Origin of the sequence: Burkholderia alba (assembly GCF_034721475.1) — a bacterium.
GTDB lineage: Bacteria > Pseudomonadota > Gammaproteobacteria > Burkholderiales > Burkholderiaceae > Burkholderia > Burkholderia alba.
Window position 1 is genome coordinate 1 of the sequence record NZ_JAWJWL010000014.1, and the last position, 56,561, is coordinate 56,561.

Annotated in this window: 51 protein-coding genes, 1 other RNA gene, 1 pseudogene and 1 riboswitch (1 of these 54 running past the window's edge); of the genes and pseudogenes, 25 read left to right on the forward strand and 28 right to left on the reverse strand. The window is 68.3% G+C overall.

All coding sequences use genetic code 11. The features are described from left to right. The 5 genes from RZR99_RS17045 to RZR99_RS17065 all read left to right on the forward strand — a co-directional run. A partial coding sequence (locus tag RZR99_RS17045) for a spore coat protein U domain-containing protein (protein WP_323121109.1) occupies window positions 1-125 on the forward strand: 125 nt, incomplete at its 5' end. Between the two features lie 7 nt (window positions 126-132). Further along, window positions 133-855, forward strand: coding sequence for a fimbrial biogenesis chaperone (locus RZR99_RS17050; protein ID WP_323120949.1), 723 nt, complete (start codon window positions 133-135; stop codon window positions 853-855). Window positions 856-893: 38 nt separating this feature from the next. After that, window positions 894-3,290: a fimbria/pilus outer membrane usher protein gene (locus tag RZR99_RS17055; RefSeq protein WP_323120950.1), complete on the forward strand. Its 2,397-nt coding sequence runs from the start codon at window positions 894-896 to the stop codon at window positions 3,288-3,290. 111 nt (window positions 3,291-3,401) lie between these two features. Beyond that, window positions 3,402-4,808: an argininosuccinate lyase gene (gene argH, locus RZR99_RS17060; protein ID WP_323120951.1), complete on the forward strand. Its 1,407-nt coding sequence runs from the start codon at window positions 3,402-3,404 to the stop codon at window positions 4,806-4,808. A gap of 259 nt (window positions 4,809-5,067) precedes the next feature. After that, window positions 5,068-5,742, forward strand: coding sequence for an HAD family hydrolase (locus RZR99_RS17065; RefSeq protein WP_323120952.1), 675 nt, complete (start codon window positions 5,068-5,070; stop codon window positions 5,740-5,742). 217 nt (window positions 5,743-5,959) lie between these two features. Here RZR99_RS17065 and RZR99_RS17070 read toward each other — a convergent pair whose 3' ends face one another. The 5 genes from RZR99_RS17070 to apbC all read right to left on the reverse strand — a co-directional run bounded on the left by RZR99_RS17070 (window position 5,960) and on the right by apbC (window position 11,476). Beyond that, a complete protein-coding gene (locus tag RZR99_RS17070; RefSeq protein WP_323121110.1) occupies window positions 5,960-6,673 on the reverse strand; it encodes a lysozyme inhibitor LprI family protein in 714 nt (237 codons plus the stop codon). Between the two features lie 2 nt (window positions 6,674-6,675). Next, window positions 6,676-8,955 carry an arginine/lysine/ornithine decarboxylase gene (locus tag RZR99_RS17075; protein ID WP_323120953.1) on the reverse strand — a complete coding sequence of 760 codons (2,280 nt, stop codon included), beginning with the start codon at window positions 8,953-8,955 and terminating at the stop codon, window positions 6,676-6,678. Window positions 8,956-9,039: 84 nt separating this feature from the next. Then, window positions 9,040-9,609, reverse strand: a complete 570-nt coding sequence (gene dcd, locus RZR99_RS17080; RefSeq protein WP_176050628.1) for a dCTP deaminase — start codon at window positions 9,607-9,609, stop codon at window positions 9,040-9,042. A 107-nt stretch (window positions 9,610-9,716) separates the two neighbouring features. Then, the gene (locus tag RZR99_RS17085) at window positions 9,717-10,256 is read right to left on the reverse strand and encodes a superoxide dismutase family protein (protein WP_323120954.1); all 540 of its coding nucleotides are present in this window, start codon (window positions 10,254-10,256) and stop codon (window positions 9,717-9,719) included. Window positions 10,257-10,387: 131 nt separating this feature from the next. Further along, window positions 10,388-11,476, reverse strand: coding sequence for an iron-sulfur cluster carrier protein ApbC (apbC, locus tag RZR99_RS17090; protein ID WP_323120955.1), 1,089 nt, complete (start codon window positions 11,474-11,476; stop codon window positions 10,388-10,390). A 357-nt stretch (window positions 11,477-11,833) separates the two neighbouring features. Here apbC and RZR99_RS17095 point away from each other — a divergent pair, with 357 nt between their 5' ends. Both RZR99_RS17095 and metG read left to right on the forward strand, forming a co-directional pair. Further along, window positions 11,834-12,484 carry an OmpA family protein gene (locus tag RZR99_RS17095; protein WP_323120956.1) on the forward strand — a complete coding sequence of 217 codons (651 nt, stop codon included), beginning with the start codon at window positions 11,834-11,836 and terminating at the stop codon, window positions 12,482-12,484. Window positions 12,485-13,512: 1,028 nt separating this feature from the next. Next, on the forward strand, window positions 13,513-15,648 hold the full coding sequence (gene metG / locus RZR99_RS17100) for a methionine--tRNA ligase (RefSeq protein ID WP_323120957.1): 2,136 nt from the start codon (window positions 13,513-13,515) through the stop codon (window positions 15,646-15,648). 239 nt (window positions 15,649-15,887) lie between these two features. On the opposite strand, the gene RZR99_RS17105 is transcribed toward metG, so the two are convergent. From RZR99_RS17105 to RZR99_RS17120, 4 genes are all read right to left on the reverse strand, one after another. Further along, a complete protein-coding gene (locus tag RZR99_RS17105; RefSeq protein WP_323121111.1) occupies window positions 15,888-16,904 on the reverse strand; it encodes a methyltransferase in 1,017 nt (338 codons plus the stop codon). After that, a complete protein-coding gene (locus RZR99_RS17110; protein ID WP_323120958.1) occupies window positions 16,904-17,650 on the reverse strand; it encodes a hypothetical protein in 747 nt (248 codons plus the stop codon). Before RZR99_RS17110 ends, RZR99_RS17105 begins: the two co-directional genes overlap by 1 nt. A gap of 280 nt (window positions 17,651-17,930) precedes the next feature. Beyond that, window positions 17,931-21,971 (reverse strand): translocation/assembly module TamB domain-containing protein, encoded by a 4,041-nt coding sequence (locus tag RZR99_RS17115; protein WP_323120959.1) that lies wholly within the window; start codon window positions 21,969-21,971, stop codon window positions 17,931-17,933. 18 nt (window positions 21,972-21,989) lie between these two features. Then, window positions 21,990-23,813: an autotransporter assembly complex protein TamA gene (locus RZR99_RS17120; RefSeq protein ID WP_407655464.1), complete on the reverse strand. Its 1,824-nt coding sequence runs from the start codon at window positions 23,811-23,813 to the stop codon at window positions 21,990-21,992. A 221-nt stretch (window positions 23,814-24,034) separates the two neighbouring features. On the opposite strand from RZR99_RS17120, the gene RZR99_RS17125 reads away from it, so the two are divergent. The 4 genes from RZR99_RS17125 to panD all read left to right on the forward strand — a co-directional run bounded on the left by RZR99_RS17125 (window position 24,035) and on the right by panD (window position 26,604). Continuing rightward, the gene (locus RZR99_RS17125; protein ID WP_323120960.1) at window positions 24,035-24,223 is read left to right on the forward strand and encodes a DUF3460 family protein; all 189 of its coding nucleotides are present in this window, start codon (window positions 24,035-24,037) and stop codon (window positions 24,221-24,223) included. A gap of 4 nt (window positions 24,224-24,227) precedes the next feature. Further along, a complete protein-coding gene (locus RZR99_RS17130) occupies window positions 24,228-25,100 on the forward strand; it encodes a segregation and condensation protein A (protein ID WP_323120961.1) in 873 nt (290 codons plus the stop codon). A 224-nt stretch (window positions 25,101-25,324) separates the two neighbouring features. After that, window positions 25,325-26,164, forward strand: coding sequence for a pantoate--beta-alanine ligase (gene panC / locus RZR99_RS17135; protein ID WP_323120962.1), 840 nt, complete (start codon window positions 25,325-25,327; stop codon window positions 26,162-26,164). 53 nt (window positions 26,165-26,217) lie between these two features. Next, complete coding sequence (panD, locus tag RZR99_RS17140; protein WP_323120963.1) at window positions 26,218-26,604, forward strand: aspartate 1-decarboxylase; 387 nt, start codon at window positions 26,218-26,220, stop codon at window positions 26,602-26,604. A gap of 98 nt (window positions 26,605-26,702) precedes the next feature. Here the strand turns inward: panD and RZR99_RS17145 are convergent, their stop codons facing one another. The 3 genes from RZR99_RS17145 to RZR99_RS17155 form a co-directional block, all read right to left on the reverse strand. Continuing rightward, the gene (locus tag RZR99_RS17145) at window positions 26,703-27,344 is read right to left on the reverse strand and encodes a ParA family protein (RefSeq protein WP_323120964.1); all 642 of its coding nucleotides are present in this window, start codon (window positions 27,342-27,344) and stop codon (window positions 26,703-26,705) included. 154 nt (window positions 27,345-27,498) lie between these two features. Further along, window positions 27,499-27,918 (reverse strand): DoxX family protein, encoded by a 420-nt coding sequence (locus tag RZR99_RS17150; RefSeq protein WP_323120965.1) that lies wholly within the window; start codon window positions 27,916-27,918, stop codon window positions 27,499-27,501. Window positions 27,919-28,073: 155 nt separating this feature from the next. Further along, window positions 28,074-29,579 (reverse strand): cobyric acid synthase, encoded by a 1,506-nt coding sequence (locus RZR99_RS17155; RefSeq protein WP_323120966.1) that lies wholly within the window; start codon window positions 29,577-29,579, stop codon window positions 28,074-28,076. Window positions 29,580-29,813: 234 nt separating this feature from the next. Here RZR99_RS17155 and cobU point away from each other — a divergent pair. From cobU to RZR99_RS17175, 4 genes and pseudogenes are all read left to right on the forward strand, one after another. Further along, a pseudogene (gene cobU, locus RZR99_RS17160) lies at window positions 29,814-30,302 on the forward strand (bifunctional adenosylcobinamide kinase/adenosylcobinamide-phosphate guanylyltransferase); the annotation flags it as partial. After that, complete coding sequence (cbiB, locus tag RZR99_RS17165; RefSeq protein WP_323120967.1) at window positions 30,302-31,246, forward strand: adenosylcobinamide-phosphate synthase CbiB; 945 nt, start codon at window positions 30,302-30,304, stop codon at window positions 31,244-31,246. The pseudogene cobU and the gene cbiB, both read left to right, overlap by 1 nt. Next, entirely contained in the window at window positions 31,239-32,261 is a 1,023-nt protein-coding gene (gene cobD, locus RZR99_RS17170) for a threonine-phosphate decarboxylase CobD (RefSeq protein ID WP_323120968.1), read from the forward strand. The genes cbiB and cobD overlap by 8 nt, the downstream gene beginning before the upstream one ends. After that, window positions 32,258-33,172 (forward strand): cobalamin-binding protein, encoded by a 915-nt coding sequence (locus RZR99_RS17175; RefSeq protein WP_323120969.1) that lies wholly within the window; start codon window positions 32,258-32,260, stop codon window positions 33,170-33,172. Before cobD ends, RZR99_RS17175 begins: the two co-directional genes overlap by 4 nt. A 402-nt stretch (window positions 33,173-33,574) precedes the next feature. Here the strand turns inward: RZR99_RS17175 and RZR99_RS17180 are convergent, their stop codons facing one another. From RZR99_RS17180 to RZR99_RS17205, 6 genes are all read right to left on the reverse strand, one after another. Further along, complete coding sequence (locus tag RZR99_RS17180; protein ID WP_323120970.1) at window positions 33,575-34,165, reverse strand: histidine phosphatase family protein; 591 nt, start codon at window positions 34,163-34,165, stop codon at window positions 33,575-33,577. Continuing rightward, entirely contained in the window at window positions 34,150-34,908 is a 759-nt protein-coding gene (locus RZR99_RS17185) for an adenosylcobinamide-GDP ribazoletransferase (protein WP_323121113.1), read from the reverse strand. Before RZR99_RS17185 ends, RZR99_RS17180 begins: the two co-directional genes overlap by 16 nt. A 7-nt stretch (window positions 34,909-34,915) precedes the next feature. Further along, on the reverse strand, window positions 34,916-35,968 hold the full coding sequence (gene cobT, locus RZR99_RS17190; protein ID WP_323120971.1) for a nicotinate-nucleotide--dimethylbenzimidazole phosphoribosyltransferase: 1,053 nt from the start codon (window positions 35,966-35,968) through the stop codon (window positions 34,916-34,918). 66 nt (window positions 35,969-36,034) lie between these two features. Further along, the gene (locus RZR99_RS17195) at window positions 36,035-36,847 is read right to left on the reverse strand and encodes an ABC transporter ATP-binding protein (protein ID WP_323120972.1); all 813 of its coding nucleotides are present in this window, start codon (window positions 36,845-36,847) and stop codon (window positions 36,035-36,037) included. Then, the gene (locus tag RZR99_RS17200; protein ID WP_323120973.1) at window positions 36,844-37,845 is read right to left on the reverse strand and encodes a FecCD family ABC transporter permease; all 1,002 of its coding nucleotides are present in this window, start codon (window positions 37,843-37,845) and stop codon (window positions 36,844-36,846) included. The genes RZR99_RS17195 and RZR99_RS17200 overlap by 4 nt, the downstream gene beginning before the upstream one ends. Window positions 37,846-37,878: 33 nt before the next feature. Continuing rightward, a complete protein-coding gene (locus RZR99_RS17205) occupies window positions 37,879-39,786 on the reverse strand; it encodes a TonB-dependent receptor domain-containing protein (RefSeq protein ID WP_323120974.1) in 1,908 nt (635 codons plus the stop codon). Window positions 39,787-39,864: 78 nt separating this feature from the next. Continuing rightward, window positions 39,865-40,116, reverse strand: a riboswitch (cobalamin riboswitch). Window positions 40,117-40,291: 175 nt separating this feature from the next. Between RZR99_RS17205 and RZR99_RS17210 the strand changes: the two genes are divergently transcribed. The 5 genes from RZR99_RS17210 (at window position 40,292) to RZR99_RS17230 (ending at window position 42,692) form a co-directional block, all read left to right on the forward strand. Next, window positions 40,292-40,642 (forward strand): ATPase, encoded by a 351-nt coding sequence (locus RZR99_RS17210; protein ID WP_323120975.1) that lies wholly within the window; start codon window positions 40,292-40,294, stop codon window positions 40,640-40,642. Beyond that, window positions 40,639-40,953 (forward strand): cell division protein ZapA, encoded by a 315-nt coding sequence (locus tag RZR99_RS17215; RefSeq protein WP_252987039.1) that lies wholly within the window; start codon window positions 40,639-40,641, stop codon window positions 40,951-40,953. Before RZR99_RS17210 ends, RZR99_RS17215 begins: the two co-directional genes overlap by 4 nt. 82 nt (window positions 40,954-41,035) lie before the next feature. Continuing rightward, window positions 41,036-41,217, forward strand: a non-coding RNA gene (gene ssrS / locus RZR99_RS17220) — 6S RNA. Window positions 41,218-41,289: 72 nt separating this feature from the next. Continuing rightward, window positions 41,290-41,751 carry an EVE domain-containing protein gene (locus RZR99_RS17225; protein WP_323120976.1) on the forward strand — a complete coding sequence of 154 codons (462 nt, stop codon included), beginning with the start codon at window positions 41,290-41,292 and terminating at the stop codon, window positions 41,749-41,751. A 203-nt stretch (window positions 41,752-41,954) separates the two neighbouring features. Continuing rightward, a complete protein-coding gene (locus RZR99_RS17230; RefSeq protein WP_323120977.1) occupies window positions 41,955-42,692 on the forward strand; it encodes an SIMPL domain-containing protein in 738 nt (245 codons plus the stop codon). 124 nt (window positions 42,693-42,816) lie between these two features. On the opposite strand, the gene lgt is transcribed toward RZR99_RS17230, so the two are convergent. Together lgt and RZR99_RS17240 are read right to left on the reverse strand one after the other, a co-directional pair. Beyond that, complete coding sequence (lgt, locus tag RZR99_RS17235; RefSeq protein ID WP_323120978.1) at window positions 42,817-43,710, reverse strand: prolipoprotein diacylglyceryl transferase; 894 nt, start codon at window positions 43,708-43,710, stop codon at window positions 42,817-42,819. Between the two features lie 103 nt (window positions 43,711-43,813). Continuing rightward, on the reverse strand, window positions 43,814-44,713 hold the full coding sequence (locus RZR99_RS17240) for a LysR substrate-binding domain-containing protein (RefSeq protein ID WP_323120979.1): 900 nt from the start codon (window positions 44,711-44,713) through the stop codon (window positions 43,814-43,816). 156 nt (window positions 44,714-44,869) lie between these two features. On the opposite strand from RZR99_RS17240, the gene ilvD reads away from it, so the two are divergent. After that, entirely contained in the window at window positions 44,870-46,543 is a 1,674-nt protein-coding gene (gene ilvD, locus RZR99_RS17245; RefSeq protein ID WP_323120980.1) for a dihydroxy-acid dehydratase, read from the forward strand. A gap of 133 nt (window positions 46,544-46,676) precedes the next feature. Then, window positions 46,677-47,000 (forward strand): c-type cytochrome, encoded by a 324-nt coding sequence (locus RZR99_RS17250; RefSeq protein ID WP_323120981.1) that lies wholly within the window; start codon window positions 46,677-46,679, stop codon window positions 46,998-47,000. Window positions 47,001-47,036: 36 nt separating this feature from the next. On the opposite strand, the gene RZR99_RS17255 is transcribed toward RZR99_RS17250, so the two are convergent. Genes RZR99_RS17255 through RZR99_RS17265 form a run of 3 tightly spaced genes read right to left on the reverse strand, consistent with a single transcriptional unit; the run spans window position 47,037 to window position 49,587 of the window. Beyond that, the gene (locus RZR99_RS17255; protein ID WP_323120982.1) at window positions 47,037-47,600 is read right to left on the reverse strand and encodes a DUF2486 family protein; all 564 of its coding nucleotides are present in this window, start codon (window positions 47,598-47,600) and stop codon (window positions 47,037-47,039) included. A 21-nt stretch (window positions 47,601-47,621) separates the two neighbouring features. Next, a complete protein-coding gene (locus RZR99_RS17260) occupies window positions 47,622-48,038 on the reverse strand; it encodes a DNA polymerase III subunit chi (protein WP_323120983.1) in 417 nt (138 codons plus the stop codon). Window positions 48,039-48,075: 37 nt separating this feature from the next. Then, window positions 48,076-49,587, reverse strand: coding sequence for a leucyl aminopeptidase (locus tag RZR99_RS17265; protein WP_323120984.1), 1,512 nt, complete (start codon window positions 49,585-49,587; stop codon window positions 48,076-48,078). 122 nt (window positions 49,588-49,709) lie between these two features. On the opposite strand from RZR99_RS17265, the gene lptF reads away from it, so the two are divergent. From lptF to RZR99_RS17280, 3 genes are read left to right on the forward strand one after another with little or no spacing between them, the layout of a single operon-like run. Further along, window positions 49,710-50,807 (forward strand): LPS export ABC transporter permease LptF, encoded by a 1,098-nt coding sequence (lptF, locus tag RZR99_RS17270; RefSeq protein ID WP_323120985.1) that lies wholly within the window; start codon window positions 49,710-49,712, stop codon window positions 50,805-50,807. 3 nt (window positions 50,808-50,810) lie between these two features. Further along, window positions 50,811-51,959 (forward strand): LPS export ABC transporter permease LptG, encoded by a 1,149-nt coding sequence (lptG, locus tag RZR99_RS17275; RefSeq protein ID WP_323120986.1) that lies wholly within the window; start codon window positions 50,811-50,813, stop codon window positions 51,957-51,959. 17 nt (window positions 51,960-51,976) lie between these two features. Beyond that, window positions 51,977-52,363 carry a sirohydrochlorin chelatase gene (locus tag RZR99_RS17280; protein ID WP_323120987.1) on the forward strand — a complete coding sequence of 129 codons (387 nt, stop codon included), beginning with the start codon at window positions 51,977-51,979 and terminating at the stop codon, window positions 52,361-52,363. Window positions 52,364-52,429: 66 nt separating this feature from the next. On the opposite strand, the gene cobA is transcribed toward RZR99_RS17280, so the two are convergent. From cobA to RZR99_RS17305, 5 genes are all read right to left on the reverse strand, one after another. Next, the gene (cobA, locus tag RZR99_RS17285) at window positions 52,430-53,197 is read right to left on the reverse strand and encodes a uroporphyrinogen-III C-methyltransferase (RefSeq protein ID WP_407655465.1); all 768 of its coding nucleotides are present in this window, start codon (window positions 53,195-53,197) and stop codon (window positions 52,430-52,432) included. 47 nt (window positions 53,198-53,244) lie between these two features. Next, on the reverse strand, window positions 53,245-54,561 hold the full coding sequence (locus RZR99_RS17290; protein WP_323120988.1) for a sulfate adenylyltransferase subunit 1: 1,317 nt from the start codon (window positions 54,559-54,561) through the stop codon (window positions 53,245-53,247). Between the two features lie 22 nt (window positions 54,562-54,583). Continuing rightward, window positions 54,584-55,546: a sulfate adenylyltransferase subunit CysD gene (cysD, locus tag RZR99_RS17295; protein ID WP_323120989.1), complete on the reverse strand. Its 963-nt coding sequence runs from the start codon at window positions 55,544-55,546 to the stop codon at window positions 54,584-54,586. Window positions 55,547-55,619: 73 nt separating this feature from the next. Further along, window positions 55,620-56,381 carry a phosphoadenylyl-sulfate reductase gene (locus RZR99_RS17300; protein WP_323120990.1) on the reverse strand — a complete coding sequence of 254 codons (762 nt, stop codon included), beginning with the start codon at window positions 56,379-56,381 and terminating at the stop codon, window positions 55,620-55,622. Beyond that, a protein-coding gene (locus RZR99_RS17305; protein WP_323120991.1) for a DUF934 domain-containing protein crosses the window boundary here: on the reverse strand, window positions 56,378-56,561 show its end. The gene runs 341 nt beyond the window's last position; only the last 184 of its 525 coding nucleotides appear in the window; its start codon lies beyond the right edge, outside the window; the stop codon is at window positions 56,378-56,380. The genes RZR99_RS17300 and RZR99_RS17305 overlap by 4 nt, the downstream gene beginning before the upstream one ends.

The window sequence follows — 56,561 nt, forward strand, 5'->3', positions numbered from 1 at the left end:
ACACGGTCGGCGGCACCGGCACCGGCTCGGCCCAGTCGATCAACGTCTACGGCCAGGTCGCGGCACAGGCCACGCCGCAGCCCGATACCTATCAGTCGACCGTCACGGCAACCGTCTACTTCTGATGCGCCAGTGACGCTCTCCCACCGCCACCGTGCCCGCGGGCTATTCCTCTGCTTCATCGCCGCATTCAGCGCGGCGGCGGCCGGCGCGACGCTGCAAATCTCGCCCGTCACGCTCGACATGACGTCGGACAGCACCGCGGCCGGCCTCACGCTGCGCAACCCCGGCGAGCGGCCGATCTACGGACAGGTGCGTACCTATCGCTGGACCCAGGATCACGGCGACGACGTGCTCACGCCGGCGCAGGAACTCGTCGCGAGTCCGCCGCTGCTGCAGATCGCCGCGCAATCCGACCAGTTGGTCCGGCTCGTGCGCGTCTCGCGCGACAAGCCGCCGCGCGAGCAGAGCTATCGCGTGCTGATCGACGAACTGCCGAGCCCGGATGCGCCGGTGACGAGCGGCATCACGATCCGGCTGCGCTACTCGATCCCGGTCTTCATCGAACCCGACACGGCCACCGCGCCGCCGAAACTCGCGTGGAGCCTGGTGCGCGGCGAGCAGGGCTGGCTGCTGCGGGTCGCGAACAGCGGCGAGCGGCATGCGCAGATCGCGGCGGTGCAGCTCATCGACGACGCCGGCAAGGCCTACGAGGTCACCCAGGGCCTGCTCGGCTATGCGCTCGCGGGCAGCGCGCGGCAGTGGCCCGTGAGGCTCGACGCCGCGCCCCGCATCCGGCGCGTCCAGGCCACCGTCAATACGCAGAAGATCGAGGCCGGCGTGGGCGCGCCTTGACCCTGGCCGCGCGCCGGATCCTTTCCCATCGCTCGAACATGCCGGCCACCCGCCTCGCGCCCCGCTCGACGAACCCCGGGCGGGGCGGACGATTCGCCGTGCTGCCGATCGCGCTCGCCGTCGCGGCGCTCGCCGCGGCAGGCGGATCGCCCGCGCACGCTCAGGACGCGCCGGCCATCACGCTCGCGGATGCGCGCACGGCGATTACCGCCACGGCGGCGGGCGAATCGGGCGACCTGTATCTCGACGTGACGCTCAACGGCGAGCCCGCCCATCTGATCGCGCATTTCATCGCACGGGACGGCAAGCTGTCCGCGAGCCAGGACGACCTGAACGATCTCGGCATCGCGACGCCCGGCCCGCGCCTGCCCGGAGACGCGCTGATCCCGCTCGATTCGCTGCCGGGGTTGCGCTACGGCTACGACGCCACGCGCCAGACGATCGCGCTGCAGGTGCCGGACGCGCTGCGCATCCCGCATACCTTCGACACGCGCGCGCTCGCCCCCACCCCGCCGGCGTCGTCCGGACGCGGCGTGGTGCTGAACTACGACCTCTACGCGCAAAGCGCCGCGCACGCCCCCGTCGCGCTGTGGAGCGAGGCGCGCTACTTCGATCCGGCCGGCGTATTCAGCAGCACCGGCGTCGCGTACGTCTACCGCGACCAGCAGCGCTACACGCGCTACGACACGTCGTGGAGCCGCTCCGATCCGCAGACGCTCACCACGACGCAGTTCGGCGACACCATCTCGTCGTCGCTCGCGTGGACCCGCTCGCTGCGGCTCGGAGGCTTCCAGTGGCGCAGCAACTTCGCGCTGCGCCCCGATCTGGTGACCTTCCCGGTGCCGGCGCTGCCCGGCTCGGCCGTGGTGCCGACCGCCGTCGACCTGTACGTGAACAACGTCCGCCAGTTCAGCGGCAACGTGCCGAGCGGGCCGTTCGTCATCAACAACGTGCCCGGCATCACCGGCGCGGGCAACGCCACCGTGATCACGCGCGACGCGCTCGGCCGCACGATCTCGACCTCGCTGCCGCTCTACATCGACACGCGCCTGCTCGCGTCCGGCCTCGCGAGCTACTCGGTCGAGGCGGGCTTCCTGCGGCGCGCGTACGGCATCAATTCGTTCGACTACGACGCCCACCCCGCCGCGAGCGCGACCGCCCGCTACGGTCTCAGCGACTACCTGACGGTCGAGACGCATGCGGAAGCGACGAGCGGCCTGTACAACGCGGGCGCCGGCATGCTGGCCCGGCTCGGGATGGCGGGGGTCGTGAGCACGTCGGTGGCCGGCAGCGCGGGCCGGCTCGCCGGTACCCAGGTCGGCCTCGGCTACCAGCTGATCGAGCCGCGCTTCTCGATCGACGCGCAGACGCTGCGCGCATTCTCGAATTACGGCGACCTCGCCGCGCGCGACGGCACGCCGGTGCCCACCGTCACCGACCGCGTCACGGTGTCGCTGCCGTTCATCCGCGCGCAAACGCTCGCCGTCAGCTACATCGGCCTCAAATATCCCGGCGCGCCGACCTCGCAGATCGGCTCGGTGTCGTATTCGCTGAGCTTCGGCAGCCTCGCGTCGATCAACGTCAGCGCGTTCCAGGATTTTCGCCAGCGACATTCGCGCGGCGTGTTCCTGAGCCTGAACCTCGGCCTGGGCAACAACACGTCGCTCAACGCCAACGTCGGCAAGCAGAACGGCGAGACGGCCTACAGCGTCAACGCGACGCGGCCGCCCGACTACGACGGCGGCTTCGGCTGGGCGGTGCAGGCGGGCAATTCGGGCGACGTGCGCTACGGCCAGGCGCAGGCGCAATACCTGGGTCGCGCCGGGCAGGTCACGGCGCTCGCGCAGACGATCGCCGGGCAAAGCAACCTGTCGATCGATCTGACCGGCGCGCTCGTGCTGATGGGCGGCAGCGCGATGCTGTCGCGGCGCATCGACGACGGGTTCGCGCTCGTGTCGACCGACGCGGCACCCGGCGTCCCGGTGCTGCACGAGAACCGCGAGATCGGCACGACGAACCGTAACGGCTATTTCCTGATCCCCGATCTCAATTCGTACCAGAACAACCGGATCGGCATCGACAGCATGCGGCTGCCGATCGACGTCCGGCTCGCCGACACGACGCTCGACGTGGTGCCGCAAGCGCGCTCCGGCGTACTCGCGCGCTTCGCGATCACCCGCGAGCACGCGGCATCGGTGCTGCTGCGCGGCGCGGACGGCGCGCCGCTGCCCGCCGGACTGCGGGTCCGCCACGTCGAGACCGGCGATCGCACGATCGTCGGCTACGACGGCCTGACGTTCATCACCGCGCTGGGCGACGTCAATCATCTGGAGATCGACGGCGGAGGCCGGCACTGCGCGGTGTCGTTCCCCTATGTCCGCCCCGACGACGGCACGCTGCCGACCATCGGCCCGCTCACCTGCGATCTGAAGTAGCGCCCGCGCGCGCCCTGCCCGGCGCGGCGCGCGGGGAGAAGGCGGCCGCGAATGCTAAAATCCGCTATCCATTCGCGGCGCAAGCCGCTCCACACTCCTCTAAGAATCGCCATGACGTCCCAATTGCACAAAAAGGGCGAGGCCTGGTCGGCCCGCTTTTCGGAACCGATGTCGGAGCTGGTCAAGCGCTATACGTCGTCGGTGTTCTTCGACAAGCGCCTCGCGCGGGTCGACATCGCCGGCTCGCTCGCGCACGCCGGCATGCTCGCGGCGCAGCAGATCATCAGCGCGGACGACCTCGCCGCGATCCAGCGCGGCATGGCGCAGATCCAGGGAGAGATCGAGCGCGGCGAATTCGAATGGCAGCTCGACCTCGAAGACGTCCACCTGAACATCGAAGCGCGCCTCACGGCGCTGATCGGCGACGCGGGCAAGCGCCTGCACACCGGCCGCTCGCGCAACGATCAGGTCGCGACCGACATCCGCCTGTGGCTGCGCGGCGAAATCGACCGCATCGGCGGCCTGCTGAACGACCTGCGCGGCGCGCTGCTCGATCTGGCCGAACAGCACGCCGGCACCATCATGCCGGGCTTCACGCATCTGCAGGTCGCGCAGCCCGTCACGTTCGGCCATCACCTGCTCGCGTATGTCGAGATGTTCTCGCGCGACGCCGAGCGCATGCGCGACTGCCGCACCCGCGTGAACCGCCTGCCGCTCGGCGCGGCCGCCCTCGCCGGCACCAGCTACCCGATCGACCGCCACGCGGTCGCGAAGACGCTCGGCTTCGACGGCATCTGCGCGAACTCGCTCGACGCCGTGTCCGATCGCGACTTCGCGATCGAGTTCACCGCGGCGGCGGCACTCGTGATGACGCACGTATCGCGCTTCTCCGAGGAGCTCGTGCTGTGGATGAGCCCGCGCGTCGGCTTCATCGATCTCGCCGACCGCTTCTGCACCGGCTCGTCGATCATGCCGCAGAAGAAGAATCCGGACGTGCCCGAGCTGGCGCGTGGCAAGACGGGCCGCGTGAACGGCCACCTGATCGCGTTGCTCACGCTGATGAAGGGCCAGCCGCTCGCGTACAACAAGGACAATCAGGAAGACAAGGAACCGCTGTTCGATACGGTCGACACCGTCGCCGACACGCTGCGGATCTTCGCGGAGATGGTCGCGGGCATCACGGTCCGGCCGCAGGCGATGCGCGCCGCCGCGCTGCAGGGTTTCTCGACCGCCACCGATCTGGCCGACTATCTGGTGAAGCGCGGGCTGCCGTTTCGCGACGCGCACGAAGCCGTCGCGCACGCGGTCCGGATCTGCGACGAGCGCGGCTGCGATCTCGCCGACCTGTCGCTCGACGAGATGAGGCACGAGCTGCCGAACGTCGCGCATCTGATCGGCGACGACGTGTTCGGCTATCTGACGCTCGAAGGCTCGGTCGCGAGCCGCAACCATCCGGGCGGCACCGCGCCCGATCAGGTGCGGGCGGCGATCCAGGCCGCGCGCGCGGCGCTCAAGTAAGCGCGGCGCAATCGCACCGGCGGACACCTTCGGGTGTCCGTTTTTTATGCGGGACCGGGTACGGATACCGCCACGCGGCCGGGCCAGCGACAGCCGATACCGCGCCGCTTCCGGCCGGGCCGCCGGCACCGTCGCGACGGACGCCCGGCATGCCGCGCGACGCGCTTCGAACCGGATCCCTTCCGGCGGACACCCGCCCTCCGCATCGCACGCACGCCTCCCGTTTGATACAGTGCGTTCTTTCAAGGAGACGCCCCCCATGTTTGCAGCCGCGATCTTCGATATGGACGGCCTGCTGATCGATTCCGAGCGCACGATCATGAATACGTGGATCGACGTCTGCGCGCAGCTCGGCATCGCGCTCGCGCCCGCCGACTATCTGCGCATCGTCGGCCGGTCCTTTTCCGAAGGCCAGGTGGTCCTGACCGAACTGGTCGGCGGCGCGGACGCGTTTCGCGAAACCTCGCAACGCGTCCGGCAGCGGCTCGGCGCCCCCGTTGCGCAGCCGATGTTTCCGCTGAAGCCCGGCGCCCGGACGCTGCTTGCCGAGCTGGCGCGAGCCGGCGTGCCGTGCGCGGTCGCTTCGTCGTCGGGGACCGCCGAAATCCGTTCGCGCCTCGGCCGCGTCGATGTTCTGGCTTGCTTCGCGGCGATCGCCGGCGGCGACGAAGTCGCGCGCGGCAAGCCCGACCCGGCCGTCTACCGGCTCGAGGCGGAGCGCCTCGGCGTGCCGGCGCATGCTTGTCTCGCGTTCGAGGACAGCGATTTCGGCGCCCACGCGGCAACGCGCGCCGGCGCGTCGGTCGTGACCGTGCCGGATCTCAAGCGTCCGACACCCGAGGTCGCCGCGTTGAGTTTCAGGATCCTGGAAACGCTGGAACAGGCGGTCGAGCACGTACCGTCATGGTTCCGGACGCATCGTCCGTCCGCGTGACGCGGCGCGAGCCGCCGGGAAGTTCGATGGTGCCGGCCAGCCCGTGGCGATCGGCCATCGCTAGGCGGACAAGCGGCTCGTCGGCGCGCCCGTCGGCGTCGCGCCGGCTCGGATCAGGCAACGCGTTGCCGAATACGATGCCGATCCGCGGCCGGCGTGAAACGCGCGATGCGGCGATCGGGCCGCCGAACGTCGCGCCCGATTCTCAAAACGGCACTCAGCGATTGCCGACCGTTTCCGAAAAACGCTTGAGCGTCGCGACCCGCGCGCCGATCAGGTCGACCCGCTCGTCCTCGCTGATGAGGGGCGTGGTCGCATCGCGAAACGCCGTCCATTCGCGCTGCGCGTGCGTGAGCGCCGCGCGCGAGCGCGCGGGCATCCGTTTCTGCAGTTTCGTGAAATAGCGATTCAGATCGAACAGCGCATGCTCGCACGCGGCGTCCTGCAGACACGGCCGCACCCGGTGCACCGCGTCCTTGCCTCCGCCCGGCTGCGCGTAGCGGTCGGCCGCCTCGCGCAGCGCGAGCGCGCGGTCGCGCACCGGCTGCAGCTGCGTGTCGGCGCTGGCCATCGCGTACATCGTGCCCTGCGTCGTCGCATAGACCGCCTGCACCAGCGGCATTTCATCGCCGCGCCACGCGAGCCAGCGCCGCTGGCTTTCCTGCCAGCCGCGCTTCGCGGCCGCGGGCGCCGCGCCCAGCAACTGCTGGTAGGCGGCATTCATCGCCGCCTGCCATTTCTGCCGCGCGTCGTCCATGCACTGGATCTGCCCGTCCGTCGACGAGCGGTCGCGCCGCGCGAGGCACTGCCGCATCGCGACGTCGTTCGGATCGGCCGCCGCCACCTCCGCATGCGCGGCGCCCGTCGCCGCCAGCCACGCGGCCAGCGCGGCGACCGCCAGCCGCGCGAACCGCAAGCGCACCTTCGCCATCGTCAATGGCGCACGCAATCGACGTAGTACTCGACGCGCCCGTTGACCTCTTCCGCGACGAGGCCGTGGATATCGGTATGGAAACCCGGGAAGCGCTCGTTGAAATCGCGGGCGAACCGCAGGTAGTTGACGATCGTCTTGTTGAAGCGCTCGCCCGGGATCAGCAGCGGAATGCCCGGCGGATACGGCGTCAGCAGGATGCTCGTCACGCGGCCCTCCAGCTCGTCGAGCGGCACCCGGTCGATCTCGCGGTGCGCAAGCTTCGCGAACGCATCCGACGGCTTCATCGCGGGCTCCATGTTCGACAGGTACATCTCGGTCGTCAGGCGCGCGATGTCGTTGGCGCGGTACACGTCGTGGATCTGCCCGCACAGGTCGCGCAAGCCGACCCGCTCGTACAGCGGATGCTGCGCGACGAACTCCGGCAGCACGCGCCAGAGCGGCTGGTTGTTGTCGTAGTCGTCCTTGAACTGCTGCAGCTCGGTGACCATCGAGTTCCAGCGGCCCTTCGTGATGCCGATCGTGAACATGATGAAGAACGAATACAGGCCCGTCTTCTCGACGATGATGCCGTGCTCGGCCAGGTACTTCGTGACGATCGCGGCCGGAATGCCGGCTTCGCCGAATTCGCCGTCCACGTCGAGCCCCGGCGTGATGATCGTCGCCTTGATCGGGTCGAGCATGTTGAAGCCTTCGGCGAGCGGGCCGAAACCGTGCCAGTGATCGTTCGGCCGCAGGATCCAGTCCTCGCGCGAGCCGATCCCCTCTTCCGCGAGGCTATCCGGCCCCCACACGGAGAAGAACCAGTCGTCGCCGTACTCGGCGTCCACCTTGCGCATCGCGCGGCGGAAATCGATCGCCTCGGCGATCGATTCCTCGACGAGCGCGGTACCGCCCGGCGGCTCCATCATCGCGGCCGCGACGTCGCACGACGCGATGATCGCGTACTGCGGGCTCGTCGACGTGTGCATCAGGTACGCCTCGTTGAAGCGATGCTTGTCGAACGTGCGGTTCTCCGAATCCTGCACGACGATCTGCGACGCCTGCGAAATACCGGCGAGCAGCTTGTGCGTCGAGTGCGTCGCGAACACCAGCGAGCCCGTGCGCGGCCGGCCCGCGCCGATCGCGTGCATGTCCTGGTAGAACGGGTGGAATTCGGCGTGCGGCAGCCACGCTTCGTCGAAGTGCAGCGTGTCGAGCAGGTCGCCGAGCAGGTCCTTGATCTGCTCGACGTTGTAGACGACGCCGTCGTAGGTACTCTGCGTGATCGTCAGGATCCGCGGCTTGAGATTCGGGTTCTTCTTGAGCGCTTCGCGCGCGAACGGATTCGCCTCGATCTTCTTGCGGATGTTCTCCGGCTTGAACTCGTCGCGCGGAATCGGCCCGATGATGCCGAAGTGGTTGCGCGTCGGCGTGAGGAACACGGGGATCGCGTGCGTCATCGTGATCGCGTGCAGGATCGACTTGTGGCAATTGCGGTCGACCAGCACGATGTCGCCCGGCGCGACGGTCGCGTGCCAGACGATCTTGTTCGACGTCGACGTGCCGTTCGTCACGAAGAACAGGTGATCCGCGCTGAAGATCCGCGCGGCATTGCGCTCGGACGCCGCGACGGGGCCGGTGTGGTCGAGCAGCTGGCCGAGTTCGTCGACCGCGTTGCAGACGTCGGCGCGCAGCATGTTCTCGCCGAAGAACTGATGGAACATCTGGCCGAGCGGATTCTTCAGGAACGCAACGCCGCCCGAGTGGCCCGGGCAGTGCCACGAGTACGACCCCTCGTCCGCGTACTTGACCAGTTCCTTGAAGAACGGCGGCGCGAGCGAGTCGAGATACACCTTCGTCTCGCGGATGATGTGGCGCGCGACGAACTCCGGCGTGTCCTCGAACATGTGGATGAAGCCGTGCAGCTCGCGCAGGATGTCGTTCGGCAGGTGGCGCGACGTGCGGGTCTCGCCGTACAGGAAGATCGGGATGTCGGCGTTGCGGCGGCGCACCTCGGTCACGAACGCGCGCAGCTCGATGATCGCGGTCGCCAGTTCGGGCAGTTCGCCGTCCGAGCCGGTCTCGCCGAGCATCAGCTCGTCGTCGTCGAGCGACAGGATGAAGCACGACGCCCGGCTCGACTGCTGCGCGAACGACGTGAGATCGCCGTAGCTCGTGAGGCCGAGGACCTCCGCCCCCTCTTTCTCGATCGCTTCCGCCAGCGCCCGGATGCCGGAGCCGGAGATGTTCTCGGAACGGAAATCTTCGTCGATGATGACGACGGGAAAACGAAACTTCATGGGCGATTCTCCAAAAAGAACGACCGCGGCGCATCACACGCAGCGGTCACCCGGTAACTGGCGGTGTTTCGATATACAAACAGATCAGGTTTTCGGCAGCGTGACACCCCGTTGCCCCTGATATTTGCCGCCGCGGTCCGCGTACGACACGTCGCAGACCTCGTCGCTCTCGAAGAAGAGCACCTGGGCGACGCCTTCGTTCGCGTAGATCTTCGCGGGCAGCGGCGTGGTGTTCGAGAATTCCAGCGTGACGTAGCCTTCCCACTCGGGTTCGAACGGCGTCACGTTGACGATGATCCCGCAGCGCGCATAGGTGGACTTGCCGAGGCAGACGGTCAGCACGGTGCGCGGAATGCGGAAATATTCGACGGTGCGGGCAAGCGCGAACGAGTTCGGCGGAATGATGCACACGTCGCCCTTGAAATCGACGAACGAGCCTTCGTCGAAGTTCTTCGGGTCGACGATCGTCGAATTGATGTTGGTGAAGATCTTGAATTCGTCCGCGCAGCGGATGTCGTAGCCGTAGCTCGACGTCCCGTAGCTGACGATCCTGCGGCCGTCCTCGGAGGCGCGGACCTGATCGCGCACGAACGGCTCGATCATCTTGTGCTCTTCGGCCATGCGCCGAATCCACTTGTCGGACTTGATGCTCATAAAAAGGCGCCAGAAAACGCTGCGTGACTAGGAGGGAGGCCGCCGGCATCCGGGCGGCCACGAGAGGCGCACATTTTACGCGATCGCGGGCGAGCCGACCTGCCCGCTTACGGACGGATCGCGCCGCAGGCGAGACCGGGCCCCGCGCCGTGCTGCGGGAACGCCGGATCGCTCGGGTCGCGATGGACCAGCACCGCGCGCGACAGCACCGAGCGCACGCCGTCGAGCGCGACGTCCGGCGCGACGATAAAGCCCGCCGCGACGCCGTTCGCATCCGCGTGGATATTGCCGAGATCGCCGGCGACGCGCGCGCCGGCCCGCAGCCGGTCGGCGGCGGGCGCGAACACCGGCCCGGCGCTCGAGCCGTCGCCGGCGTTGCAATCGCCGCGCTCGTGTACCTGCAGCGCGTGGTCGCTGTTCGGCGGCAGCCCGGAGAAGTTGTACGTGACCTGCACGCCGTCCGGCCGTTCGACGAACGTGACCGTGCCGCGCGCCTGGTTGCCGACGGTCGGCTGGAGCAGCGCGTCCGCACGCTTTTCGTGCTGGGAGGCGAACGAGGTACAGCCGGCCAGCAGGCCAAAGGCGCTCAGGGCGAGCAGCGCGGCAAGCGCGAGCGAACCTGATGCGCCGTCGAGTCGTTGTTTCATGCGATCCTCATGCCGGCGGGCAGCTTGCTGCGCCGCGCCCGCCGGACGGGTAAGTGGACCTGGGAAAAGCCGTCATGATACCGCGCCTCGACCCGCGTAAAGCACCGGCCAGCCTCGTCCCGCAAGGCTTTTTACGTATTTTGAACAATGATGCTCGGAAATTTCGACGTCATGTCCTTCGCCCGCTCGGCGATCGCGATCGCCACGCCCCGCGCGATCGAGCGATAACGCTCGGCGAGCTTGCCCTGCGGATCGGCGACGACGGTGGGCACGCCGCTGTCCGCCTGCTCGCGGATCGCGATGTCGAGCGGCAGGCTGCCCAGCACCGTCACGCCGTAGTCCTGCGCCATCCGCGCGCCGCCGCCCGCGCCGAAGATGTGCTCCTCGTGGCCGCAGTTCGAACAGACGTGGATGCTCATGTTCTCGACGATGCCGAGGATCGGGATGCCGACCTTCTCGAACATCTTGAGCCCTTTTTTCGCGTCGAGCAGCGCGATGTCCTGCGGTGTGGTGACGATCACGGCGCCCGTCACGGGCACGCGCTGCGCGAGCGTGAGCTGGATGTCGCCGGTGCCCGGCGGCATGTCGACGATCAGGTAGTCCAGCTCGCGCCAGTTGGTCTGGCGCAGCAGCTGCTCGAGCGCCGAGGTCGCCATCGGGCCGCGCCACACCATCGGATTGTCTTCCTCGATCAGGAAACCGATCGAATTCGCCTGCAGCCCGTGGCCGGTCATCGGGTTCATCGACTGGTTGTCCGGCGAATCCGGCCGGCCGTGGATGCCGAGCATCGTCGGCAGCGACGGGCCGTAGATGTCCGCGTCGAGAATACCGACCGACGCGCCTTCCGACGCGAGCGCGAGCGCGAGATTGACGGCCGTCGTGCTTTTGCCGACGCCGCCCTTGCCCGACGCCACCGCCACGATATTCTTCACGTTCGGCAACAGTTTGACGCCGCGCTGCACGGTGTGCGCGACGATTTCCTGCGAGACGTTGACACGCGCGTCGCGCACGCCCGGCACCGTGACGAGCGCCGCGGCGAGCCGCTCGCGCGTCGCGTCGAACTGGCTCTTCGCCGGATAACCGAGCACGACGTCGACGGTCACGGCGTCGCCGTCGATCGCGACGTTGCGAATGCCCTTGTGCGCCGCGTAGGGGCGGCCGGTATTGGGGTCAGCGATAGCCGCGAGTGCGGCGTCGACCAAAGCCCGGTCAATGCTCATCGATACTCCGAGGGAACGTCGCTCAATCATGCCCAATCGTAAAGAATCTTCAAATAACGGGGCACAAAGCGGGAAAAGTGAAAAAATGTATTGCACGCCATTGCGCGATGACACGTTGCGGCGCAATCTTCGCGGGCGGCGCAGATCGGGGCCACATCGGCCCCGCACCGCCTATATTGTAGAGGCTGAGGCGCCACCCTGTCCGAACGGCCATCGTGAAGGTCAGGGTCCGGCGCGAGACGGCGGGCTTCGTCCGACACCGGGCAGGCCCGCCTCGCGCGTCAGCGGTTGCCGATGCCGACGGAGCAGTACTGTTTTGTCCTTGTCGACTCGTTCACTCTCAGAGAGGAATCCAAGATGAATACCAAAATCGCGATGCGCTTGTCCGTTTTCGCTCTCGCAGGCGCCTTGCTGGCTGGCTGCGCGACGCCGCAAGGCAATAACACGGCGGTTGGCACGGGGGCGGGTGCCGCACTGGGCGCAGGGATCGGCGCGCTCGCGGGCGGCGGCAAGGGCGCGGCGATCGGCGCGGGCGTCGGTGCCCTGGTCGGCGGTGTGACGGGCTACAACTGGCAGGCGATCAAGAACAAGCTCGCGCCGTCGGCGCAGCAGACCGGCACGCAGGTGACCGAACAGCCGGACGGCTCGCTGAAGCTGAACGTGCCGAGCTCGGTCACGTTCGCGACCAACCAGTACGCCATCACGCCGGCGTTCACGCCGCTGCTGAACGATCTGGCGACGACGCTCAACCAGAATCCGCAGATCACGGCTTCGGTGGTCGGCTACACGGATAGCACCGGTTCGGCTTCGTACAACCAGACGCTGTCGCAAAACCGCGCGCAGAGCGTGGTGAGCGCGCTGGTGCAGCGCGGCGTGGCGGGCGGCCGCCTGTCCGCGCAAGGGATGGGCGCATCGAACCCGATCGCCGACAACGCCACGGAAGCGGGCCGCGCCCAAAACCGTCGCGTGGAGATCTACCTGCGGGCGCCGCAACAGCCGGCCCAGTAACGACGCACGCGGGAGAGCGGTTCGTACGAACCGCGCACAGCCGCGCCGCATAAGGCACCGCGGGCATCCGGTAACGACTCGAAAAAATTTTCGAACTTCCTCGATGCCTCGCGGTCTTTCTATACGGTACGTGGCTGGTGTTGCCGGCGCGTCACCATTCTCCTCTTGTCGTTGTTGCTCCGGGGCCGTATCCGCCCCGGTTTTTTTTGCCTGAAATTTTCGTTGTGCAACGCAACAACCGCATTTCTTTCCTTGTCTCCATCGCCGTCTTCCGGTCGCCGTGCGTCTACTCGCAATGAGCGCGCGCATGCCGCCGAGCGTGTTCGCCCGACGGTGAGCGGCTCACGCGCCGACATTGCGATCCGTCATGATCGTCAGGCTTCGGCGAGCGCTGCCGGATCTCGATCGCCTTCATGCGAAGCGCCGCTCCGGGCCCTGCGTGCGTCGAGCGATACCGACATCGACGGCCGCCCTCTCCGTTGCACACCCCGCAGCGGGCCCCATTTTCCCGCTCGCAACTGACCCGCTGCACGGCTTCGCGATGCCATGGATGCATGGCCGTTCCCCGAAATGCAACTTGAAGCCATGTTCCTGTTCGAGGCGCGCCGGCGGATCCGAGGGACGCGCCGAGCATCGATCCCGCTCGGTTCTTCACGCGGGCCGGCGAACGGGCTCTGCGCATCCGTATTCGCGTCTCTTCTGCCACGACCCCGCGCGTCGCCCGCGCACTATCGCCCATTGGGCGGCGGCGCGACCTGCCCGATCGGCAAACGCGGCGATTTCCACGAAAGAGCGGCATACGCGCTCCCGGACAGTTCGAAAGACACCGGCCTCGCGCCGGACGCGCCGGACGCGGCGGGCTCGACCGGGCTCGATACGAGCGGCGCAACGCGATTGCGTACGCGTGTCGGCATCCTGCACCGCTTCCGGCACGCCGCGAGGCCGGCGCCGCCCCGCATGCGCGGCCGGCCGCCCTGCTAGAATCGCAGCTTCCCTACGATTTCCCCCGCAGTTCTCTTACAGACCCTATGTCCGCATCCGACCACACTTCCGCGCAGGCCGGCGCACCGCAAGGCCGCCGCCAGATCCTCGTCACGTCCGCGCTGCCCTATGCGAACGGGCAGATTCACATCGGCCACCTGGTCGAGTACATCCAGACGGACATCTGGGCGCGGACGATGCGAATGCACGGTCATGAGGTCTACTACATCGGCGCCGACGATACGCACGGCACGCCGATCATGCTGCGCGCCGAACAGGAAGGCCTGACGCCGAAGCAGCTGATCGAGCGCGTATGGACGGAGCACAAGCGCGATTTCGACAGCTACGGCATCTCGTTCGACAATTTCTACACGACCGATTCCGACGAGAACCGCGTGCTGAGCGAACAGATCTATCTCGCGCTGAAGGACGCCGGCTTCATCGCGGAACGCGAGATCGAGCAGGCCTACGATCCGGTCAAGGAGATGTTCCTGCCGGACCGCTTCATCAAGGGCGAGTGCCCGAAATGCCACGCGAAGGACCAGTACGGCGACAGCTGCGAGGTGTGCGGCTCCACCTACCAGCCGACCGATCTGATCAACCCGTACTCGGTGGTGTCGGGCGCGACGCCCGAGCGACGCAAATCGGTCCACTACTTCTTCCGCCTGTCGGACCCGCGCTGCGAAACGTTCCTGCGCGGCTGGGTCGGCGGCCTCGCGCAGCCCGAAGCCACCAACAAGATGCGCGAATGGCTCGGCGACGCGGGCGAAGCGAAGCTCGCCGACTGGGACATCTCGCGCGACGCGCCCTACTTCGGCTTCGAGATTCCCGGCGCGCCCGGCAAGTACTTCTACGTGTGGCTCGACGCGCCGGTCGGCTACTACGCGAGCTTCAAGAATCTGTGCGACCAGCGCGGCCTCGATTTCAACGCGTGGATCAACAAGGATTCGACGACCGAGCAGTATCACTTCATCGGCAAGGACATCCTGTACTTCCACACGCTGTTCTGGCCCGCGATGCTCGAGTTCTCCGGCCATCGCACGCCGACCAACGTGTTCGCGCACGGTTTCCTGACGGTGGACGGCGCGAAGATGTCGAAATCGCGCGGCACCTTCATCACCGCGCAAAGCTACATCGACACCGGCCTCAATCCGGAGTGGCTGCGCTACTACTTCGCCGCGAAGCTCAACGCGACGATGGAAGACATCGACCTGAACCTCGACGACTTCCAGGCGCGCGTGAACAGCGACCTGATCGGCAAGTACGTGAACATCGCGAGCCGCGCGGCCGGCTTCCTGATCAAGCGTTTCGACGGCCGCGTGCAGGACAGCGCGATGAACCACCCGCTGATCGCAACGCTGCGCGACGCGATCCCGCAGATCGCCGCCCACTACGAAGCCCGCGAGTACAGCCGCGCGCTGCGTCAGACGATGGAACTCGCGGACGCGGTGAACGGCTACGTCGACACCGCGAAGCCGTGGGAACAGGCGAAGGATCCGGCCAACGCGGTCGCGCTGCACGAAACCTGCAGCGTGAGCCTCGAAGCATTCCGCCTGCTGTCGCTCGCGCTGAAGCCCGTGCTGCCGCGCGTCGTCGCGGCGGTCGAAACCTTCTTCGGCATCGCGCCGCTGACCTGGGCGGATGCCGGGCAGCCGCTGTCGTCGTCGCAGGCGATCAGTGCCTATCAGCATCTGATGACGCGCGTCGACCCGAAGCAGATCGACGCGCTGCTCGCCGCGAACCGCGGCTCGCTGGGCGGCACGGCGGCGGCGGAGCCGGCCGACGGCAAGAAAGCGGGCAAGGCGGCAAAGCCGGCGGCCGAAGCCGCGACGGGCGACGAGCCCTTCATCACGATCGACGATTTCGCGAAGGTCGACCTGCGCATCGCGAAGATCGTCGCGTGCCAGGCCGTCGAAGGGTCGGACAAGCTGCTGCAGCTGACGCTCGACATCGGCGAGGAGAAAACCCGCAACGTGTTCTCGGGTATCAAGTCCGCTTATCAGCCGGAGCAACTGGTCGGCAAGCTGACGGTGATGGTCGCGAACCTCGCGCCGCGCAAGATGAAGTTCGGACTGTCCGAAGGAATGGTGCTCGCCGCGTCGGCCAGCGACGAGAAGGCGGAGCCGGGGCTCTACATCCTCGAGCCGCATGGCGGCGCAAAGCCCGGCATGCGCGTGAAGTAAGCGCGTTCGCCGCATCGGCAGGCCCCACGCAGGGCTGCCCGACCGCACCCCGAAAGCCGGGCGCCTGTTCGGCCTTCGGGGTGTTCTTCATCCTGTGCCGCCGCACCGGTCCGGCCCGCTCGCCCCTCCCGCCGGCATTGCTCCGTCGTCGCCCACGCGCGACAACTTCTCGACTTCCTCGCTTCACGGCTTCACGGCTTCACGGCTTCACGGCTTCACGGCTTCACGGCTTCACGGCTTCACGGCTTCACGCCCGTCACGAGACTATGGTGCCCGAAGCTCGGAATCGTCCGGATGTCCGCGAAACCCGCGCCGGACAGCACGCCGGACAGCGCCGCCGCCGAATACTGCTCACCCTCCGTCCACGCGACCATCATCATGCTGTAGGCGGCCGCCGCCAGCGGCCCGCTCTTGTCGTCGCGATACAGGACTTCGTGCAGTACGATGCGTCCGCCCGGCGGCAGCGCCGCATGGCTCTTGCGCGCCAGGAACGCGCCTTTGTCGAGCGGCCAGTCGTGGAAGATATTCGCGTAGAAATGCAGATCGGCGCACGGAAACGCGTCCCGCCACATGTCGCCCGGGTGAAGGGCGATGCGTTTGCGCAGCCCGTCGTCCGTGACGAACTCCCGGCTCAACTCGCAGACGATGGGCAAATCGAAGATCACGCCGCGCAATGCCGGCCATGCCGACAGCGCGCCGCACAGATGCGCGCCCGAGCCGCCGCCGATGTCCAGCATCACGCGGTGTCCGGCCAGATCGAGTTTCGTCGGCCATACGTTCACATGCGCGGCGCTCAGACTGTGCATCGCGCGCGTGAAGCGACGGCCGAGTTCGGCCTGCTGCTCGTGAGAACGGAAAATGTCGTCCGCGCCGTACGCCTGCGGCGCATCGCGGCGCAGCGCTTCTTCGAGCGCGGCGACGGAGAACGTGCCGCCGTTATCGATCATCAGATCCCAGAACGCGCCAAAGTACGTCGGGCTGGACTCGAGCAGATAGTCCTCGCCCAGCGTCGTCAGCGCGAAGCGCCCCGTCTGGTTGCGGACGAATCCCAGCGCCACCGCGACGTTGACCAGCGCCTCGGCAGGCCGCCGCCGGAGTCCCAGCGCCGCACCGATCCCGTCGAGCGGGCACGGTCCGGCCCCTAGCCGGCGAAACAGGCCCAGCCGGTGCGCGATCAGCATCGCGGGGAACGCGAAGAGATTGAGCGTGACGTCATGTACCGCGACATCGTCGTGCCGGGGCGCCTGATGGGTCATCACGGCCTCGCCTGCGGGTAACGGCCGGGCGGCGGCGCGATCGTGTCGAACGGCGGCGCGCGCGAAGCTGCGCGCGCGATCAGCTCGGCGGCTTCGTGACTCCACGCCTCGAACGTGCGGAAAACCCGGTCCACGGATTCGACGCACCGCGCCCGCTTCGCGTCGCTCAATTCGATGCGGGCCAGGTCGGCATGTTCGCTTCCCTGCAGATGCCCGGTCTCGAGCGCGAAATGGTATGGCCCCATGTAGCGCAGATGCCGGCCCGTCGCGATCCGTACCGCGTCGGCCAGGCGCGCGGTATGGGAAAAGATCACGTTGCCCGTTTCCTCGATCGCCTCGATGACCGCCATCCGCTCGACGCTGTCCGCCCCGCCGATGATCGCGCAAAGGTCGTACATCAGCAGCCGGCTGCGGTGCGTATCCTCGCGCCAGAGCGTGCGCAGCGCGTCCGTCGTCGTGGTCGCGCCGCTCCAGCCGAGCGTCTCCAGATCGTCCAGGAACCACGGCCAGTGATGATCGTCTTCGCGGGTATGTTCGTTGATGCACGCCTGAAAGACATCGCCCGCCGGCTCACGCCGGAGCACGTATCGGTTCAGGTCGCCGAAAGCCATCACGAAGAAGGCGAAACCCCGCATGAAGTCGAGCCGCACCAGCGGCGGCAGGCTATCGTCCTGCAGGCAGACGAACAGCGGCAATACCGCATACCGCTGCTTGCTGCGCAGGATGTGGGCCAGTACATGCTTCATTGTCCGAGTCCCCCGAACATGCTTCGCCACGCCGGCCGGTCGGCCGGGCGCGAGCCGTCGCCTGCCGGTGCCGACCCGGCATGCGCTCAATGCGCGGGGCGCGCGCAGCGCCCCGCGACGCGCATGATTCGCGCGTTGCCGCATCGAATGACACCGTTCGGCAACGGTCGAGGATGCGCGGGGATTGCCGCGCGGCAGCCGTATCGATTCGTGTCGACCCACACTCAATCTAGGCCGCCCGAATCGAATGTCAAGCCGTCGGAAACGCCCTCCGGCCCCGCTACCACCACCAGCGATCGAAGCGCCGCGTGTAGTTCAGGTCGACGCCCTGGAAGGTGCCCGTATAGGCCGACACCGACCAGAAGCGCGTCAGGTTGATGGTCGCCTTGAACGCGTTGCTCGCCGACTGCAGGCCCTGTTCGTAGCCGAGCACGAAACGCTCGTTGATCGCCTTCGACACCATCACGACCTGCGGATCGGTCAGCCCCACGTCGCTGCGGCCGATCGAGAACTCGTCGAGGCCGAAGGTCTGCGCGACTCGCTTGCCGGTCGCGCTGCCGAGCAGCGCGAGCGCCGTCGTCATCGTGTTCTGCTGGCCGAGGTTGTTGCCCTGATCGGTACCGTGGCCGAACAGCAGCCACGACAGCTTTTCGTTGTCGGCCACGTTCGGCTCGGACACGAGCTTCGCCACCGGCGCCTGGATCGTGCCCGTCACCTGCACGCCCGCCTCGACCTCCTGATTGCGCCGCATCGCGAGAATGTTGATCCCCGGATTCGACACCGGCCCGTTGAACGTGAAGAAGCCGTTCTCGATGGCCAGCTTCCGGCCGAACGACGTATAGGTCGACCCTTCGCTCACTCGCACGTTGCCGACCGCGCGCAGCGGCAGCCCCGGCGCGCTCATCACCGTGATCGTGCCGCGCAGGCCGAGATCCGCGCCGTGGCCCTTGAAACGGAAATCGTTGCCGAGATCGATGTCGACGTTCGCGCGCGGCGCGAGCGACGGCGCCGGCTTGTCGGCGGCGGGCGTCGGTTTCGCGATCGCGGTACCGGTCTGCGTTTCGCCCCGCACGGTGCCGTCGGCCCGCACGATCACGACATCGTCGGACAGATGCGGCGCCGATTCTTCCGGCAGATCGAACAGCGCGCGATCGACGGTGAACTTGCCGTTGATCGCGATGCCGCCGCGCGGCCCGTCGTTCTCGACCGTCGCCTTGCCCGACAGCGACAGCTTGCGGTCCGGTGCCGCGAACAATTCGAGCTTGTCCGCGACGATGCTCGCGGTGAGATCCGGCTCGCTGCCGTCGAGCCGCACGCGGCCGATCGCGCGCAACGTGCCCTGCGCGCCGTGAAACTCGACCTGCTGGAATTCGACCAGGTTGTCGGTGAGTTTCACGCGCACCACGCCGTCCTTCAACTGCACGCCCTGATCGACCAGCGTCGCCGACAGGTCGTCTCCCGTCAGCATCCCCGACACATTGGGCTTCGACGGCGTGCCGGCCACCGTGAGGCGCAGCGCGGCGCGGCCGTCCAGCAGGTAGCTCGGACCGAACAGCCCGCCCGTCGTCTTGAGCGCCGGCACGTCGGCGTCGATCTTGCCGGACAGCGGCGCGTCGTCGGCCACCGAGAACACGCCGTCGCGCAACGCGAACGGCACGGCAACCGAGGCGTCGATCGTGCCGATCCGGTTCGCCTGCGCGTGGACGGTCGCGTTCAGCCGGTTGCCGGCCGCGAACGCCGCGCGCGCCGAAATGTCGGTGATGCCGAGCGACGCGACGCCGCGTCCGGATTCGATCGTCACGTCGCCGCCGCGGCGCTTGATCTGCACATAGCCTGTCGCCGTGTCGGCCAGCGCGACGTCCCAGTCGCCGTCGAGGATCAGGTCGGTGCGCAGCGGCGAGCGCTCGCCCGTCAGCTCCTGGCGGACCTCCAGCGCACGCGCGACCGACAGGTTCGAGATCGAACCCGCGGTGCGCAACTTGCCGTGATCGAGCACGAACGACTTCAGATCGATCGCCGCCCCTTCCACGCTCAGCTTCGCCGCGCTCAGCGTCACGCGGTTCGCGCCGGCCGAGATCGTCAGCGGCGTGTCGAGCGATACGGCCGGCGTGCCGCGATTCGCGAGCCGCGTCACGGTGCCGTCCCAGCGCGCGCCTTCGCGGGATTCGATGACGCCGCCGGCCGCCGCCAGCGTCAGGTTGATCACCCGTCCGCCCGCCGTACCGAGCGCCGATGCGTCGAGCGTGTGCTTCGCGCGCGTGCCGTTCAGCTTGGCCGACAGCGTCTTCAGCTTCACCGCGCCGAGCGCGAGGTCGCTCGCGTCGGCGCTCACCACCAGCGCCCCTTGCGCGCCGTCGCGAATCTCCGCGCGGCCCTGCGCGCTGCCGATCCGGTTCTCGCCGAACACGACGCCGCTGGCCTTGTACTCCGCGCTCACGTTCGGATGCGCGAACGACCCCGTCAGGTCGCCCTGCGCCTGCACCAGCCCCGCGAGGCCGAAGCCGAGCCGGTCGAGCTGCGGCGCGTCGACGTTGAAGCGAAGCCGGTCGCCGGCGGCGCCGAAGCTGCCGTTCAGATCGACCTGGTTGCCCGCGATCGACAGATTCACGTTGCTCGGCAGGATCCGCGCGCCCGCCATCTGCAACGTGCCCTGCCCGGTCAGCGGCAAGCCGTCGTAGATGCTGTTGCCGAGCCTGAACTGCGCGCGCGTCGAGAACACCGGGCCGAGCGCCCCCGTCGCCGCGAGCGTGCCGTTCACGCTCGCGTTGCCCGCGCGCGGACCGCCCGCCGGCGCGGCCTTGCGCGGCGCGCCGGCGCCCGGTTTGCCCGCCGCGGGCGCGGCGCCGAGCGCCGCCAGCGCGAGCGGATCGAAATCGCTCAGCGTCGCCTTCAGGTCGTAGGACGAATGCGCATCGTGCTTCAACGCGCCCGCCAGATCGATGCGCCCCTTGCCGGCCGTCACGCGGGCGTCGGCGATCGTGGTCTGCTTCGCGTCGATGGTCACCTTCGCCTTCGCGCCGAGCGCGAGCTTCGGATCGGCGAGATCGAACACGATCGTCTGCGCGCCGCTCGCGAGCGTCACGCCGACCGGCCCCGCGAGCTTCATCGGCCGCAGCGCGGCGACGAACGCGTTCAGGTCGAGATTCGCGACCTTCAGGTCGAACCGGCCCCGGCCGCCCGCCAGCGCACCGCCGCCCGTCACGCTGCCGTCGCGGATAGCGCGCAGCGTCAGCGCGTCGATGCGCTGCTCGTGCTCGTCGAGCCGCACGTTCGCGTGCGCGTCGACGACGGGCAACAGGTTGTCGCCGAGCGTGCCGGGCTTCGCGTTGACGATCGACACCGGTCCCGTGACGACGAATGCTTTCGGATGCTTCGGATCGGCCGGCGCGGGTTCGAGCTGCGCGCGCACCGCGAGGTCGGCAAGCGGCGCGCCCGGCGCGAACGCCTGCGGATTCACGTGATCGAACGCGAGCGTCGCGCGCGTGAGCGGTACATCGGAGAACGGCGCGGCTTCGATATGGCCGCGTCCCGCGAGCTTCATGCCCGACGCGTCGAGCTCGGCGACCAGCGCGGCGAGCGAGCCGGACACGCGCGCCTGCGCGCTCACCGGCTCGTCGGCCAGCTTGCCCGCGTAGGTCGCTTCGCCGTCGAGCGGAAACGGCTTGACGCCGTCGAGCCGTGCTTTCGCCGTCAGCGCGCCGAACGGCGTATCGAGACGATCGAGCGTCGCGTCATGATGGCGGCCGTCGCTGCGGCCTTGAAGGATCAGGTTCGCCAGTTCGGTGGTCGAGCCCGCGTCGTGAATCAGCAGCGTATCGAAACGCAGGTCGCGCACCGTCAGCTGCAGCGGCAGCCGCAGGTCATCCGGCATCGCCGCCGGCGTTTCCGGCGTCGTCGACGGGGGGATCCGCACGTCGATCGTACCCGCGCGCAGCGTGTCGACCGTGAGCCGCAGCGGCGCGCGCGTGAGCACCCAGCGGCCCGTCACGCGATCGATCCGGACCTCGGTGCCGCTGCCGTCCGGGCTCGTCCACGCGAACCGCGACAGCCGCACGCCGGTCGCGAGCGTTCCGCCGTCCAGCGTGCCCGCGAGACGTCCGCCGAGCAGCTTGACGGCGGCCTGCCACGCGAGCCGCGTGCCGCGCTCCGTCGTCGCGGCCGCGACGAGCGCACCCGCAAGGAGCGCGACGAGCACCGCGACGAGCGCCGCCGTCCACGCGAACGCCTTCAGCGCGCGACGCTTGCGCGGCGGCTCCGGCGCGGGAGCCGGCTCGCGCGGCGTGTCGTCGGGCGGCGGAATGTCGGGAGGAGCCTTCGTCATGCGGGTCGGTACCGGAAATCAGAATGCAATGCCGAGCGTCAGGTACGGCCGTACGCTCCGGTTGCGCAGCCCGTAGGCCAGATCGAAATTGACCGGGCCGACCGGGCTGCGCCAGCGCGCGCCCAGGCCGACGCCCGGATAGAACACTTTTTCGCCCCACGTGTCGGTTGCCGTGCCGATGTCGAAGAACGTGGCCGCGCCCCAGTCCCGGTTGAACCAGTGCTGGTACTCGGCCGCGCCCGTCATCAGGTACTTGGTCGGCAGCACCGAGCCGTCGACGTTGTTGCCGATGCTCTGATAGCCGTAGCCGCGCACCGAGTTCGACCCGCCCGCGCGGAACAGCAGCGACGCGGGCACACCGGCCGAACTGCCGCTCGTGAACACGCCGCCCAGCTCCGCACGGAACACGAACAGGTCGCGCTTGCCGATCGGCACGTATTGCTGGCCGCGCGCGTAGCCGCGCACGAAGGTCTGGTCGGTCGCCACGCCCTTGATCGCGAAGCCCGCTTCCGCGTGCAGCAGATTGCCCGAGCGCGGAAACAGCGGATCGTCGACGTTGCGGCGAGTCCACGCCCACTGCGGGACCAGCGCGCGGCTCGTGGTCGGGCCGGCGGCGTTCTGGTCGAGCCGGTCCTGGTAGTACATCAGCGAGTACGAATAGTCGATGTACTGCCCGGTGCGGGTCCGCTGCAGGCCGACGCGCGCGCTGTAGATCCGCACGTCCGACACGTTCGTGTTGGTGTACGACGCAAGCACGCTGTTGGTCCAGGCTTTCCCGCCCGGCGGCATCGACAGCTGGATCTGGCCGTACTGCTGGATCTGGTCGAGCCGGCCCGAGACCGACAGCGGCCACGCGGCGCCGAACGTGTCGAGATACGTATAGGAACCCTGCACGTGCGGGCCGGTATCGGTCGCATAGCCGACGCCGCCGCGCACGCTGTTGTACGGATACTCGCTGACCTTCACGTGCAGCGGCGTCTCGGTCGGCTTGTTCGCGTCGTCGCCGACATCGATCGCGACGCTCGCGTAATACGGGGTGTTCTGCAACTGCCGCTGCAGTTCCGCGATCCGCTGCGTGTCGTAGATCTCGCCGACCGACAGCGGATTCACGTTATGCACGATCCGCTCCGGATAGCGGCGCGCGCCCGACACGTCGAGCGGCCCCATCGTGAAGGTCGGACCGCTGTCGAACGACACCATGAGCTTCGCCGTGCGGGTGCGCGGATCGATGCGGGCCTCGGACGCGGTGATTTTCGCGCCAAGGTAGCGGCGCGACTGCAGCTGCTTGAGCGCCGCGTTCTTCGCGTCGTCCCAGCCGGACTGCGTAAACGGATCGCCGTTCTTCAGCGAGAACGCGAAGCGCGTGGCCGTTTCCTGTTGCGGATCCTCGCTGCCGACCGGCCCGTTGAAGCGCAGGTCGACGGCCGATACCGCCGTCAGCGGGCCGGGATCGACCGACACCGTCACGTCCCGCTTGCCGTCGCGAGTGCGCACGTCGGTGCGCACGACGGGCGAGAAATAGCCGGCCGTGGCCGTCAGGTCGCGCACCTGCTGCGGCGTCGCGGTGACGAGGAAGTCGAACTGGTCGTCGCTGATGTCGTCGCGCTTCGCGAAACGGGCGATGTCGAGATGCTGCTTGAGCAGGCTGCGGATCGAGCGCGGCGCGTCGATGTCGACCGCGTACTTGGCGGCGGCGGGCAGCGCGAACGACGCGGCGAGGCATCCGGCGAGCGTGATGCGCATGCCGCGCGCGCCGAGCGCCGTCCAGCCGCCGCGCCGCGTATGCGACACCCGCCCGTCGCCGCTGTGTGCGGTACGCTGTTGTCTCGCCTGCCCTGCCAAATACGACCTCCGCGATGAATGAAATCGGACAAAACCGTCATTTGACCACACCGGCGCACCCGGACTCCCGCGCCAACGTGAAAGATGTTCAAACCCCGCGCCGCGAGGTGAAAGCGCGTTCGACGCCGGTTGGCCGCCGGCTGTTCCCCGCGTTGCGGTAAAATCTCGTCGATTGCACCATCGGGCGCGCGACGCCCCTTACCAGAACGGAAGCCCCAGCCATGCCGTACCAATCCGACGTCACGCAATTCCTGAACCAGCTGAAGCAGCAGAAGCCCACGCTCGAGGCCGAGCAGCGCAAGGGCCGCTCGCTGCTGTGGGACAAGCAGCCGATCGATCTCGACGAGCGCGAGGCGCAGCAGGAATCCCGCGTCAAGCAGACGTCCTACGTCTATTACCAGAACTTCTGATCCCGTGAGCGCCGCGGACGAGGCGAACGCCTCGCAACCGGAACAGGCGATCGCCGCGCCGGCGGGCGCCGATTCGACGCCCGACACGGTCGACGGCATCGCGGCGTTCGCGCGCCTGTACGGCGAGCCGCTGTTCAAGCTGCCGCAGGATCTGTACATCCCGCCGGACGCGCTCGAGATCTTCCTCGAGACCTTCGAAGGTCCGCTCGACCTGCTGCTGTACCTGATCCGCAAGCAGAATTTCAACGTGCTCGACATCCCGATGGCGGAAGTCACCGCGCAGTACCTCGGCTACGTCGATCAGATCCGCGAGACGAATCTGGAACTCGCCGCCGAGTACCTGCTGATGGCCGCGATGCTCATCGAGATCAAGTCGCGCATGCTGCTGCCGGTCAAGAAGGCCGATACCGGCGAGGACGCCGAGGATCCGCGCGCCGAGCTGGTGCGCCGCCTGCTCGAGTACGAGCAGATGAAGCTCGCCGCGCAGCGGCTCGATCAACTGCCGCAGCTCGGCCGCGACTTCCTGCGCGCCGAGGTCTACATCGAGCAGAGCATCACGCCGCGCTTCCCCGACGTGGATTCCGACGACCTGCGCGCCGCGTGGGCCGACGTCATCAAGCGCGCGAAGCTCGTCCAGCATCACAAGATCTCGCGCGAGGAGCTGTCGGTCCGCGAGCACATGAGCCTCATCCTGCGCCGTCTGCAGAATGCCCGTTTCATGGAGTTCGCCGACCTGTTCGACACGACCCGCGGCGTGCCCGTCGTCGTCGTCAACTTCATCGCGATGCTCGAGCTGGCCCGCGAATCGCTGGTCGAAATCACCCAGGCCGAACCGTTCGCGCCGATCTACGTCAGGCTCGCCTACCTGCCCGCCTGAGCGCCGGCACCTGCCCCCCATTCAACGCGCCCACGTCGCGGCCGATCAGCTCCCCCCTTAAAAAGCGAACGATCGTGCGCTTATCGGTGCGTTGCAGCGTCAAATCCTCTACAATCGCCGACGCTCGCCGCCCTGCCCGGCGCCCGGGCGTTTCGCTCCTCAGACCCGACGCCGCCGACGCGGCGGCAACGCGCGCGCCAAGCGCGAGGAATCCGCAACCGACCATGAAAGTCATCAGCTCGATCCATGAACTGCGCGACCAGCTGCGCGGCCAGAACCGCACCGCCTTCGTGCCGACGATGGGCAACCTGCACGAAGGGCACCTGTCGCTGATGCGGCTCGCGCGCCAGCACGGCGATCCGGTGGTGGCGAGCATCTTCGTCAACCGGCTGCAGTTCGGCCCGAGCGAGGATTTCGACAAGTATCCGCGCACGATGCAGGACGATATCGAGAAGCTGCAGCGGGAGAACGTCTACGTGCTGTTCGCGCCGACCGAGCGCGACATGTACCCGGAGCCGCAGGAATACCGCGTGCAGCCGCCGCACGATCTCGGCGATATCCTGGAGGGCGAATTCCGGCCGGGCTTCTTCACCGGCGTGTGCACGGTCGTCACCAAGCTGATGGCGTGCGTGCAACCGCGCGTGGCGGTGTTCGGCAAGAAGGACTACCAGCAGCTGATGATCGTGCGCCGGATGTGCCAGCAGCTCGCGCTGCCGGTCGAGATCATCGCGGCCGAAACCATCCGCGACGACGACGGCCTCGCGCTGTCGTCGCGCAACCGCTACCTGAACCCCACCGAACGCGCGGAGGCGCCCGAACTGGCCCGCACGCTGCAGCGCGTGCGCGACAGCCTGCTGGGCGGCAACCGCGATCTCGCGGCCGTCGAACGGACGGCGCTCGACAACCTGACCGGACGCGGCTGGCAGCCCGACTACATCGCGATCCGCAAGCGCTCGGACCTGATCGCGCCCACCGCGGCGCAGGTCGAGGCCGGCGAGCCGCTCGTCGTCCTCGCGGCCGCGAAGCTCGGCGCGACCCGCCTCATCGATAATCTCGAAATCTGACGGCCGCCCCGCCGTCCGTCAGCTCACCGTTACGACGCATCAAGGAGTCCCCCATGCAGCGCCACATGCTGAAATCGAAGATCCACCGCGCGGCCGTCACGCACTGCGAGCTGCACTACGAAGGCTCGTGCGCGATCGACGAGGATCTGCTCAACGCCGCGAATCTCGTGGAAAACGAGCGCATCGACATCTGGAACATCAACAACGGCGAGCGCTTCTCGACCTACGCGATCAAGGGCGAGCGCGGCAGCGGGATGATCTCGCTGAACGGTTCGGCCGCGCGGCGCGCGCAGCTCGGCGACCTCGTGATCATCGCGGCGTTCGCGATGGTCGACGAAGCGGAATTGAAGGCCGGCTGGAAGCCGGATCTGGTGTTCGTCGGCGAGGACAACAAGATCAAGGGCAGCCGCGACCACGTGCCGACCCAGAACTGGACCTGATCACCGCAGCAAGGACGTAAAAAACGGCGCACACGCGCCGCTTCGATCCGCCGACTCGCCCCCGCCTCCGGCGGGGGTTTTGCATGGCGCCCGCGCCGTCAATCGCCCTTGGCGGGCTGCTTCTGCGCCCACTCGACGATCGGTTTCCACTGCTCCAGATCCTTCTCGACCCGGCTCTTCGCGACGTCCCACAGCGTGAGGCCGTGCGCGGCGAGCTGCACGTAGTTCTGGGTATCGCGCACATAGCCGAGGACCGGCAGCTTGAGCCCCTCGACGAAGCGGTGCAGTTGATCGGCCGAACGGGTCCGCGCGTCGACCCGCATCCCGACGATCCCGACCTCCACGGCGCCCTTGCGGACCGCCTTCTCGCCCGCCAGCCGCTCGAGAAAGTGCTGAGTGGCCAGGATGTCGAACATCGACGGCTGCAGCGGCACGATCACCTTGTCGGCGAAGTCGAGCGCGAGATTCAGGCGATTGCCGTGCAGGCCCGCCGGGGTGTCGATCACCGCGTATTCGAGGCCGCGCGGCGGCTTCACGGGCGCATCGGGATCGAGCGCCCAGGTCTCGATCGGCGGCAGCGTCGCCGGCCGCAGATCGAGCCACGCGTGCGCGGACTGCTGCCGGTCGAGATCGGCGAGCGCGACCCACGCGCCCTGCGCCGCAAAATACCCTGCCAGATTGGTGGACAGCGTGCTCTTGCCTACGCCGCCCTTCGGATTCGCCACCACGATCACCGTCATGAATTCCCCCGAAGAAGCTGAACGGCGCCGGACCGGCCGGCGCCGCGAAAGTTGCGGATACAGGGAGCGATGATATCGGCAAATGCCGCCTCACCGAAACGGCAACGGCGGCCGGCGGGACGGCCGGCCGGCGCGGCAGCGCGCGAAACGGCGCTCAGGCGCCCTTGCCGGCGGCGCTCCGGCCGGCACCGCCCAGCGCGAATGCGCCCGCGCCGAGCAGCGCCTGCACGGCGAGCGTGACCGCCCAGAACGCCGGATATTCCCATCCGCCGTGCGGCGCGGCGAAATTCCAGCCGTTCGGCAGATGCGCCATCGTCGCGCCGAGCATGAACGGCAGCAGGACGAGCGCGGCGACCCGGACCCGGAAGCCCGCCAGCAACGCCAGGCCGCCGGCCAGTTCGACGAAGGTCGTCAGATAGGCGAGCCAGCCCGGCAGGCCGATCGAGACGAAGAATTGCGCCGTGCCCGGCAGCGTGAACACGAACACCTTCTCCGCGACGTGCGCGAGATACAACACGCCCAGCACGACGCGCAGCAAGGTGGCGGCAAAATCGGTCATACGGTTCGAATCCATATCGGGTTCCTTTTCCTGTTCCGGGTGAATCGGGATGAGATGGAACGCACTGTATTCGAACCAATGAATCCGAAAAACCGCCTATCAGGCTTTTATTATTTCCTTATAAGAAAGAATTGGACGGCGATTCCGCCGCGATACGCGCCGCGCCGGGGTCACGCAAACGCCGCGAACACCCGCTCCAGATCGAGGTGCGCGGCGAGCGTATCGGCCAGCCGCTCGAGCGACGCTTCGCGCAGCGCCGGATAGTCGACGGCCTCCGCGCCGTCGAGGCCCGCCCACGCGAGCAGCGCCGCGCATGCGGCGGGCGAATCGAACAACCCATGCAGGTAGGTCGCGAGCATCTGCCCGTCGTCCGACACCGCGCCGTCTGCGCGCGCGTCGGCCCCGGCATCCAGCGTCAGCGCGGGCACCGCGAGCGCCGGGCCGCGCGTCTCGCCCATGTGGATCTCGTAGCCCGCGACGGGCGGCCCTCCGCCGAAGGCGAGCCGCCCGGTCACGTTGACGAGCGTCTTGTCGGGCCGCAGCGTCGTCGCGTAATCGAACAGGCCGAAACCCGGCAGGCTGCCGGGCGGACCTTCGAGGCCGTGCGGATCGTCGAGCGCGCGGCCGAGCATCTGCATCCCGCCGCAAATGCCGATCACCTTGCCGCCGTAGCGCAGGTGACGATGGAGCACCGTCTCCCAGCCGTTCGCGCGCAACCACTCGAGATCGCGCTGCACGTTCTTCGAGCCCGGCAGGATCAGCAGATCGGCGGCGGGTATGGGGCCGCTTTTCCAGTACGTGAAATCGACGCGCGGATGGACCCGCAACGGATCGAAATCGGTGTGATTGCTGATGCGCGGCAGCGCCGGCACCACGACCCGCAGCACGCCCGCGTCGCGGCGGGTCGCCTGCGTGCGCGCGCTGGCCGGCAGCATGTCCTCGGCATCGAGCGTCAGACCGTGCAGATACGGGACCACGCCGAGCACGGGTTTGCCGGTTCGCGCCGCCAGCCAGTCGATCCCCGGCGTCAGCAGGCTCGGGTCGCCGCGAAAGCGGTTGATCACGAACCCGCGCACCCGGGCGCGCTCGCTCTCCGACAGACACGCGAGCGTGCCGACGAGATGCGCGAACACGCCGCCGCGATCGATATCCGCGACCAGCAGCACCGGGCAGTCGACATGCTCGGCGAAGCCCATGTTCGCGATGTCGCCGTCGCGCAGGTTGATTTCGGCGGGACTGCCCGCGCCCTCGACGACCACCGCGTCGTAGCCGCCGCGCAACCGCTCGTACGATTCGAGCACCGCCTGGAACGCGGTCGGCTTGTAGTCGTGATATGCCCGCGCGTCGAGATTCGCGCGTGCCTTGCCGTGGATGATGACCTGCGCGCCGCGGTCGCTGGTCGGCTTGAGCAGCACCGGATTCAGATCGGTGTGCGCGGGAATGCCCGCCGCCAGCGCCTGCAGCGCCTGCGCGCGGCCGATCTCGCCGCCGTCCACCGTCACCGCGCTGTTGAGCGCCATGTTCTGCGGCTTGAACGGCGCGACGCTGACGCCGGCGCGGCGCGCGAGCCGGCACAGACCCGCGACGAGCGTGCTCTTGCCCGCGTCGGACGTCGTGCCCTGGATCATCAGCGTGCCGCGCGGGCGCACGGCGGCTGCGTTGGCGGAAGCGGTCATCGGGTCCGGGTATCCGAGCAAAATGCGAAGCTCGCATTATCGCCCGCGCCGTTACAATCATGCGATGACTCCGCACGATCTCACTTTCGTTCTCGGCGGCGCGCGCGCCCGCAAGAGCGCGCAAGCCCCACGACTCGCCCCCCCGAGCGGGCCGGCCCTCCCCGATGTACCCCACCCCCCCCGCGCCCACCACCAGTTCCCCCAACACAAAACCCAACAACCCGCCCGCCCCCCCCACGACTCGCCGCCGCGAGCGGGCGGGCCGTCACGTATGTCGCCACCGCGCGCGTCGCCGACGACGAGTTCGCCGAACGCATCGCGCATCACCGCGCGCGCCGCCCGGCAAGCTGGGGGCTCGTCGAGGCGCCCGTGGCGCTCGCCCAGGCGCTGCTGCGGCACGACGATCCGAACGCGTGCGTGCTGGTCGACTGCCTGACGCTGTGGCTCGCGAACCTGCTCTGTCCCGCCGACGGCGCGCCCGTCGAGCCGGCGCTATACGAAGCCCGCGTCGCCGAACTCGAAGCCGCACTGTGCGCGACGCGCGCGCAGGTGCTCGTCGTCAGCAACGAAATCGGCCTCGGCGTGGTGCCGCTCGGCAAGGAGACGCGCCGCTACGTCGACGAACTCGGCCGCCTGAACCAGCGGGTCGCCGCGCTCGCGACCCGCGTCACGCTGCTGGTTGCCGGGCTGCCGGTCGCCGTCAAGACGGAGCGGCCCCTCTGATGCTGACGCTGTCGATGCCGGCCGTCGCGATCCTCGCGGTCCTCGCGTTCCTTGTCGACCGGCGCTTCGGCGAGCCCCGCGCCGGCCACCCGCTGGTCGGCTTCGGCCGGATCGCCGCACACCTCGAAAAATCCCTCAACACGGGCCGGCGCGGCCGGCTGATCGGAATCGGCGCGTGGCTGCTCGCGGTGGCGCCCGCCGTCGCGCTGGCAGCGTGGCTCGCCGCCACGCTGCCGTGGGCGCTCGCCGCCGCGCTCCATGTCGCGCTGCTGTGGTTCGCGCTCGGCGCGAAAAGCCTGACCGACCACATCGCGCCGATCGCCGTCGCGCTCGCGCGAAACGATCTCGCCGATGCGCGCGTGCTGACCGCGCGGATCGTGTCGCGCGACACCCGCGACGCGAATGCGAACGCGCTGTCGCGCGCCGCCGTCGAATCGACGCTGGAAAACGGCAACGACGCGATCTTCAGCGCGCTGTTCTGGTTCGCCATCGCGGGCGGTCCCGGCGCGCTGCTGTTCCGGCTCGCGAATACGCTCGACGCGATGTGGGGCTACAAGACGCCGCGTCTGCTGCGCTTCGGCTGGGCGGCTGCGCGCATCGACGATGTGCTCAACTGGGTGCCCGCCCGGCTCACCGCGGCAAGCTATGCGCTGCTCGGCGACACCGCCGGCGCGTGGCGCTGCTGGCGCACCCAGGCCCGCCATTGGGACAGCCCGAACGCCGGACCGGTGATGGCCGCCGGCGCGGGCAGCCTCAATGTCGTGATCGGCGGGCCGGCCGTGTACCACGGCGCGCTCGAGGAGCGCCCGCTGCTCGGTGCCGGCCAGCCGGCCGCGCCCGCGCACGTGGCCGCCGCGCTCGCGCTTGTCGCGCGCACCACCGTGCTCTGGCTCGCGCTGCTCCTGGTCGGCGCGGCCTTCGCGCTCGCGACCCGGCATGGCTGACGCGCCGATCGTCCACGGCGGCAATCTGCGCGAGGCCGCGCGGCGCCACCGGATCCCATACGACGCGTGGCTCGATCTGTCGACCGGCATCAATCCGCTCGGCTATCCGGTACCGCCCGTGCCCGCGGATGTCTGGCGGCGGCTGCCCGACGGCGACGACGCGCTCGCCGACTGCGCCGCGCGCTACTACGGCGCGCCGGACGCCGCGCACGTGTTGCCCGTGGCGGGCAGCCAGGCCGCGATCCGCGCGCTGCCCGCGCTGCTCGCGCGCGGCCCGGCGGGCGTCGCGCCGCTTGCCTACGGCGAATACGCGCCCGCGTTCGCGCGGCATGGGCACACGGTCGAAGCCTTGGCGTGCGAACGCGACACGCTGCCCGCGTCGCTGCGGCACGCGATCGTCGGCAACCCCAACAACCCCACCGCGGATTGCGTCGATCGCGAGCGCCTGCTGCACTGGCACGCGCAGCTCCATGCGCGCGGCGGCGTGCTGATCGTCGACGAGGCGTTCGCGGATACCGGCGGCAGCGCGTCGCTGGCCGCCGACGTCGCGCGTGACGGACTGATCGTACTGCGCTCGGTCGGCAAGTTCTTCGGGCTCGCGGGCATTCGCGCAGGCTTCGTGCTTGCCGCGCCGGATCGGCTGGCGGGCCTGCGCGACAGGCTCGGCGCATGGACCGTCGGCGGCCCGGCCGGCCACGCGGTCGCGGCAGCGTTCGCGGATACGTCGTGGCAGCACGCGACGCGTGCGCGTCTGGCCGCCGATGGAGCGAGACTCGCGGCGCTGCTGCGGGCACACGGTTTCGCGAACCGCGCGACGCCGCTGTTCTGCTGGAGCGCCGACCCGCGCGCGTATGCGCTGCACGACGCGCTCGCGCGGCTCGGCATCTGGACGCGCTTCTTCGCGCACGCGCCCAGCGTGCGCGTCGGGCTGCCCGGCTCCGAATCCGAATGGCAACGGCTCGAACGCGCGCTCGCACAGTGCGTCGCGGGCCTCACTTCCGACATCCCTCGATGACGCTGCGCCTCGCCCTGCTTCGCTTAGCGACCCTCTGCGCGGCGTACGCCGGGCCTACCCTCGCGCATGCCGCGATCACCGTGACCGACGATGCGGGCCACGCGGTGACGCTCGCCGCGCCCGCGCAGCGCGTGATCAGCCTCGCGCCGCACGTCACCGAACTGATCTACGCCGCGGGCGGCGGCGACAAGCTCGTGGGCGCGGTCACGTACAGCGACTATCCGCCCGCGGCAAAGGCGGTGCCGCGCATCGGCGACAACAAGGCGCTCGATCTCGAACGCATCGCCGCGCTGAAGCCCGACCTGATCGTCGTCTGGCGGCACGGCAACGCCGATCGCCAGACCGACCGGCTGCGCGCGCTCGGCATCCCGCTCTACTTCAGCGAGCCGAAGCGCGTCGATGACGTCGCCGGCTCGCTGATCCGGCTCGGCGACCTGCTCGGCACCGGCGCGACCGCCGATGCCGCCGCCACCGCCTATCGGCAGCGGATCGCGCAATTGCGCGCGCGCTATGCGAACCGGCCGCCGGTCGGCGTGTTCTTCCAGGTGTGGGACAAGCCGTTGATGACGCTCAACGGCGAGCACATCGTCAGCGACGTCATCGCGCTGTGCGGCGGCCGCAACGTGTTCGCGCAGTTGAAGCCGCTGGCGCCGTCGGTGACCGACGAAGCCGTGCTGGCCGCCGATCCCGAAGCGATCGTCACGCCCAGCCCCGGCGCGACGGCATCCGATGCGCCCTTGCCCAGCCTCGAGCGCTGGCGCGCGTGGCCGCAATTGAAGGCCGTGGCGCGCAACAACCTGTTCGCGATCGACGGCGACTGGCTGACGCGACCCGCGCCTCGGCTCGCCCTCGGTGCGGAACGGCTGTGCAAGGATCTGGAACGCGCGCGCGAGCGGCGGCCGAAACAGTGAGAGGCCGCGCGTTGCACGGGGCGTACGATCGCGGAAGCGCCAACGCGAAACCGGGAGCGTGAAGCGCCCCCCGACGTCCGGGTGTAACGCGGATCAAACGGACACCGCACCACGCCGCGCCGCGTTGTGGGTCGACTCAGCCCGCCCGCCTTCATCCCAGTGCTCGAAGGACCGAATGTTCAGCCGCCGAATCGGTCGGTTTTGTGAGCCTCGAAGCCCGCATCGGAACAGCGCCTTGCCTCCGGGCATTCTTTTGGCAAGACACCCCGAAGCGTGCCCTTCCGCGAAGCGAAGCAACGTGTCCCTCGCCACGGAGACGGACAACGCCGACAGACCGGCAAGACAGGCCGCAGCGGCTTCCTCGTCGCTCGCCGGAAGCCCCTCGCACCCGCGCTCACCGCACTACGCATCCCAATGCACGAGCCGCCAGCCCGGCGCCGTCCCGCTCCCGTTCCCGCGCAACCACACGACCCCGCCCATCGCCACCGGCCGCTGCAACATCGCCTCAAGGGGTTCGTCCAGCGCCTGAGCCGCGAGCGCTCGAATCACCCCGGCATGCGTGACTTGCCAGCGCGTCGCCTCGTCCCCGGGCGACGGCGCCAGCACCGGCGCGACGCGCGCGGCAAACTGCGCCACGCTCTCTCCGCCGTGCTCTCTGGCATGCCATAGATCCGCGCGCCAGCGCTCGATCGCGTCCGGACCGATCGCATCCCAGCGCTGCCTCTCCCACGCGCCGAAATCGATTTCCCGCAACCGCGAATCGCGATGCACCGACATGCCGGTCAACCGCGCCAGCGCCTGCGCAAGCGCCATGCAGCGCGTGAGCGGACTCGACCCGATCGCGCGCGCCGCCGGCACCCGCAGCGCGTCGATCGCGCGCATCACGCCAGCCGCCGCCTCATCCGCATCGCCGGCCAGCGCGACGTCGCTGCCGCCGTAGCACACGCCCGGATCGACGGCGACCGCCGGATGGCGGATCAGGACGAGATCCATCCCAGCACCACCAGGTAGATCGCGATTTCGAAGACCTGCTGCGCGAAGCCGAGGCAATCGCCCGTATAGCCGCCGAGGCGCGCGGCGAAGTAGCGCGCGAGCCCCGCGCGCAGCGCGATCACCACCGCCAGCGCCAGCGCGCCGACCCGCCAATCCGGCCAGAACAACCACGGCAGGCCGCACAGCACGGCAAACACGAAGCCGCCCGCGGACATCCGCTGCGCGACCGGCTTGGCCTTGCCTTCGCCGCGCACGTAGTCGAGCGTCACGAGCAGACTGACCGCGCCCGCGCGGCTCGCCGCATGCGCGGCCAGCATCGTCCACGCGGCCCGGCCCGGCGGCATCGCGGCAAGCGCCTGCCACTTGAGCGCGAGCGCGATCACGAGCGCCGCCGCGCCGAACGTGCCGATCCGCGAATCGTGCATGATCCGCAGCACGTCGTCGCGCGTATAGCCGCCGCCGAATGCGTCGCAGCTGTCGGCCAAGCCGTCCTCGTGAAACGCGCCGGTCGCGAGCAGCGTGCTCGCCATCGACAGCAGCACCGCGGCGCTCGCCGGCAACGCGTGCGACGCCGCGAGGTAGACCGCCGCCGCCAGCGCGCCGACGCACACGCCGATCAGCGGGAAATAGCGGGCCGCGCGGTTCAGGTCGTCGGATTCGTAGCCGACCCAGCGCGGCACCGGCACGCGCGTGAAATAGCCGAGCGCGACGAAGAAGTAGCGCAGCTCGGCGCGCACGCGCATCGCGGGCTCACGCATCACGGTTCGCGACACCAGCGGCTTCGAAGCTCGCCATCTCGTTGACGAAAGCGGCGGCGGCCCGCACCAGCGGCAGCGCCAGCGCGGCGCCCGTGCCCTCGCCGAGCCGCAGGTCGAGCGCGAGCAGCGGCCGCGCGCCGAAGTGCTCGAGCATGCGCCGGTGTCCCGCCTCGTTCGACGCGTGCGAGAACACGCAGTAATCGCGCACGGCGGGCGCCAACGCGGCGGCCACCAGCAGCGCGGAAGTCGCGATGAAGCCGTCGACCAGAATCGTCATCCGCGCCGCGCCGGCGGCCAGCATGGCGCCCGTCATCATCGCGATCTCGAAACCGCCGAACGTGGCGAGCACGTCGAACGGCTCGAGCGCATCGGGATGCCGTGCGAGCGCGCGCTCGAGCACCGCGCGCTTGTGCGCGAGACCGGCGTCGTCGAGCCCGGTACCGCGCCCGACGCAGGCGTCGAGCGGCGCGGGCAAGAGGCGGCTCATCAGGCAGGCCGCCGCCGACGTGTTCGCGATCCCCATCTCGCCGAAGCCGATCACATTGGTGCCGAGCGCCGCGTGATGACGCGCGCGCGCCGCGCCCGCCGCGAGCGCGACCGCCAACTGGTCGCGCGACATCGCCCGCTCGTGCGCGAAGTTGCGGGTGCCGGCGGCGACCGGCACGTCGATCAATTGCGACGAGGCGGGCAGCGGCGACGCGACGCCCGCATTGACGATCTCGAGCAGGCAGTCCGCGACACCCGAAAACGCGTTGATCGCCGCGCCGCCCGCGAGGAAGTTCGCGACCATCTGCGCGGTCACCGCCTGCGGATAGGGACTCACCCCTTCCGCCGCGATGCCGTGGTCGGCCGCGAACACGATCGTCACGGGCCGCACGACGCGCGGTGCGGTCGTCCGCTGGATGCGTCCCAATTGCAGCGCGAGCGTTTCGAGCTGCCCGAGGCTGCCCGGCGGCTTGGTCTTGTGATCGATCAGATGCTGCAACGGCGCGCGCGATGCGTCGTCCAGCGCATCGATCTGCGGCAACGGGAAAATCGGGTTCATGGATTCGCCTGGGTCGGTAGCGGATGCCGCGCGTCGCGCCGCATCCCGGGAAGGAAACACGCCATATCAGGTCGGCCTCCGCGCGGGCCACGCGGGCACGAGCGCTTCGCGGCCGTCCTGCTCGATCAGCACGAGCGGATAGCCGAACGCACGGCTCGCACGCTCCGGCGTGAGCACGTCGCGCACCGCGCCCGCCTGCGCGCCGCCGCGTCCGTCGAGCAGCAGCGCATGGGTCGCGAAGCGGCGCGCGAGGTTCAGATCGTGACAGGAAAAGATCGCCGTGCGCGTACCCGCGCGCAGCCAGTCGGTCAGCGCGGCGAGACAGTCGATCTGATGATGCAGATCGAGATGCGCGAGCGGTTCGTCGAGCAGCAGCAGCGGCGCGTCCTGGCACAGCGCGGCGGCCAGCGCGACGCGCTGCCGCTCTCCGCCCGACAGCGACAGCACGTCGCGCGACGCGAATGCCGCGAGGCCGAGCACGTCGAGCGCCGCGCGCGCCGCCGCCCGGTCCTCCGCGCGTTCCCAGCCCCAGCCGGTCAGATGCGGAAAGCGGTTCAGCAGCACGGTGTCGAACACGCTCGCGCTGAACGCGTCGTGCACGCTCTGCGCCATCAGCGCGCGCCGCCGCGCAAGACCCTCGGCCGACCATCCGGCGAGCGGCACGCCGTCCGCCTCGACATGACCGCTCGCGGGCGCCGCGAGGCCGGCGAGCGCCGAGATCAAGGTCGTCTTGCCCGCGCCGTTCGGGCCGGCGATGCACCACAGTTCGCCGGGTCCGAAGCACTGCGTGAAGCCGTCGAGCAACGTGCGCTCGCCCGCACGCAAAACCAGACGCACCGCGTCGTACCGCACCGCCGTCGATTCCGTCGCCCCGCTCATCGCGCAGCCCTCCGCAGCAGCATCCACAGAAATACCGGCACGCCGATCAACGCGGTCATCACGCCGACCGGCAACTGCGCGGGCGCGATCGCCGTGCGGGCGAGCAGGTCGGCCGCCATCACGCCGGCGCCGCCCGCGAGCATCGCCGCGGGCAACAGCATGCGCTGATCGTTGCCGAAGGCGAGCCGCAGCGCATGCGGCACGACGAGGCCGACGAAGCCGATCGTGCCGGCGGTGGTCACCGCCGCCGCCGCCGCGAGCGATGCGATCAGGTAGATGCGCAGCCGCAGCCTCGCAACCGGCACCCCGAGCGCGGCGGCGGCCGCATCGCCGCGCAACAGCACGTTCAACTGCGGCGCGACCGGCAGCGCGGCCAGCGCGGCGCACGCGAGCGCGGCCAGCGCGAACCACGGCGCCGCCGCGCCGCTCAAGTCGCCCGACAGCCAGAACAGAATGCCGCGCAACCGGTTGTCCGGCGCGATGGACAGCAGCAGCGTGATCAGCGCGCCCCAGCCGGCCGCGATCACGACGCCCGTGAGCAACAGCCGCGGCGACGCATCGCGCGCGTCGCCGTGCCACAGCGCGCGGCGCGCGAGTCCGAGCACCAGCGCGATCGACAGCAGCGCCCCGGCGAACGACGCGGCATCGACGACCCACCATGCGCCGCCCGCGATCATCGCGACCAGCGCGAATCCCGCCGCGCCGCCGGACACGCCGAGCACGTAAGGCTCCGCAAGCGGATTGCGCAGCAGCACCTGCAGCAGCGCGCCGGCCAGCGCGAGCAGCGCGCCGCAGCCGAAGCCCGCGAGCGCGCGCGGCAGCCGAAGCGTCCGTACGATCTCGCCCGCCAGCGGATCTCCGCCGCCATGCGGCAGCAGCGCCGCGAGCGCCCGAAGCGGCGTCATCGGCACGCTGCCGAGCGTCAGCGACGCCACGAACACGCCGCACGCGACGAGCGCGGCCGCACCCCAGATCGAGGCCGCCCGGCGCGCGCTCATGCCCGCCCGCGCCGGCATCGCGACCGGCGCCGGTTACTGCTGCTGCCAGCCGAGCGTGACGTAGGCGCCGCGCCGAGGCGTGTTGTACGCATAGGCAAGCTCATAGTCCTTGTTGAGAAGATTGTCGATGCGCGCGCTCACGTACCACGCCTTCGTGATGTTGTAGCGCGCGGACAGATTCACGATGCCATACCCGCCCAGCGCATTGCCGGTATCGTTGCGCGCGCCGCTCACGAGCCATTCCCCCCCGACGCGCCAGCCGCCGAACGAGCGGTTCGCGGCGAACGACGCGAAGCGCCGCGCGCGCCGGTTCAGATCCTGGTCGCCCGTCTGGTCGACCGGGTTCTGCAGGGTGGCCGCGATCCGGACGTCGGTCTTGCCGACCTGTCCCTGCCACGAACCCTCGACGCCCTGCACCTTCGCCTTGCCGACGTTTTCCGCATAGTAGTAGTAGCTGTTCGGGGCCGGCCGGTAGTCGATCAGGTTCGTGTAGCGTGTCTGGAACGCCGTCACGCGCACGACCCCGAGCGCATCCGACGCATACTGCACGGCGGCCTCGACCGAGTGGCTGCGCTCCGGCTGGATCGCAGGATTGCCCGCGTTCGGGTAGTACAGATCGTTGAAGGTCGGCGCGCGAAACGCATCCGAATAGCTGGCGGTCACCTTCCAGTGTTCGGTGAGATCGAGCCCGTAGCCGAAATAGTAGCTGTTCGCGCCGCCGAAATCCGAGTACTGGTCGCGCCGCAGGTTCGCCTGCAGCTGGCTGTTGCCGAAGCGCCCGGTATAGCCGAGCCAGCCAGAATTCACGTGGCGCTGGGGCGCGGAAAACACGTCGGAATCGAACGCCTGGTCGAGGCGCTCGTAGCCTGCCTGGATCTGCTGGCCGGCGGCGAGCGTGAAATCGTTCTGCCAGGTGTACTGGCGGTTGTCGGTGTTGAAGTGGTCGGTGTACGCGCCGTTCAGCTGCGACTGACTGCGATCGTTGCCGCTCGACACGCGCAGGCGGGTCGTCCACCAGTTCGTCAGCTTGCCGTCCGCGAACACCGACATCTGCTGCACCTTGCTGTACAGGTTGTTCAGATCGGTCGGCTGTCCGTACGCGTTGTCGTAGCTGGTATTGCCGTTGCTCTGGAAATACGTGACGCCCGCGCTCCACGCGTCGTTGAAGCGGTGCTTCAGCGACGCCGAGATGCTCTCGTTCAGATAGCCGTTCGCGTTCGGATTCGCCTGCGGCTGCAGCACCGGGTCGATCGCCGAGAAGCCGTCGGTCTTGTAGCGCGAGAGCGACAGGCTGAAGGTCGTCTTGCCGTCCTGATCGAGCCGCCCCGATACGCCGGCCGTCTGCGTCTGCGTGTGATAGCTGCCGTAGCCGGCCGAGAAATAGAAGCGCGGCGGATGGTCGCCGCCGTCCTTCGTGAAGATCTGCACGACGCCACCGATCGCGCCGGACCCGTACAGCGAGGACACGTTGCCGTTCACCACCTCGACGCGTTCGATCTGGTCGAGCGGCAGCTGGCTGATCTGCGACTGGCCGAGGCTCACCGAATCGACGCGCACGCCGTCGATCAGCACGAGCGACTGAGTCGACTGCGCGCCGCGCAGGAACAGGCTCGCGCTCGCGCCCGGGCCGCCGTTGCGCACGATCTGCGCGCCCGGCGCAAGCGCGAGCAGGCCGGGCAGATCGACGGCGCCGCTGTCGTCGATCGCCTGCCGGGTGAACAGCGTCGTTTGCGGAATCGCGTCGGCGAGCTTCTGCGGCGCGCGTTGCGCGGTCACGACGATCGGTTCGAGCTGGGTCGGGCCGGCCGGCGCGGGTTGGCCGGATACGACCGGCGCGGGAGGATTGGCGGCCGAGGGGGCCGGACCGTCGGTCTGCGCGAAGACGGCGCAGGGCAACCCGGAGCAGGCGACGAGCGCTGCGCGGGCGATGGGGGTTCGCATCGAAGACATCCTGTTGAAGCGGTGCGGCCCCCGCTTCCCCGCAGGCTCCGCATTATGGAGACGGCTCGCGCCATGCGCGGCCGCCTCCCCGTCTCGGCCGGTATCCGGGCTCACGACATCACCGTCCCGCCTTCCCGCGCGAACAGGCGCAGTGGCGATGCGCCGGCCGGACGGCCGGGCATTCGATGGGACGGCTCGCATCGCGAACGATGCGGCTCGCTTACCGTTGCGGGGGCAGCGCAGGTTGGCGAGTCCTGGCGGACCACGCGCCCTGCTTCCCGTTTAACCGCGCGCGAAAAGCGCGCGAGCACCGAGGCGGCGCCAGTGTAGGAGCGCGCCCTCCGATCGTCAAGAAACGTCGGGCTGCCTGTTTCTTGTGCAATGCGACCCGGATTTGACACAAAATACGCAGCAAGAAGCCGGGGTGTTACGTCTAGAAACGTTACAGATATCGGAATGTGGGATATTCCGCGCTAAAATACCCGGTCTTTAGAGGACGCAGCAGATGCTCAACGAACTCGAAACTCTATCTCAAAATATTGGCCGTCTGATCGCGGTGAATAAACGCCATCACACGGAACGGCTCGCGCTCGAAGAGCAGGTCGCGCAACTGCGCGCGGATGCGGAAGCGGTGCGCGCCGAACTGGCGCAGTTGCGCGAAGAGCGCAATGCGCTCGCGGCGGAACGCGATACGCTGTCCGCGAAGATCGACGATGCGCAGGTGAAGCTCAACGCGATTCTCGAAAAGCTGCCGCGCGCGAAAGGCGTGCCGGACGCCGAGAACCAGCTCGACCTGCTCGCCCCGCAGGACGGCGAAGCCAGCGACGGATCGGCCAGCCACGGAGAACATGCATGAGCACCAAGCAGATCGAAGTCTCGATCCTCGGGCAGGCGTATCGGCTGGCCTGCTCGGCCGAAACCGAAGCGGCGCTGCTCGAGGCCGTCGCGCGCGTCGACGCGGAAATGTCGAAGATCCGCGCGAACAGTTCGGTGCGCGGCACGGATCGCATCGCGGTGATGGCCGCGCTGTCGCTTGCCTCGGAGTTGCTGAGGCTGCAGCAAAGCGTGCGTCACGGCGAAGCATTTCCCGCCGAGGAAATCCGGCGTACAATGCATCAAATGAATGAACAGCTGGGTGCGGTGCTCGCACAGCACGAAGCCCAGTAAGCACGTATCACCGAGTTCGGCATCCGCTTGATCTTTCGAGTTCAAGCCGCTGAATTCAAACACGATTCACAAAGTTTAGTCAGCTTCCCTGCCTGGTTCGCCAAGGTCATATATTCCTTGAACCAATGCCATGTGCACGGTTGCGGAAATTTGTAGCACGGGTGTGCGCGTCACTCTGTCTGATGTACCCGAAGTGCTGCTAACTGCGACCAATTCTGAACCTCAGGTTCAGGATGCCGGCCTAGCGGCCAAGGCGGGGGCCTTATCAACGGCATCGGGCGATTCCCGATGCCGTTTCCATTTGCGGCAGCCTTTTTTCTGCGTCGATCACGATCCATGCACTACTGGCTGATGAAATCCGAACCGGACGAAGCGAGCATCGACGATCTCGCCGACGCGCCGCAGCACACGTTGCCGTGGACCGGCGTGCGTAATTATCAGGCGCGCAACTTCATGCGCGACACGATGCAGATCGGCGACGGCGTGCTGTTTTATCACTCGAGTTGCCCCGAGCCCGGTATCGCCGGACTGGCCGAAGTGTGCTCGACGCCCTACCCCGATCCGACCCAGTTCGATCCGGACAGCCCCTATTACGATCCGAAGTCCACGCGCGAAACCCCGCGCTGGGTGCTGGTCGATGTGAAGTTCGTGAAGAAGTCGCCGCTGGTGGCGCTCGCCGCGCTGCGCGAACACGACACGCTCGCCGACATGCGCGTGCTCGCCAAGGGCAACCGCCTCTCGATCACGCCGGTCACGCCGGGCGAATGGCGCTTCATCACGCAACGCCTGATGAAGTAACGCGCAGGCGCGCCGGCCAGAGGTCAGGAAACGTCAAATCCGACGCCCCCGCCACTGTTGTTCCCGGAACTCCACCGCCCTTTCGTCAGCCTAACGGACGCTCAACCGGCATACCTTCCGGTTGTGATCCACAAGAAGCGCGGCATCCGTCCGCGTCCCGCACGCGCTTGTCGCGTGCGCGCTTTCGCTCAAGGAGTTCAACGATGACGAAGAAAACCGCTCTTGCGCTCGCGCTCGCCGTCGCGACCGCCGTGCCCCTGGCCCTGTCGCTCGCGCCGTCCGTCGCGCAAGCGCAAAGCATGGGCCAGATGCCGCCGCCGTCGGGCGTGCTGTCGCTGTCGGCCCAGGCCAGCGCCGACGTCCCGCAGGACATCGTCAACATCACGCTGTTCTATGAACAGCAGGCCAAGGATCCGGGCAGCCTCACGTCGGATCTGAACAAGCGCGCCGACGGTGCGCTGTCCCAGGCGCGCACCGTCGCGGGCGTGACGGCCCGCACCGGCGCCTTCTCGGTCTATCCGACCACCGATCGCGACGGCAAGATCTCCGCTTGGCGCGGCCGTACCGAGGTCGTACTCGAGTCCCGCGACTTCGCCGCCGCTTCGAAGCTAGCCGGCCAGCTGAGCGCGACGATGCAGGTCGCCAGCGTCGATTTCTCGCTGTCCCCCGATGCGCAGCGCGCCGCCGAACAGAAGCTGACGACGGAGGCGATCAAATCGTTCCGCGTGCGGGCCGAGGAAGCATCGAAGGCGTTCGGCTACAGCGGCTATTCGATTCGCGACGTGAATGTCGGCGGCGGCCACAACGTGCAGCCGTATCAGCCGCGCATGATGGCAATGGCGGCAGGCGCGGCGATGGACAAGGCGCCCGCGCCGATCTCGGTCGAAGGCGGCAAAGCCACCGTGACCGTCAACGTGAACGGCTCGGTGCAGATGAAGTAACACGGCCGGTTGGCGCGGCGCGAGCCGCGCGGCCCATGAACAACGCCGGCGCGAAGCCGGCGTTGTCTTTTGTCAGCCAGGCGGGACCGGCCGCGCGATGCGCGGCATCACGCGGGCCGAACGCTCACGCGGACGCTTTCGCCACGCCGCCCTTGCGATAGGCCCAGACCAGCATCAGCACGCCGGCGACGATCATCGGCAGCGACAGCCACTGCCCCATCGACAGCCCGAAGGTCAGCAGACCGAGGAAATCGTCCGGCTCGCGGGCAAACTCCACCGTGAAGCGCGCGAGGCCATAGCCGATCAGGAACACCGCCGACACCGCGCCCATCGGCCGCGGCTTGCGCGAGAAGAACCACAGCACCAGGAACAGCGCGACGCCTTCGAGCGCGATCTCGTACAGTTGCGACGGATGACGCGGCAGCATCTGGTACTGCATGAACACTTCGTTCAGGTTCCACTTCGCCGCCAGCGCCTGATGCGCGCCGAGCCACGCGGCGTCATCGCGGGCCGCGCCCGGAAACAGCATCGCCCAGGGAGCGTCCGGGCTCGTCACGCGGCCCCACAGCTCGCCGTTGATGAAGTTGCCGAGCCGGCCCGCGGCAAGCCCCGTCGGCACCATCGGCGCGACGAAGTCGGTCACCTGCATCCAGGTGCGCTTGCGCTGCCATGCGAACAGCGTCATCGCGAACACGACGCCCAGGAAGCCGCCGTGGAACGACATGCCGCCTTCCCACACCTTGAAGATGTCGAGCGGATGCGAGAAATAGAAGCTCGCCTTGTAGAACAGCACGTAGCCGAGCCGGCCGCCGAGCACGGTGCCCAGCACGCCGTAGAACATCATGTCGTCGATGTCCTTCGCGGTCCAGCCCTGCGCGGCGACGTGCGGCAGGCGCAGCCGCAGCCGCCCGACGACGATCGCCGCGATGAACGCGACCAGATACATGAGCCCGTACCAGCGGACGGCGAGCGGGCCGAGATGAATCGCGACGGGATCGAAATTGGGGTGAATGATCATGTGATAGCGGTGAAGGGTTCTGGATCGAAGCAACGGCCGCGCGCGGCGCACCATGCATCGCGCTGTTTGACGGCCGGATCGCGCACAGGTTCGCCGCGCGGCATCAACCGGAAGCCGCGCGGCGCACGACGTCGATGAAGCCCGCGAGCACCGGGCTCACATCGCCCGTGCGCCATACGAGCCCCGTCTCGACGACCGGCGCGTCGGCGGCGAGCGGACGGTAGACCACGCCGGTACGCCGCAGGTTGCGCAGCGACTGCGGCACCATCGCGACACCCATGCCGGCCGACACGAGGCTCACGATCGTCTGCATCTGGATCGCTTCCTGGCCGATGCGCGGCGTGACGCCTGCCGCGCCGTAGCAGCCCGTAATGATGTCATAAAAGCCGGGCGCCAAACGGCGCGGGAAGATCACGAGCGGCAACGCCGCGACGTCGGCGAGCCGCACCGGCGTCTCGTCCCCCGTCGCCGCGTCCGCCGGCATCGCCAACACCAGCGGCTCGCGGACGACCGGCAGGTACGACAGCGCCGCCGCATGGCGCGGTGGCACGGGCGGAATGATCAGACCCGCGTCGATCCGCCCGGCCGTCAACTCGTCGATCTGCACGTCGCTCGTGGCCTCGGTCAGTTGCAGCCGGACCAGCGGATTGCGCGCGCCGAACTCCCGCAGCAACTGCGGCAGGAGCCCGTAGTCCGCCGTCGACACGAACGCGAGCGCGAGCGATCCGGCCTCGCCGCGCGCGAGGCTCTGCGCCAGCGGCGGCAGCGCGTCGGCCGCGGTCAGCAGCCGCTGCACCTCGGGCAGCAGCGCCGCGCCCACCGCCGTCAGTTCGACCGAGCGTTTGGTGCGGGCGAACAGCGCCACGCCCAGCGCCTCCTCCAGCGCGCGAATCGCCTGCGACAGGGGCGGCTGCGTCATCGACAGGCGCGCCGCCGCCCGCCCGAAATGACGCTCGTCGGCGACGGTCACGAAATAGCGCCACTGGCGCAGGTCAGGGGTCAATTCGCTTGCCTCATTGATATATTTTTCGACCTAATAAGCCATGAATAATATATTGGACATTCTCAAAGAGAAACTGCATTCTTCCCAACCTGAGCCGGCTCGCGCCTGGACGGCGCCCGGCCACCCCGCAATCAAAACAAACGGATGGAGCTCCCCATGTCGTACAACCGCCGCTCGAAAAATGTCACGCAGGGCATCGCGCGCGCGCCCAACCGCTCGATGTACTACGCGCTCGGCTACCAGAAGGAAGATTTCGACAAGCCGATGATCGGCATCGCGAACGGCCACTCGACGATCACGCCGTGCAACGCGGGCCTGCAGCGCCTGTCCGACGCGGCCGTGAACGCGATCAAGGACGCCGGCGCGAATCCGCAGATCTTCGGCACGCCGACGATCTCGGACGGCATGTCGATGGGCACGGAGGGGATGAAGTATTCGCTCGTGTCCCGCGAAGTGATCTCCGACTGCATCGAGACCTGCGTGCAGGGCCAATGGATGGACGGCGTCGTCGTCGTGGGCGGCTGCGACAAGAACATGCCCGGCGGGATGATCGCGCTCGCGCGCCTGAACGTGCCCGGCATCTACGTGTATGGCGGCACGATCCGTCCCGGCAACTGGAAGGGCAAGGATCTGACGATCGTGTCGTCGTTCGAGGCGGTCGGCGAATTCACCGCGGGACGCATGTCGCAGGAAGATTTCGAAGGGGTCGAAAAGAACGCGTGCCCGTCGACGGGTTCGTGCGGCGGCATGTACACCGCGAACACGATGAGCTCGTCGTTCGAGGCGCTCGGCATGTCGCTGCTCTACTCGTCGACGATGGCGAATCCGGACGACGAAAAGGTCGCATCGGCCGCCGAATCGGCGCGCGTGCTGGTGGAAGCCGTGAAGAAGGATCTGAAGCCGCGCGACATCATCACGAAGCAGTCGATCGAGAACGCGGTGGCGGTCATCATGGCGACGGGCGGTTCGACGAACGCGGTGCTGCACTTCCTCGCGATCGCCCACGCGGCCGAGATCGAGTGGTCGATCGACGACTTCGAGCGGATCCGCAAGCGCGTGCCGGTGATCTGCAACCTGAAGCCGTCGGGCCAGTACGTCGCGACCGATCTGCACAAGGCGGGCGGCATTCCGCAGGTCATGAAGATCCTGCTCGACGCCGGCCTGCTGCACGGCGAGTGCATGACGATCACCGGCCAGACAATGGCCGAGGCGCTGAAGGACGTGCCGAGCGTGCCGCGCGCCGACCAGGAAGTGATCTTCCCGATCGACCGGGCGCTCTACCGGGAAGGCCACCTCGCGATCCTGAAGGGCAATCTCGCCGAAGACGGCGCGGTCGCGAAGATCTCCGGCCTGAAGAATCCGGTCATGACCGGCCCGGCACGCGTGTTCGACGACGAACAGAGCGCGCTGCAGGCGATCCTCGACGACCGGATCAAGGCAGGCGACGTCGTGGTGCTGCGCTATCTCGGCCCGCAAGGCGGCCCGGGCATGCCGGAAATGCTGGCGCCGACGTCGGCGATCATCGGCAAGGGCCTCGGCGAATCGGTCGGGCTCATCACCGACGGCCGCTTCTCGGGCGGCACCTGGGGCCTGGTGGTCGGCCACGTCGCGCCGGAAGCGTTCGTCGGCGGCTCGATCGCGCTGGTGCAGGAGGGCGACTCGATCACGATCGACGCCCGCCAGTTGCTGCTCCAGCTGAACATCGACGACGCGGAGCTTGCGCGCCGTCGGGCGGCATGGAAACAGCCGACGCCGCGCTACACGCGCGGCGTGCTCGCCAAGTACGCGGCGCTCGCGCTGCCCGCGAACAAGGGCGCGATAACGGGCTGATCCCGGACCGGCCGAGCGGATTCATCCGCCCGGCCGGCGTCGAAGCAAAGGGGGCGCGAAGAACTCGCGCCCCCTTTGCTTTTATAATGCGCGCACACCAAGCCGGACATGTGCGCCGGCGGAGACCCACACGATGACACGAATCTCCTTGCGCCTGATGGCAGTCGTGCTGCTTGCCGCCAGCGCGTCCGCGCATGCGCAGCAGGCCGACGGCCTCACGCTCGCGCAGCGCAAGAACTGCATGGCTTGCCATGCCGTCGACAAGACCCTGATGGGGCCGTCCTTTCATGCGATCGCGGGCAAATACGCCACGCGCGGCGATGCCGCCGCGTATCTCGCGCAATCGATCGTCAAAGGCAGCGTGGGCGTATGGGGTAGCGTGCCGATGCCCGCCAACACCCAGTTGTCGAGCGCCGAGGCGGGCACGCTCGCGCAGTGGATTCTGACGCTCAACTGAATCGCCGGCGGCGCTGACGGCCGCCCGCGATCCGCGTCAAACGGCGGAATGGCCGCCCGGCGCGTGCGCGGCGCGGCGCGCCAGTTCGTCGTCGAGCGCGTCCTTCACCCAGCGCGTCACCTCGGTTTCGAGCGCCAGCGCGACTTCCCGCGTGATCTGGCTGACGAGCCAGGTGCTGTGATCCTGCAGCGCATCGCGACAACGCGCCTCGATCAGTCCGCGCCCTTCCCCGGTCAGATAGCGAGTGACTTGGCTGCGCAGCCGGTCGGCGATCCGTTGCGCATCGGCATCCGTCACCGCCGCGTCGACCGTCGCCGACTGCAACGCGGGCTGAGCGACGCTGTCGGGTGCGGGATGGGAGGCCGGCAATTCGTCGGCGAACGTCGTCGGCGCGACGAAGGCGGTCGGCAGTTCGACCGCCGGCACGTCCGGCGTGGGCACGGCCTGCGCCCACGCATCGACAGGCGCCTCGCCCGCCCGCGCGAGCGCCGGCTTGCCCGGCACCAGCACGTCGGTCAGAACGGGCAGCGTCGGCAGCGACTGACCCTGCGTCAGCGTGTCGGTCAGCACCGGAATCGAGGATGCATTGGCTTCGAGCACGTTACCCTCCGTCCAGCAAGGCTAGCCGCCCTGCTTGTAGTTGTTGAGCGCGTAGCCGCGATCGCGATAGAAACGGTAACGCTCGCGGCCGGCCGTCAACTCGTCAGCCGCATTGCCGACCACTTCCAGCAGCCGCTCGAAGCGGGCGAACTGCGCGGGCACGTCCGCGCCCAGATTCAGCAGGATCTGATGGTGCGGCGCGCGCTCCAGATCGGCCGTCAGGATGATCGGCGTGCTTGATGCCTGCGGACTGTCCACCGCGCAGTGCGGCACGAAGTCGAGCGGCGAGAAGGTCCAGAGCCGCTCGTCGAGCGCGCGCAGCCGCGCCGCGTCCGCCAGCACGACGACCGGCTGCCCCGCCTGGTAGGCCTTGCGGAGCAGCCGGCACGCATAGGCGAGCGAATCGCCGACATTCGTATGAAAATCGATTCGCGTCATCGCCCGCCGCGTCCCGCTGGGTTGCTGCCTCGCACCATCACGCGCCGGCGCGGTCGATCAGGAACTGCGTGAGGAGCGGCACCGGACGGCCCGTCGCCCCCTTCGCCGCGCCGCTCTTCCATGCGGTGCCCGCGATGTCGAGGTGGGCCCACGGATAGCTTTCCGTGAATCGCGACAGGAAGCACGCCGCCGTCACGCTCCCCCCCGGACGGCCGCCGATGTTCGCCAGATCCGCGAAGTTCGACTTCAGCTGCTCGTGGTACTCGTCGTCGAGCGGCAGGCGCCACGCCGGATCGCCCGCTTCGCGCGACGCATCGAGCAGTTCGCCCGCGAGCGCGTCGTCCTTCGAGAACAGGCCGCTGTTATGGTGGCCCAGCGCGATCACGCACGCGCCCGTCAACGTCGCCACGTCGATCACGGCGGCCGGCTTGAAGCGCTCGGCGTAGGTGAGCGCGTCGCACAGGATCAGGCGACCTTCCGCATCGGTGTTGAGCACCTCGATCGTCAGCCCCTTCATGCTGGTGACGATGTCGCCCGGCTTGGTGGCATTGCCGGCCGGCATGTTCTCGCAGGTCGGAACGATCGCGACGACGTTGAGCTTGAGACCCATTTCCGCGACCGCGCGGATCGTGCCCAGCACCGAGCCGGCGCCGCACATGTCGTACTTCATCTCGTCCATGCCTTCACCCGGCTTCAGCGAAATGCCGCCCGTGTCGAACGTGATGCCCTTGCCGACCAGCACCACCGGCGCGGCCTTCGCGGCGGCGCCCTGGTAATGCAGCACGATGAACTGCGGCGGCTCGACCGAGCCGCGCGTGACCGACAGGAACGACCCCATCTTGAGCGCCTGGATCTGCTTGAGCCCCAGCACCTCGGCCTTGAGGTTCCAGTCCTTCGCGAGCTTCTTCGCGGTGTTCGCGAGGTAGGTCGGCGTGCAGACGTTGCCCGGCAGGTTGCCGAGGTCGCGCGTCAAATCCATCCCGTTGGCCAGCGCCACCGCCTGCTTGACGGCGGTCTTGGCGGCCTTCTCGTCGGCCGGGTCGACGCTGAACACGATGCGCTTGAGCGCGGCGGCGCTCGCCTCCGGCTTGCTCTTCATCTGGGTGAACCGGTACGTCTCGTTGCGCAGCGCGACGATCGCCGCGCGCACGCTCCAATCGGCGCCGCGTTCGAGCACCGGCAGCTGCGCGAGCGTGAAAGTGGCCTGGGCCACCTTGGTCGCGAGCAGCGCGCGCCAGGCGGAGCGCACTGCCTCGTTGTAGGCTTTCTGGCCGAAAGCATCCTGCTTGCCGAGGCCGACGAGCAGCACGCGCGACGCGCCGATGCCCGAAACTTCATGCAAAAACAAGGTCTTGCCGCTCTTGCCGTCCATGTCGCCGGCCTTGATGATGCGCGAAATCAGGCCTTTGGTCGCGACATCGATGTCGAGCGCCGCGCCGGACAGCGTCTGCGCCTCGAATACGCCGAGCACGACGCAGTCGGATTTACCGGTCACGAACCCCTTCGAGGTGCCTTTGCTCCAATCACAGCCTTTTATGCTAAAGTCCATCGCGCTTGTCCTCGGATAAAATCTGGGCTAAGGATGAAAGCCGCAATTATCCGCTATTTTTCCCGTGGCGGCGTGAGCGCCTCCCCACGCGTGCGCTGCTTCCCGCCCTCTTCTCATCAATAATGATCTTCGAACGCTCCCTCCAGCGCGAGCTTGCGTATACTGCTGGCGCCGTTTTCATGGTGCTGCTCACGATCATGCTCACGTCGATGATGATCCGCATCGTCGGCTATGCCGCGTCCGGCGAGGTCAGCCCGAAAGACGTGCTGGTCCTGATCGGCCTGACGGTGATCGGCTATCTGGCGATGATTCTCGTCGGCACGCTGTTCGTGTCGATCCTGTTCGTGCTGACGCGCTGGTACAAGGATTCGGAGATGGTCGTGTGGCTCGCCTCCGGCGTGAGCCTGACCCGTCTCATCAAGCCGATCGGCGTGTTCTCGACCCCGATCATCCTGCTGATCGCGTTCTTCGCGTTCGTCGGCTGGCCGTGGTCGAACCAGCAGAGCAAGCTCATCAAGGCGCGCTTCCAGCAGCGCGATGAAGTGTCGCTCCTCGCGCCCGGCCAGTTCCGCGAATCGACGGCGACCAACCGCGTGTTCTTCATCGAGAAGATGTCGCCCGATCAGAGCAAGGTGCAGAACGTGTTCGTGACCACCACCGAGCACGGCAAGATCAACGTCGTCGTGTCGCAGACGGGCCACACCGAGGTGATGAAGAACGGCGACCGCTTCATCGTGCTCGAGAACGGCCGCCGCTACGACGGCGTACCCGGCCAGCCGAACTTCAAGATCATGGAATTCGAGCGCTACGGCGTGAAGATCCAGAGCAAGCAGGTGGTCAACCAGCCGACCACCACCGGCACGTCGACGCCCGATCTGCTGCGCAACCCGACCAACGAGAACCTCGCCGAATTCGCGTGGCGCGCCGGCCTGCCGTTCATCGCGCTCAACCTGATGATCCTCGCGATCCCGCTCGCCTACCAGAATCCGCGCCGGGGCCGCACCGTCAACCTCGTGATGGCCGTGCTGATCTACTTGACCTACTCGAATCTGCTGAACGTCGTGCAGTCGCAGATGGAACGCGGCAAGCTGCCGTTCGGCGTCGGACTCGTCGGCCTGCATCTCGCGGTCGCCGCGCTCGTCTGGTTCATCTTCTGGCTGCGGGTACGCAACCGGCCGCTGTTCACGCGCGGGATGTTCCGCCGCTCGCAGGGGGCCTGACCGATGCGGCTCTACGAGAAATACTTCGCGCGGCAGATCTACGTCACGTTCGTGTTCGTGCTGTTCGCGTTTTCCGGCCTGTTCTTCTTCTTCGACCTGATCAGCGAGCTGAATTCGGTCGGACACGGCAACTACAAGTTCGGCTACGCGGTGCTGCGCGTCGCGCTGCAGACGCCGTCGCGCTTCTACGAGATCATCCCGGTCGCGACGCTGATCAGCGCGATCTACGTCTTCGCGCAGATGGCGGCGAACTCGGAATTCACGATCTTCCGCGTGTCCGGCCTCGCGACGGGCCGGGCGCTGCGCTCGCTGCTCAAGATCGGCGTGCCGCTCGTGATCGTCACCTATCTGATCGGCGAATTCGTCGGCCCGTACTCGGACCAGCTGTCCGAACGCGTGCGGCTCGAGGCGCTCGGTTCGTCGGTCTCGTCGAACTTCGCGTCGGGCGTGTGGGTCAAGGACACGCTGACCGCGCGCGACAACGGCGAGCCCGTCACCCGCTTCGTGAACGTCGGCAAGCTGTCGCCGGATTCGACGATCAGCGACGTGCGCATCTACGAATTCGATTCGAAATTCCTGCTGCAGAACGTGCGCATCGCGAAGTCCGGCCGCTATCAGCCGCCCGGCCACTGGCTGCTGACGGACGTGACCGACACCCAGCTGACGAGCCTGCCGCCCGCGAGCGACCAGCCCGCCGACGCGCTCAATCCGGTGTATCGCTCGAAACAGGTGTCGCTGCCCCAGTACTCGCTGCGCTCCGACCTGACGCCGCAGATCCTGTCCGTGCTGCTGGTGTCGCCGGAGCGGATGTCGATCTTCAACCTGTTCCGCTACATCCAGCACTTGAAGGAAAACCAGCAGGACACGCAGCGCTACGACATCGCGTTGTGGCGCAAGCTGCTGTATCCGTTCGCCGTGTTCGTGATGCTGGTGCTGTCGCTGCCGTTCGCCTACCTGCATACGCGCGCGGGCGTGGTGGGCGTGAAGGTGTTCGGCGGAATCATGCTCGGCATGAGCTTCCAGCTGTTCAATACGCTGTTCTCGCACATCGGCACGCTCAACACCTGGCCCGCGCCGCTCACCGCCGCGCTCCCGGGCCTCATCTACCTGGCGCTCGGCCTGTTCGCCCTCAAGTGGGTGGATCGCCACTGACGCCGCCGGAGCCACGGATGAGCAGACACGGCCTCGTTCTCTTCGGTCACGGCGCGCGCGATGCGCGCTGGGCCGAGCCGTTCGAGCGGCTCGCGGCGAAGCTGCGTGCCGCGCGCGGCGCGGATGCGCCGGTGTCGCTCGCATTTCTCGAACTGATGGAACCGTCGCTGCAGGATGCCGTCGCGGCCCTCGCCGCGCAGGGGTGCGATGCGGTTACCGTGGTGCCGGTATTCTTCGGTCAAGGCGGACATGTCCGCCGCGATCTGCCTCGGCTGGTCGACGCGTGCCGCACCGCCCACCCCGGTCTCGCGCTCGACTGCGCGACCGCCGTCGGCGAAGACGACACCGTGCTCGACGCGATCGCGCTGTACTGCCTGCAGCAAGCGGCCGGCTCCCGGCCCTGATCCGGCTTCGCCCATAAAAAACGCCGGCTCGTCGCCGGCGCTTTCCTTTGTACACCATCGCGTGCGTCACGCCGCGTTCAGCATCCCGCCACCGCCCGCCGTTTCCGCCTCGACATCCGTCACGCCCATGCGCTCGGCGAACGCGGCGCCGATCATCAACAGGCTCGGCTGCGTCGCGTCGAGCCACGCCTGCGCGACGCCGGCCGCCATCTCGTCGAGCGTCAAGGTCAGCGTGCGCTCGCGCGGCGTGCTGCATGCCTCGACGATCGCGACCGGCGTCGACGCGGGGCGACCCGCGTCGATCAACTGCCGGGCAATGCCCGGCGCACTGTCGCGCCCCATGTAGTACACCAGCGAATCCGCGTTCACCTGCTCGCGGATCTCGGCGCTGTCGGGCGCCCGGCTGTGCGTCGCGAACGCGACGCTGCGCGCGACGCCGCGCAGCGTCAGAGAGCGTTTGAGGGTAGCCGCGCTCGCCAGCGCCGCCGTGATGCCCGGCACGACTTCGTAGTCGATCCCGGCCGCTTCGAGCGCCCGCATCTCCTCGTCGGCCCGGCCGAACAGCATCGGATCGCCGCCCTTCAGTCGCACCACCACCGCGTACTCGCGCGCCGCGTCGACAATCTGCTTGTTGATGAAATGCTGCGCGGTCGACCGCTGCCCGCAACGCTTGCCGACCGCGATCCGGCGCGCGCGCGGCGCATGGTCGAGCATCGCCGGCTCGACCAGCGCATCGTGCAGCACGACGTCCGCCTCGCCCAGCAGACGCGCGCCGCGCACCGTGATCAGGTCGGCGGCGCCGGGCCCCGCGCCGATCAGATACACCTTGCCCATGGGTTGTCCGTTCCTTCGAGTGTCCGCGTCGCGAGCGGCGCGGCCCGTCATGCGGAAAACGCGCGAATCATGCCGGCCGCGACCGTGTGATGGGTCGCCTCGTCGATCAGCACGAACGCGCCCGTTCCCGGGTGATCGTCGTAGGTATCGCAGACGATCGGCTTCTGCAACGTCAGCGCGACGCGGCCGATGTCGTTCATCTTCAGATCGTGGCGATCGGTGGCGTGCGACAGCGTATGCACGTCGAGCACCTGCTTCACCGCGCCGATTTTCGTGAACACCGTGCTGGTCGTCTGCTTCAGCAGGTACTTGCGCTGCGGCGACAGCGGCGTCTCGTCGAACCAGCAGAGGTCCGCCTCGAGCTTCTTCGCCGGTTCGATCGCGCGCTCGCGCGGCACGAACGTATCGCCGCGCGACACGTCGACGTCCTCGGCCAGGCGGATCGTGACCGTCTGGCCGGCGAACGCGTACTCGACCGCCGCCGTGCCGCCGGGCACCGGCGCGATGATCTCCGCGACCGTCGCAAGACGGTTCGACGGCAGGACCGTGATCGCATCGCCGACCTTCACCTCGCCGGCCTCGACACGGCCCATGTAGCCGCGGAAATCGTCGGCCGAGCTGCCGTCCTGGCGTGCGACCCACTGCACCGGAAAGCGCAGCGCGTCGCCCGCTTCGGTATCGACCGGCAGCGCCTCGAGCACGTCGAGGAGCGGCTCGCCCGCGTACCACGGCATCTTCTCGCTGGCGCCGACGATGTTGTCGCCCTTCAGCGCCGACACCGGCACGAACCGCACGTCGGTCAGGCCGAGCTGCTGCGCGAGCGTCACGTACGCGTCGCGGATCTCGTTGAAGCGGGTTTCGCTGTAGTCGACGAGGTCCATCTTGTTGATCGCGACGATCACGTGCTGCAGGCCGAGCAGCTTCACGATCGCGCTATGGCGCTTGGTCTGCGGCAGCAGTTGCGCGACGCCGTGTTCCAGCGTGATGCGGGTCGCGTCGATCAGGACGATCGCCGCATGGGCGGTGGACGCGCCCGTCACCATGTTGCGCGTGTATTGCTCGTGGCCGGGCGTGTCGGCAATGATGAACTTGCGCTTCGCGGTCGCGAAGTAGCGGTACGCGACGTCGATCGTGATGCCCTGCTCGCGCTCGGCCTCGAGACCGTCCGTCAACAGCGCGAGATCGAGCTCGTCGCCCACCGTGCGCTTGTTCTTCGCGCGCGACAGCGCGGACAGCTGGTCCGACAGCACCGCCTTGCTGTCGTACAGCAGGCGGCCGATCAGCGTGCTCTTGCCGTCGTCGACGCTGCCCGCCGTGATGAAGCGCAGCACGCCGAGGTCTTCGTTGGTTTCGATGATGCTCATGATGAAAATATCCTCGGGTGCGTCAGAAATAGCCCTGCTTCTTGCGCTGCTCCATCGCAGCCTCGGACGCCTGGTCGTCCATCCGGGTCGCGCCGCGCTCGGTGATCTCCGTCACGGCCGTCTCGGCGATGATCTTCTCGACGTCGTCCGCGTCGCTGCCGACGGGGCACGTGCACGAGATGTCGCCGACCGTGCGGAACCGCACCAGCGCCTGCTCGCTCGTCTCGCCCTCGCGCATCGGCGTGAGCGGCGTGACGGGCACCAGCAGCCCGTTGCGGCGCACGATCTCGCGGCGATGCGCGTAATAGATCGACGGCAGTTCGAGCCCCTCGCGCGCGATGTACTGCCACACGTCCAGCTCGGTCCAGTTCGAGATCGGGAACACGCGCAGATGCTCGCCGTTATGCAGACGCGCATTGAACAGGCTCCACAGCTCCGGCCTCTGCGCCTTCGGGTCCCACTGGCCGAATTCGTCGCGGAACGAGAAGATGCGCTCTTTCGCGCGCGCCTTCTCTTCGTCGCGGCGCGCGCCGCCGATCATCGCGGTGAAGCCGTGCTGCTCGATCGTCTCCAGCAGCGTGACCGCCTGCGCGGCATTCCGCGAATCGGTCTCGCGGCGCAGCACGACCGTGCCGCGCCGGATCGAATCCTCGACATGGCCGACGATCAGCTCGGCGCCGATCTGCTGCGCGCGGCGATCGCGAAAATCGATCACTTCGTCGTAGTTATGGCCGGTATCGATATGCACCAGCGGAAACGGCAGCGACGTCTGGCGGTGCGCGCCGAGACCGAATGCCTTGAGTGCCAGATGCAGCACGACCACCGAATCCTTGCCGCCCGAGAACAACAGCGCGGGCTTGCTGCATTCGGCAACCAGTTCGCGCAGGATGTGGATCGACTCGGCTTCGAGCCAGTCGAGGTGGCCCATCCGGCTGGAACTGCCGGCGGGCGGGGCAAAGGCGGATTGCTCGAGCGTCGTGCTCATGATTTCGGTCCTTCTTCTGGGTGCATGCCGCCCGGTTTCCGGACGGCGCAGGGTTCAATCTTATTACGGGCGGTCAGGCGCTTGCAGATTCGCCCGGGGCCGCCGTCGGGATCGGCGTGATCGAGATGTGCAGCCCGCACTCCTTCGTATCGCGCGACTCCCACCACCAGCGGCCCGCGCGGCTGTCTTCGCCGGGCCGGATGGCGCGCGTGCACGGCTCGCAGCCGATGCTCGGATAGCCGCGCGCATGGAGCGGATTGACCGGCACGTCGAACGCCTTCAGGTAAGCCCAGACGTCGGCCTCGGTCCAGTCGGCGAGCGGGTTGTACTTCGCGATGCCGCGTGCGGCGTCCTGCTCTTCCTCGTGCAGCTCCGCGCGGGTGACCGACTGCTCGCGGCGCTGGCCCGTGACCCACGCGTCGATCCCGGACAGCGCGCGATTCAACGGTTCGACCTTGCGGATCTCGCAGCAGCGCTTGCGCAGGTCGACGCTTTCGTAGAACGCGTTCAGTCCGTGCTGCGCGACATAGCCGTCGACCGCGTCCTGCAGCGGGTGAAACTGCTCGATCTCGTACCCGTAGCGCTCGCGCACGCGATCGATCATCCCTAGCGTTTCCGCATGCAGGCGGCCTGTGTTCAGCGAAAAGATGCCGATCGACACGCCCTTCGAGAGAATCGCGTGCGTGACCAGCATGTCTTCGGCCGCGAGACTGCTCGCGAACTTCACGCGCGGATGGCGTGCGGCGATCGCCGCGAGCAGCGTGTCGAGCCGCGCGATCTTCGCGGCCAGCTCGGGGGTCACCGCCTGCGGCGCGGCTGTCGTGACGGTGCTCATGCGCTTGCCTCGCGGCGGCGGAACAGCGGCGCCGGATTGTCGACCGCGCCCTGATAGCGCTGCGAAAATTCGCCGAACGCGTTCAGCGCATCGTGGATGTCCTTGTCGGCGCGCACCGCGAACGCGTCGAAACCGCAGCGCTCCATGTAGCACAGCTGGTCGCGCAGCACGTCGCCGATC

Excerpts from the sequence above, each read along its gene's own strand:
- apbC (WP_323120955.1), bottom strand. The coding sequence starts at position 11,476 with ATGAGCATTGACCGGGCTTTGGTCGACGCCGCACTCGCGGCTATCGCT.
- RZR99_RS17085 (WP_323120954.1), bottom strand. The coding sequence starts at position 10,256 with ATGAAACAACGACTCGACGGCGCATCAGGTTCGCTCGCGCTTGCCGCG.
- RZR99_RS17290 (WP_323120988.1), bottom strand. The coding sequence starts at position 54,561 with ATGAGCATCATCGAAACCAACGAAGACCTCGGCGTGCTGCGCTTCATC.
- metG (WP_323120957.1), top strand. The coding sequence starts at position 13,513 with ATGTCCGCATCCGACCACACTTCCGCGCAGGCCGGCGCACCGCAAGGC.
- RZR99_RS17260 (WP_323120983.1), bottom strand. The coding sequence starts at position 48,038 with ATGACGCGAATCGATTTTCATACGAATGTCGGCGATTCGCTCGCCTAT.
- RZR99_RS17150 (WP_323120965.1), bottom strand. The coding sequence starts at position 27,918 with ATGGATTCGAACCGTATGACCGATTTTGCCGCCACCTTGCTGCGCGTC.
- argH (WP_323120951.1), top strand. The coding sequence starts at position 3,402 with ATGACGTCCCAATTGCACAAAAAGGGCGAGGCCTGGTCGGCCCGCTTT.
- RZR99_RS17110 (WP_323120958.1), bottom strand. The coding sequence starts at position 17,650 with ATGAAGCATGTACTGGCCCACATCCTGCGCAGCAAGCAGCGGTATGCG.
- cbiB (WP_323120967.1), top strand. The coding sequence starts at position 30,302 with ATGCTGACGCTGTCGATGCCGGCCGTCGCGATCCTCGCGGTCCTCGCG.
- RZR99_RS17115 (WP_323120959.1), bottom strand. The coding sequence starts at position 21,971 with ATGACGAAGGCTCCTCCCGACATTCCGCCGCCCGACGACACGCCGCGC.
- cysD (WP_323120989.1), bottom strand. The coding sequence starts at position 55,546 with ATGAGCACGACGCTCGAGCAATCCGCCTTTGCCCCGCCCGCCGGCAGT.
- RZR99_RS17210 (WP_323120975.1), top strand. The coding sequence starts at position 40,292 with ATGCTCAACGAACTCGAAACTCTATCTCAAAATATTGGCCGTCTGATC.
- lgt (WP_323120978.1), bottom strand. The coding sequence starts at position 43,710 with ATGATCATTCACCCCAATTTCGATCCCGTCGCGATTCATCTCGGCCCG.
- panD (WP_323120963.1), top strand. The coding sequence starts at position 26,218 with ATGCAGCGCCACATGCTGAAATCGAAGATCCACCGCGCGGCCGTCACG.
- ilvD (WP_323120980.1), top strand. The coding sequence starts at position 44,870 with ATGTCGTACAACCGCCGCTCGAAAAATGTCACGCAGGGCATCGCGCGC.
- RZR99_RS17230 (WP_323120977.1), top strand. The coding sequence starts at position 41,955 with ATGACGAAGAAAACCGCTCTTGCGCTCGCGCTCGCCGTCGCGACCGCC.
- RZR99_RS17280 (WP_323120987.1), top strand. The coding sequence starts at position 51,977 with ATGAGCAGACACGGCCTCGTTCTCTTCGGTCACGGCGCGCGCGATGCG.
- RZR99_RS17300 (WP_323120990.1), bottom strand. The coding sequence starts at position 56,381 with ATGAGCACCGTCACGACAGCCGCGCCGCAGGCGGTGACCCCCGAGCTG.
- RZR99_RS17200 (WP_323120973.1), bottom strand. The coding sequence starts at position 37,845 with ATGAGCGCGCGCCGGGCGGCCTCGATCTGGGGTGCGGCCGCGCTCGTC.
- RZR99_RS17155 (WP_323120966.1), bottom strand. The coding sequence starts at position 29,579 with ATGACCGCTTCCGCCAACGCAGCCGCCGTGCGCCCGCGCGGCACGCTG.
- cobT (WP_323120971.1), bottom strand. The coding sequence starts at position 35,968 with ATGAACCCGATTTTCCCGTTGCCGCAGATCGATGCGCTGGACGACGCA.
- cobD (WP_323120968.1), top strand. The coding sequence starts at position 31,239 with ATGGCTGACGCGCCGATCGTCCACGGCGGCAATCTGCGCGAGGCCGCG.
- RZR99_RS17175 (WP_323120969.1), top strand. The coding sequence starts at position 32,258 with ATGACGCTGCGCCTCGCCCTGCTTCGCTTAGCGACCCTCTGCGCGGCG.
- RZR99_RS17215 (WP_252987039.1), top strand. The coding sequence starts at position 40,639 with ATGAGCACCAAGCAGATCGAAGTCTCGATCCTCGGGCAGGCGTATCGG.
- RZR99_RS17125 (WP_323120960.1), top strand. The coding sequence starts at position 24,035 with ATGCCGTACCAATCCGACGTCACGCAATTCCTGAACCAGCTGAAGCAG.
- RZR99_RS17145 (WP_323120964.1), bottom strand. The coding sequence starts at position 27,344 with ATGACGGTGATCGTGGTGGCGAATCCGAAGGGCGGCGTAGGCAAGAGC.
- RZR99_RS17055 (WP_323120950.1), top strand. The coding sequence starts at position 894 with ATGCCGGCCACCCGCCTCGCGCCCCGCTCGACGAACCCCGGGCGGGGC.
- RZR99_RS17250 (WP_323120981.1), top strand. The coding sequence starts at position 46,677 with ATGACACGAATCTCCTTGCGCCTGATGGCAGTCGTGCTGCTTGCCGCC.
- RZR99_RS17265 (WP_323120984.1), bottom strand. The coding sequence starts at position 49,587 with ATGGACTTTAGCATAAAAGGCTGTGATTGGAGCAAAGGCACCTCGAAG.
- RZR99_RS17070 (WP_323121110.1), bottom strand. The coding sequence starts at position 6,673 with ATGGCGAAGGTGCGCTTGCGGTTCGCGCGGCTGGCGGTCGCCGCGCTG.
- RZR99_RS17105 (WP_323121111.1), bottom strand. The coding sequence starts at position 16,904 with ATGACCCATCAGGCGCCCCGGCACGACGATGTCGCGGTACATGACGTC.
- RZR99_RS17185 (WP_323121113.1), bottom strand. The coding sequence starts at position 34,908 with ATGCGCGTGCGCGCCGAGCTGCGCTACTTCTTCGTCGCGCTCGGCTAT.
- dcd (WP_176050628.1), bottom strand. The coding sequence starts at position 9,609 with ATGAGCATCAAGTCCGACAAGTGGATTCGGCGCATGGCCGAAGAGCAC.
- RZR99_RS17225 (WP_323120976.1), top strand. The coding sequence starts at position 41,290 with ATGCACTACTGGCTGATGAAATCCGAACCGGACGAAGCGAGCATCGAC.
- RZR99_RS17075 (WP_323120953.1), bottom strand. The coding sequence starts at position 8,955 with ATGAAGTTTCGTTTTCCCGTCGTCATCATCGACGAAGATTTCCGTTCC.
- RZR99_RS17205 (WP_323120974.1), bottom strand. The coding sequence starts at position 39,786 with ATGCGAACCCCCATCGCCCGCGCAGCGCTCGTCGCCTGCTCCGGGTTG.
- lptF (WP_323120985.1), top strand. The coding sequence starts at position 49,710 with ATGATCTTCGAACGCTCCCTCCAGCGCGAGCTTGCGTATACTGCTGGC.
- RZR99_RS17095 (WP_323120956.1), top strand. The coding sequence starts at position 11,834 with ATGAATACCAAAATCGCGATGCGCTTGTCCGTTTTCGCTCTCGCAGGC.
- RZR99_RS17180 (WP_323120970.1), bottom strand. The coding sequence starts at position 34,165 with ATGGATCTCGTCCTGATCCGCCATCCGGCGGTCGCCGTCGATCCGGGC.
- RZR99_RS17195 (WP_323120972.1), bottom strand. The coding sequence starts at position 36,847 with ATGAGCGGGGCGACGGAATCGACGGCGGTGCGGTACGACGCGGTGCGT.
- panC (WP_323120962.1), top strand. The coding sequence starts at position 25,325 with ATGAAAGTCATCAGCTCGATCCATGAACTGCGCGACCAGCTGCGCGGC.
- cobA (WP_407655465.1), bottom strand. The coding sequence starts at position 53,197 with ATGGGCAAGGTGTATCTGATCGGCGCGGGGCCCGGCGCCGCCGACCTG.
- RZR99_RS17065 (WP_323120952.1), top strand. The coding sequence starts at position 5,068 with ATGTTTGCAGCCGCGATCTTCGATATGGACGGCCTGCTGATCGATTCC.
- lptG (WP_323120986.1), top strand. The coding sequence starts at position 50,811 with ATGCGGCTCTACGAGAAATACTTCGCGCGGCAGATCTACGTCACGTTC.